Origin of the sequence: Nocardioides sp. 503 (genome assembly GCF_004522095.1) — a bacterium.
Taxonomy (GTDB): Bacteria; Actinomycetota; Actinomycetes; order Propionibacteriales; family Nocardioidaceae; genus Nocardioides.
Genome location: NZ_SPUI01000006.1, coordinates 173,015 through 223,544 on the forward strand (window position 1 = coordinate 173,015; position 50,530 = coordinate 223,544).

At 72.8% G+C, this 50,530-nt stretch carries 50 protein-coding genes and 1 riboswitch (1 of these 51 only partly in view); of the genes, 37 read left to right on the forward strand and 13 right to left on the reverse strand.

Annotation, left to right across the window (positions count from 1 at the left end; translation table 11 throughout):
- The 4 genes in view from fmt to ligD are tightly spaced (at most 17 nt apart) and all read left to right on the forward strand, a layout consistent with a single transcriptional unit that may run on beyond the window.
- A protein-coding gene (fmt, locus tag E4622_RS18285) for a methionyl-tRNA formyltransferase (protein ID WP_134741684.1) crosses the window boundary here: on the forward strand, positions 1-67 show its final stretch. 914 nt of this gene lie to the left of the window's left edge; only the last 67 of its 981 coding nucleotides appear in the window; its start codon lies beyond the left edge, outside the window; the stop codon is at positions 65-67.
- Positions 64-480, forward strand: a complete 417-nt coding sequence (locus tag E4622_RS18290; protein ID WP_134741685.1) for an MmcQ/YjbR family DNA-binding protein — start codon at positions 64-66, stop codon at positions 478-480. Before fmt ends, E4622_RS18290 begins: the two co-directional genes overlap by 4 nt.
- On the forward strand, positions 473-1,852 hold the full coding sequence (locus E4622_RS18295) for a transcription antitermination factor NusB (RefSeq protein ID WP_134741686.1): 1,380 nt from the start codon (positions 473-475) through the stop codon (positions 1,850-1,852). The genes E4622_RS18290 and E4622_RS18295 overlap by 8 nt, the downstream gene beginning before the upstream one ends.
- A 17-nt stretch (positions 1,853-1,869) precedes the next feature.
- Positions 1,870-2,835, forward strand: coding sequence for a non-homologous end-joining DNA ligase (gene ligD / locus E4622_RS18300; RefSeq protein WP_134741687.1), 966 nt, complete (start codon positions 1,870-1,872; stop codon positions 2,833-2,835).
- A gap of 12 nt (positions 2,836-2,847) precedes the next feature.
- Here the strand turns inward: ligD and ggt are convergent, their stop codons facing one another.
- Positions 2,848-4,533 (reverse strand): gamma-glutamyltransferase, encoded by a 1,686-nt coding sequence (gene ggt, locus E4622_RS18305; protein WP_134741688.1) that lies wholly within the window; start codon positions 4,531-4,533, stop codon positions 2,848-2,850.
- Between the two features lie 310 nt (positions 4,534-4,843).
- Between ggt and rpe the strand changes: the two genes are divergently transcribed.
- The gene (gene rpe, locus E4622_RS18310; protein WP_134741689.1) at positions 4,844-5,506 is read left to right on the forward strand and encodes a ribulose-phosphate 3-epimerase; all 663 of its coding nucleotides are present in this window, start codon (positions 4,844-4,846) and stop codon (positions 5,504-5,506) included.
- 205 nt (positions 5,507-5,711) lie between these two features.
- On the opposite strand, the gene E4622_RS18315 is transcribed toward rpe, so the two are convergent.
- Positions 5,712-6,605 carry an aldo/keto reductase family oxidoreductase gene (locus E4622_RS18315; protein WP_245156103.1) on the reverse strand — a complete coding sequence of 298 codons (894 nt, stop codon included), beginning with the start codon at positions 6,603-6,605 and terminating at the stop codon, positions 5,712-5,714.
- A 131-nt stretch (positions 6,606-6,736) separates the two neighbouring features.
- Between E4622_RS18315 and E4622_RS18320 the strand changes: the two genes are divergently transcribed.
- The 8 genes from E4622_RS18320 (at position 6,737) to E4622_RS18355 (ending at position 12,604) form a co-directional block, all read left to right on the forward strand.
- A complete protein-coding gene (locus E4622_RS18320) occupies positions 6,737-7,177 on the forward strand; it encodes a helix-turn-helix domain-containing protein (RefSeq protein ID WP_134741691.1) in 441 nt (146 codons plus the stop codon).
- 72 nt (positions 7,178-7,249) lie between these two features.
- A riboswitch (FMN riboswitch) is annotated at positions 7,250-7,408 on the forward strand.
- A gap of 77 nt (positions 7,409-7,485) precedes the next feature.
- Positions 7,486-8,541: a bifunctional diaminohydroxyphosphoribosylaminopyrimidine deaminase/5-amino-6-(5-phosphoribosylamino)uracil reductase RibD gene (ribD, locus tag E4622_RS18325; RefSeq protein WP_245156104.1), complete on the forward strand. Its 1,056-nt coding sequence runs from the start codon at positions 7,486-7,488 to the stop codon at positions 8,539-8,541.
- The gene (locus E4622_RS18330; RefSeq protein WP_134741692.1) at positions 8,541-9,197 is read left to right on the forward strand and encodes a riboflavin synthase; all 657 of its coding nucleotides are present in this window, start codon (positions 8,541-8,543) and stop codon (positions 9,195-9,197) included. The genes ribD and E4622_RS18330 overlap by 1 nt, the downstream gene beginning before the upstream one ends.
- Positions 9,194-10,438 carry a bifunctional 3,4-dihydroxy-2-butanone-4-phosphate synthase/GTP cyclohydrolase II gene (locus E4622_RS18335; protein WP_134741693.1) on the forward strand — a complete coding sequence of 415 codons (1,245 nt, stop codon included), beginning with the start codon at positions 9,194-9,196 and terminating at the stop codon, positions 10,436-10,438. The genes E4622_RS18330 and E4622_RS18335 overlap by 4 nt, the downstream gene beginning before the upstream one ends.
- Positions 10,438-10,926 carry a 6,7-dimethyl-8-ribityllumazine synthase gene (ribH, locus tag E4622_RS18340; RefSeq protein WP_134741694.1) on the forward strand — a complete coding sequence of 163 codons (489 nt, stop codon included), beginning with the start codon at positions 10,438-10,440 and terminating at the stop codon, positions 10,924-10,926. The genes E4622_RS18335 and ribH overlap by 1 nt, the downstream gene beginning before the upstream one ends.
- A gap of 92 nt (positions 10,927-11,018) precedes the next feature.
- Positions 11,019-11,282 carry a phosphoribosyl-ATP diphosphatase gene (locus tag E4622_RS18345; RefSeq protein WP_134741695.1) on the forward strand — a complete coding sequence of 88 codons (264 nt, stop codon included), beginning with the start codon at positions 11,019-11,021 and terminating at the stop codon, positions 11,280-11,282.
- 19 nt (positions 11,283-11,301) lie between these two features.
- Positions 11,302-12,150, forward strand: coding sequence for an ATP phosphoribosyltransferase (gene hisG / locus E4622_RS18350; protein ID WP_134741696.1), 849 nt, complete (start codon positions 11,302-11,304; stop codon positions 12,148-12,150).
- Positions 12,134-12,604, forward strand: a complete 471-nt coding sequence (locus E4622_RS18355; RefSeq protein WP_134741697.1) for a PH domain-containing protein — start codon at positions 12,134-12,136, stop codon at positions 12,602-12,604. The genes hisG and E4622_RS18355 overlap by 17 nt, the downstream gene beginning before the upstream one ends.
- Here E4622_RS18355 and E4622_RS18360 read toward each other — a convergent pair.
- From E4622_RS18360 to E4622_RS18380, 5 genes are all read right to left on the reverse strand, one after another.
- On the reverse strand, positions 12,569-13,492 hold the full coding sequence (locus E4622_RS18360) for an aldose 1-epimerase family protein (RefSeq protein ID WP_134741698.1): 924 nt from the start codon (positions 13,490-13,492) through the stop codon (positions 12,569-12,571). The two genes, E4622_RS18355 and E4622_RS18360, sit on opposite strands and share 36 nt — an antisense overlap.
- Positions 13,493-13,564: 72 nt before the next feature.
- Positions 13,565-15,247: a sulfatase gene (locus E4622_RS18365; protein ID WP_134741699.1), complete on the reverse strand. Its 1,683-nt coding sequence runs from the start codon at positions 15,245-15,247 to the stop codon at positions 13,565-13,567.
- Positions 15,248-15,308: 61 nt separating this feature from the next.
- Positions 15,309-15,863 (reverse strand): AAA family ATPase, encoded by a 555-nt coding sequence (locus E4622_RS18370; RefSeq protein ID WP_245156105.1) that lies wholly within the window; start codon positions 15,861-15,863, stop codon positions 15,309-15,311.
- 1 nt (position 15,864) lies between these two features.
- Positions 15,865-17,100 (reverse strand): amino acid deaminase/aldolase, encoded by a 1,236-nt coding sequence (locus E4622_RS18375; protein ID WP_134741700.1) that lies wholly within the window; start codon positions 17,098-17,100, stop codon positions 15,865-15,867.
- Entirely contained in the window at positions 17,100-17,525 is a 426-nt protein-coding gene (locus E4622_RS18380; RefSeq protein ID WP_134741701.1) for a cellulose synthase, read from the reverse strand. The genes E4622_RS18375 and E4622_RS18380 overlap by 1 nt, the downstream gene beginning before the upstream one ends.
- A 97-nt stretch (positions 17,526-17,622) precedes the next feature.
- Here E4622_RS18380 and E4622_RS18385 point away from each other — a divergent pair, with 97 nt between their 5' ends.
- From E4622_RS18385 to E4622_RS18410, 6 genes are all read left to right on the forward strand, one after another.
- Positions 17,623-18,117 carry an SseB family protein gene (locus E4622_RS18385; protein WP_134741702.1) on the forward strand — a complete coding sequence of 165 codons (495 nt, stop codon included), beginning with the start codon at positions 17,623-17,625 and terminating at the stop codon, positions 18,115-18,117.
- Between the two features lie 346 nt (positions 18,118-18,463).
- The gene (gene infC / locus E4622_RS18390; protein WP_348537012.1) at positions 18,464-19,129 is read left to right on the forward strand and encodes a translation initiation factor IF-3; all 666 of its coding nucleotides are present in this window, start codon (positions 18,464-18,466) and stop codon (positions 19,127-19,129) included.
- Positions 19,130-19,207: 78 nt separating this feature from the next.
- A complete protein-coding gene (gene rpmI / locus E4622_RS18395) occupies positions 19,208-19,402 on the forward strand; it encodes a 50S ribosomal protein L35 (RefSeq protein ID WP_091026162.1) in 195 nt (64 codons plus the stop codon).
- Positions 19,403-19,480: 78 nt separating this feature from the next.
- Positions 19,481-19,873, forward strand: coding sequence for a 50S ribosomal protein L20 (gene rplT, locus E4622_RS18400; RefSeq protein WP_134741704.1), 393 nt, complete (start codon positions 19,481-19,483; stop codon positions 19,871-19,873).
- Complete coding sequence (locus E4622_RS18405; protein WP_134741743.1) at positions 19,870-20,682, forward strand: RNA methyltransferase; 813 nt, start codon at positions 19,870-19,872, stop codon at positions 20,680-20,682. Before rplT ends, E4622_RS18405 begins: the two co-directional genes overlap by 4 nt.
- Before the next feature lie 9 nt (positions 20,683-20,691).
- Positions 20,692-21,747, forward strand: a complete 1,056-nt coding sequence (locus E4622_RS18410; RefSeq protein WP_245156106.1) for an ATP-binding protein — start codon at positions 20,692-20,694, stop codon at positions 21,745-21,747.
- A 27-nt stretch (positions 21,748-21,774) separates the two neighbouring features.
- Here E4622_RS18410 and E4622_RS18415 read toward each other — a convergent pair whose 3' ends face one another.
- A complete protein-coding gene (locus E4622_RS18415) occupies positions 21,775-22,590 on the reverse strand; it encodes a DeoR/GlpR family DNA-binding transcription regulator (RefSeq protein WP_134741705.1) in 816 nt (271 codons plus the stop codon).
- Positions 22,591-22,826: 236 nt separating this feature from the next.
- Between E4622_RS18415 and E4622_RS18420 the strand changes: the two genes are divergently transcribed.
- Genes E4622_RS18420 through E4622_RS18435 form a run of 4 tightly spaced genes read left to right on the forward strand, consistent with a single transcriptional unit; the run spans position 22,827 to position 27,554 of the window.
- Positions 22,827-23,903 (forward strand): ABC transporter substrate-binding protein, encoded by a 1,077-nt coding sequence (locus tag E4622_RS18420; protein WP_134741706.1) that lies wholly within the window; start codon positions 22,827-22,829, stop codon positions 23,901-23,903.
- Between the two features lie 8 nt (positions 23,904-23,911).
- Complete coding sequence (locus tag E4622_RS18425) at positions 23,912-25,546, forward strand: sugar ABC transporter ATP-binding protein (RefSeq protein ID WP_209022010.1); 1,635 nt, start codon at positions 23,912-23,914, stop codon at positions 25,544-25,546.
- Entirely contained in the window at positions 25,543-26,550 is a 1,008-nt protein-coding gene (locus tag E4622_RS18430) for an ABC transporter permease (protein ID WP_209022011.1), read from the forward strand. Before E4622_RS18425 ends, E4622_RS18430 begins: the two co-directional genes overlap by 4 nt.
- Complete coding sequence (locus E4622_RS18435; RefSeq protein WP_134741707.1) at positions 26,547-27,554, forward strand: ABC transporter permease; 1,008 nt, start codon at positions 26,547-26,549, stop codon at positions 27,552-27,554. Before E4622_RS18430 ends, E4622_RS18435 begins: the two co-directional genes overlap by 4 nt.
- Positions 27,555-27,653: 99 nt before the next feature.
- Here E4622_RS18435 and E4622_RS18440 read toward each other — a convergent pair whose 3' ends face one another.
- Positions 27,654-28,490, reverse strand: coding sequence for a phytanoyl-CoA dioxygenase family protein (locus tag E4622_RS18440; protein WP_134741708.1), 837 nt, complete (start codon positions 28,488-28,490; stop codon positions 27,654-27,656).
- 91 nt (positions 28,491-28,581) lie between these two features.
- On the opposite strand from E4622_RS18440, the gene E4622_RS18445 reads away from it, so the two are divergent.
- Genes E4622_RS18445 through E4622_RS18460 form a run of 4 tightly spaced genes read left to right on the forward strand, consistent with a single transcriptional unit; the run spans position 28,582 to position 36,400 of the window.
- Positions 28,582-29,616: a LacI family DNA-binding transcriptional regulator gene (locus tag E4622_RS18445; RefSeq protein ID WP_134741709.1), complete on the forward strand. Its 1,035-nt coding sequence runs from the start codon at positions 28,582-28,584 to the stop codon at positions 29,614-29,616.
- Positions 29,617-29,670: 54 nt separating this feature from the next.
- Positions 29,671-30,789: a phenylalanine--tRNA ligase subunit alpha gene (pheS, locus tag E4622_RS18450; protein WP_134741710.1), complete on the forward strand. Its 1,119-nt coding sequence runs from the start codon at positions 29,671-29,673 to the stop codon at positions 30,787-30,789.
- A gap of 3 nt (positions 30,790-30,792) precedes the next feature.
- The gene (pheT, locus tag E4622_RS18455; protein ID WP_134741711.1) at positions 30,793-33,273 is read left to right on the forward strand and encodes a phenylalanine--tRNA ligase subunit beta; all 2,481 of its coding nucleotides are present in this window, start codon (positions 30,793-30,795) and stop codon (positions 33,271-33,273) included.
- Positions 33,274-33,277: 4 nt separating this feature from the next.
- On the forward strand, positions 33,278-36,400 hold the full coding sequence (locus E4622_RS18460; RefSeq protein ID WP_134741712.1) for a BTAD domain-containing putative transcriptional regulator: 3,123 nt from the start codon (positions 33,278-33,280) through the stop codon (positions 36,398-36,400).
- 105 nt (positions 36,401-36,505) lie between these two features.
- Here the strand turns inward: E4622_RS18460 and E4622_RS18465 are convergent, their stop codons facing one another.
- The 4 genes from E4622_RS18465 to E4622_RS18480 all read right to left on the reverse strand — a co-directional run bounded on the left by E4622_RS18465 (position 36,506) and on the right by E4622_RS18480 (position 40,348).
- The gene (locus tag E4622_RS18465; RefSeq protein ID WP_134741713.1) at positions 36,506-37,348 is read right to left on the reverse strand and encodes an ABC transporter permease; all 843 of its coding nucleotides are present in this window, start codon (positions 37,346-37,348) and stop codon (positions 36,506-36,508) included.
- Positions 37,345-38,376 carry an ATP-binding cassette domain-containing protein gene (locus tag E4622_RS18470; RefSeq protein ID WP_134741714.1) on the reverse strand — a complete coding sequence of 344 codons (1,032 nt, stop codon included), beginning with the start codon at positions 38,374-38,376 and terminating at the stop codon, positions 37,345-37,347. The genes E4622_RS18465 and E4622_RS18470 overlap by 4 nt, the downstream gene beginning before the upstream one ends.
- A gap of 72 nt (positions 38,377-38,448) precedes the next feature.
- Positions 38,449-39,504 carry an L-glyceraldehyde 3-phosphate reductase gene (gene mgrA / locus E4622_RS18475; protein ID WP_134741715.1) on the reverse strand — a complete coding sequence of 352 codons (1,056 nt, stop codon included), beginning with the start codon at positions 39,502-39,504 and terminating at the stop codon, positions 38,449-38,451.
- Between the two features lie 31 nt (positions 39,505-39,535).
- Positions 39,536-40,348, reverse strand: coding sequence for a maleylpyruvate isomerase family mycothiol-dependent enzyme (locus E4622_RS18480; RefSeq protein ID WP_134741716.1), 813 nt, complete (start codon positions 40,346-40,348; stop codon positions 39,536-39,538).
- Between the two features lie 209 nt (positions 40,349-40,557).
- Here E4622_RS18480 and argC point away from each other — a divergent pair, with 209 nt between their 5' ends.
- From argC to E4622_RS18530, 10 genes are read left to right on the forward strand one after another with little or no spacing between them, the layout of a single operon-like run.
- Positions 40,558-41,586: an N-acetyl-gamma-glutamyl-phosphate reductase gene (argC, locus tag E4622_RS18485; protein ID WP_134741717.1), complete on the forward strand. Its 1,029-nt coding sequence runs from the start codon at positions 40,558-40,560 to the stop codon at positions 41,584-41,586.
- On the forward strand, positions 41,583-42,122 hold the full coding sequence (locus tag E4622_RS18490) for an ACT domain-containing protein (protein ID WP_134741718.1): 540 nt from the start codon (positions 41,583-41,585) through the stop codon (positions 42,120-42,122). Before argC ends, E4622_RS18490 begins: the two co-directional genes overlap by 4 nt.
- Positions 42,119-43,270, forward strand: a complete 1,152-nt coding sequence (gene argJ / locus E4622_RS18495) for a bifunctional glutamate N-acetyltransferase/amino-acid acetyltransferase ArgJ (RefSeq protein WP_134741719.1) — start codon at positions 42,119-42,121, stop codon at positions 43,268-43,270. The genes E4622_RS18490 and argJ overlap by 4 nt, the downstream gene beginning before the upstream one ends.
- Positions 43,267-44,190 carry an acetylglutamate kinase gene (argB, locus tag E4622_RS18500; RefSeq protein ID WP_134741720.1) on the forward strand — a complete coding sequence of 308 codons (924 nt, stop codon included), beginning with the start codon at positions 43,267-43,269 and terminating at the stop codon, positions 44,188-44,190. Before argJ ends, argB begins: the two co-directional genes overlap by 4 nt.
- A complete protein-coding gene (locus E4622_RS18505; RefSeq protein ID WP_134741721.1) occupies positions 44,187-45,365 on the forward strand; it encodes an acetylornithine transaminase in 1,179 nt (392 codons plus the stop codon). Before argB ends, E4622_RS18505 begins: the two co-directional genes overlap by 4 nt.
- A complete protein-coding gene (argF, locus tag E4622_RS18510; RefSeq protein WP_134741722.1) occupies positions 45,362-46,294 on the forward strand; it encodes an ornithine carbamoyltransferase in 933 nt (310 codons plus the stop codon). The genes E4622_RS18505 and argF overlap by 4 nt, the downstream gene beginning before the upstream one ends.
- Positions 46,291-46,845, forward strand: a complete 555-nt coding sequence (locus tag E4622_RS18515; RefSeq protein WP_134741723.1) for an arginine repressor — start codon at positions 46,291-46,293, stop codon at positions 46,843-46,845. The genes argF and E4622_RS18515 overlap by 4 nt, the downstream gene beginning before the upstream one ends.
- A complete protein-coding gene (argG, locus tag E4622_RS18520; RefSeq protein ID WP_134741724.1) occupies positions 46,842-48,272 on the forward strand; it encodes an argininosuccinate synthase in 1,431 nt (476 codons plus the stop codon). Before E4622_RS18515 ends, argG begins: the two co-directional genes overlap by 4 nt.
- Positions 48,272-49,714 (forward strand): argininosuccinate lyase, encoded by a 1,443-nt coding sequence (argH, locus tag E4622_RS18525; RefSeq protein WP_134741725.1) that lies wholly within the window; start codon positions 48,272-48,274, stop codon positions 49,712-49,714. Before argG ends, argH begins: the two co-directional genes overlap by 1 nt.
- Positions 49,698-50,288 (forward strand): DNA-3-methyladenine glycosylase, encoded by a 591-nt coding sequence (locus tag E4622_RS18530; protein ID WP_134741726.1) that lies wholly within the window; start codon positions 49,698-49,700, stop codon positions 50,286-50,288. The genes argH and E4622_RS18530 overlap by 17 nt, the downstream gene beginning before the upstream one ends.
- Positions 50,289-50,530 lie beyond the last annotated feature (242 nt).

Below are 50,530 nucleotides of genomic sequence, written 5' to 3' on the forward strand. Positions count from 1 at the left end.
CGGCGACGAGGCTCCGCAGGACGAGGCCGCCCACGACGCGGCCCACCACGACGGCCCGGACACATGAGCCGGCCGGCCACCCCCGCCGACGTCGACGACATCTGCCGGAGCCTGCCGGAGGTGGAGCTCGGCACGTCCTGGGGCGACCGCCCGACCTACAAGGTGCCGGCCGGCGGCAAGGGCAAGGGGTTCCTGCTCTTCCGGGCTCCCCACAAGAGCGCCCTGGACCCCGAGACCGGCGAGCCCTACGACGACCTGCTCGTGATCATGACCCCGGGCACGGCCGAGAAGGAGGCGCTGGTCGCCGACCCCGACCTGCCGTTCTTCACCATCGACCACTTCCGGGGCTACGACGCGGTGCTGGTGCAGCAGTCCCGCCTGGGCGAGCTGACCCGCGACGAGCTCGCCGAGGTCATCACCGAGGCCTGGGCCTCCAAGGCCCCCACGACACTCGTGCGTCAGCACTTCGGCGATGCCTGAGACCCGGGGAGCCCGGCGTCCGCGCGGAGTCGCGCCCCGCCCCGAGGTCGACGCGTCGCGCCTGGCGGCCTACGAGGTGCTCAAGTCCGTCCGCGTCGACGGCGCCTACGCCAACCTGGTGCTGCCCGCCGTCATCCGCCACTACCGGCTGGACGCGCGCGACGCCGCCTTCGCGACCGAGCTGGCCTCGGGCACGCTGCGCCTGCGCGGCACCTACGACGCCATCATCGCCGCCTGCGCCGACCGGCCGCTGCGCAAGATCGAGGAGAAGGTCCTCGACGCGCTCCGCCTGGGCGCCCACCAGCTGCTCTCGATGCGGGTGCCCGACCACGCCGCGATCAGCACCTCGGTGACCCTGGTCCGCACCAAGGGCACCTCGGGCGCCGGCAACTTCGCCAACGCCGTGCTGCGGCGCGTCTCCGAGCACGACCTGGAGACCTGGATCGCCCGCGTGGCGCCGCCCAAGCCGCCCAGCCGCTACGCCGCCGTCGCGTTCAGCCACCCGGTGTGGATCGTCGACGAGCTGCGCAAGGCCGTCGGGGAGGCCGAGCTGCACGCCGTGCTGGCCGCGGACAACGTCGCCCCCAAGGTCACCCTCGTCGCCCGGCCGGGGCGCGCCACGGTCGCCGAGCTCCCCGGCACGCCGACGGCCTACTCGCCCTACGGCGTCGTGCTCGAGGGCGGTGACCCGGGATCGGTCCCGGCGGTGGCCGAGGGTCGCGCCGGCGTCCAGGACGAGGGCTCGCAGCTGGTCGCCGCGCTGATGGCCGCCGCGCCGATCGAGGGCGCCGACCGCCGGTGGCTCGACCTGTGCGCGGGCCCGGGCGGCAAGTCCGCGCTGCTGGCGGCGCTGGCCGCCGAGCGCGGCGCCGGGCTGGTGGCCCTCGAGCGCCAGCACCACCGCTCGCGCCTGGTCGCGCGCAACCTCGAAGGGTCCGCAGGCGTCGTCGGCGTCGTCACCGGTGACGGCACCACGCCGCCGCTGCGGCCGGGACAGCTCGACCGGGTCCTGGTGGACGCCCCGTGCACCGGCCTGGGGGCGTTGCGACGCCGACCCGAGGCGCGCTGGCGGCGCAAGCCCGACGACCTCTTCACCCTGGTGCTGCTCCAGCGCCAGCTCGTGGCCGCCGCCATCGAGGCGACGCGGCCCGGGGGACTCGTGCTCTACGCCACCTGCTCCCCGGTGCGCGCCGAGACCGGCGACGTCGTCACCTCGGTGCTCCGCCTGCGCGACGACGTCGTCCTCGAGGACGCCCGGGCGCTGCTGCCCGACGTGCCGGACTGCGACGGCCCGCTGCCCGGGACGGTTCAGCTGTGGCCGCACCGCCACGGCACCGACGCGATGTTCATGGCGCTGTTCCGCAAGGTCTGAGCCGTAGGGTCTGGGGCATGGCCGCGAAGTCCCCGTCCCTCGAGATCGAGGTGGACGACCGGGTGATCCGGGTCAGCAACCCCGACCGGGTCTACTTCCCCGACAGCGGCGCCACCAAGGCCGACCTCGTCGACTACTACCTCGCGGTCGGCCCGGGCATCGTCAACGCCCTCTACGAGCGGCCCTGCATGCTGCACCGCTTCCCCCGGGGCCTGGCCGGCGACAAGGTGCACCAGAAGCGCATCCCGCAGGGAGCGCCGCCCTGGCTCGAGACCGTCCGCCTGCACTTCCCCCGGTGGAACCGCACCGCCGACGAGCTCTGCGTCACCGAGCTGGGCAGCGTGATCTGGGCGGTGCAGATGTCCACCGTGGAGTTCCACCCGTGGAACAGCCGGCGCGCGGACCCCGAGAGCCCCGACGAGTGGCGCATCGACCTCGACCCCGGCCCGCTCTCGGACTTCGCCCAGGTCAAGCGCGTGGCCCACGTGGCCCACGAGGTGCTCGACGAGCTCGGGGCCGTCGGCTACCCCAAGACCAGCGGCGGGTCGGGCATGCACGTCTATGTCCGGATCCGGCCCGACCACGGGCACAAGGCCGTGCGCCGCGCCGCGCTGGCGTTCGCCCGGGAGGTGGAGCGTCGCGCACCCGACGACGTCACGACCACGTGGTGGCGCAAGGACCGGGACCCCCACCAGCTCTTCGTCGACTACAACCAGAATGCCCGCGACCACACCATCGCGGCGGCGTACTCCGTGCGCGGGGTCCCCGACGCCCGGGTCTCGGCACCGATCCGCTGGGACGAGGTCGACGACTGCGACCCGCACGACTTCACGATCTTCACCATGCCCGCGCGCTTCGCCGAGCTCGGCGACCTGCACGAGGGCATCGACGGCGACGTCTTCGACATCGCGCCGCTGCTCGAGTGGGCCGACCGCGACGAGCGGGAGGGCGAGGAGACGCCGGAGGAGCCGCCCGAGGACTAGCCGGTCGGCCCGTCAACGACGGCGCCGCACGACGTACGCCGCGCCGCCGCCGCGTCGCTCCGGCTCGGCGACCGCGACCATCCGCCCCCCGCGCAGGAAGCGGATCGCGGTCGCGGCCCCGATGTCGGAGGCGCTGGTCAGGCCGTCGCCCGAGGGCACCAGGTCGTGGCCGTAGGTGCCCTCGAGCAGCGGGCCGTAGCGGGCGATGAAGTCCGGCTCGGCGGTCACGGTCGCGGTGTTGCGCTGCGAGGCGCGCGGGGCCGCGATCGCGGCCGGCAGGCTCATGCCGCGGTCGAGGTGGTTGACCAGCATCTGCAGGACCGTGGTGATGATCGTCGAGCCGCCGGGGGAGCCGAGCGCGAGGTAGGGCCGCCCGTTCTTGAGGACGATCGTCGGCGACATCGACGAGCGGGGACGCTTCCCGGGCTGGATCCGGTTGGGGTCGGCGGCGTCGTAGACGGTCGAGAAGTCCGTGAGCTCGTTGTTGAGCAGGAAACCCCGACCGGGCACCACCATGCCCGAGCCGCCGGTCTGCTCGATCGTGAGCGTGTACTCCACGACGTCGCCCCAGCGGTCGGCCACCGTCAGGTTGGTCGTGGAGATGTTCTCGGTGTCCTGCTCGGGGGCGCCGGCCTCGGTGGGTCCGCAGACCCCGTCGTAGTCGCCGACGTCGCCCGCCGCGGTCGGCTTCGCGATGGCGGTGTCGCCGATGGCGCAGGCACGCTCGGCGGCGAACCTGTCGCTGAGCAGCCGCGCCAGCGGCACCTTCACGCGCCGCGGGTCACCGACGTACCTGCCCCGGTCGGCGAACGCCAGCGCGCTGGCCTCGAGGTAGTGGTGCAGCGCCTTCGCGTCGTCCATGGCGCGCAGGTCGTAGCGCTCCAGGATGTTGAGCGCCTCGCCCACCGTCGACCCGCCGCTGGAGGAGGGCGCCATCCCGTAGACGTCGTAGCCGCGGTAGCGGATCTTGGTCGGGCGCTGCTCGCGCACGCGGTAGTCGCGCAGGTCGCGGACCGAGAGGGACCCGCGCGGCACCGGCAGCGTGGTGCGCGGGCTCTTCGGCGGCCGCTGCACGGTGCGGGCGATCTGGCGTGCCAGGGGGCCGCGGTAGAAGCCGTCGCGCACGCCGAGGCGGCCGAGCCGCTCCAGGGTCCGGGCCAGGTCGGGGTTGCGGAACGTCGACCCGACGCGCGGCAGCCGTCCCTTCGGCAGGAACAGGCGCCGGGTGGCGGGGAACGCCTGGAAGCGCTCGCGGTTGTCGTCGGTCTGCTGGCGGAACGTCTGGTCCACGCGGAAGCCGTCGCGGGCCAGCTTGACGGAGGGGGCGAGCGCCCGGGGCAGCGACCAGCTTCCCCACTTGCGCAGGGCGCGCTGCCAGGTCATCGGGGTCCCCGGGGTGCCCACCGAGACGCCGCTCGTGACCAGCTCGGGAGTGAACGGGTAGGGGTCCCCGGTGGCCGGGTCGATGAAGGCGTCGCGCCGCATCCGTCGTGGCGCGGTCTCGCGCCCGTCGATGGTCTGGACCCGCTTGGTGCGCGCGTCGTAGTGGACGAAGTAGCCGCCGCCTCCCACGCCCGCGCTGTAGGGCTCGGTCACGCCCAGGGCCGAGGCCATGGCGACTGCCGCGTCGGTCGCGTTGCCGCCACGGCGCAGGACGGCGAGGCCGACCCGGCTCGCGTAGGGGTCCACGCTGGACACGGCGCCGCCGTAGGCCCCGGCTCGTGGCCGTCTTCGCCGGTGGGCGGACGGGGGGACGGACGCTGGTGCGCGCGTCGCCGCCCTCGTCCGAGGAGGCGGTGGCCTGGCCTGTCGACGTGGCGGCGAGGCCGGCGGCCAGCGCGAACGCCGACAGCACGGCCAGCGGCCGGTGCAGTGGGCGCTGAGGGGTGGGGTTCATCGAGGTGCCTCCCGAGTGAGGTGCCGGCTGGTGATGTGCGGTGCCCCACCCTGCCTGCCGCATGCGGGACTGTCGAGCACCGCACGCTTCGCCGAGCCCTAGGATCCACCTGTGGGTATCCAGATCACGCCGAGCATCCTCAACGCCGACTTCGCCAGGCTCGGCGAGGAGGTCGCCCGCATCCCGGGCGCCGACTGGGTGCACGTCGACGTGATGGACAACCACTTCGTGCCCAACCTGACGCTCGGTCCGACGATGGTCGAGGCGCTGGTGCGCTCCACCGACCTGCCGATCGACGCCCACCTCATGATCGAGGACGCCGACCGCAACGCCGCGGCGTACGTCGAGGCCGGAGCCGCGTCGGTGACCTTCCACGTCGAGGCGGCCAGGGCCCCGGTCCGCCTGGCGCGGGAGATCCGCGCGGGCGGTGCCCGGGCGAGCATGGCGCTGCGCCCGGCGACGCCGATCGAGCCCTACGAGGAGCTGCTGCCCGAGCTCGACATGCTCCTGATCATGACCGTGGAGCCCGGCTTCGGCGGCCAGAGGTTCCTGGACCTGTGCCTGCCCAAGATCCGGGCGGCCCGGGCGATGCTCGACCGCCACGGCATCGAGACCTGGCTCCAGGTCGACGGCGGTGTCTCGCTGGAGACCATCGAGCGCTGCGCCGCGGCCGGGGCCGACACCTTCGTCGCCGGCTCGGCCGTCTACTCCGCCGACGACCCCGACCGCATGGTCGCCGAGCTGCGCGCCGCTGCCGAGGCTGCGCGCGCCTGAGCCGCGGTCACGGCTACGCCGCGCCGCCGGGCAAGCGCGGCAGCCTTGGCGTGGGGGCTGGTGTGACTGGTGGTGCGTCTACCTGCACTCCGTGTCGGCGGTTGGTCGCCACCCCATGCCGGTCGAGCGTGGCCAGGTCGGGTTGGGGCCTGAGCCGCCGACGCTGAGGACCGATCCGGTTGCCCGGGCCGCTCGCTCGGGATGCTCAGGTCTGCCGGCCGATCGTTTCCAGCTCGCGCAGGTCGTCGGGGGAGAGGCTCAGCCCCGCGCCGGCGACGTTCTCCCGCAGGTGGGCGGCCTGGGAGGTGCCGGGGATCAGCAGGATGTTGGGCGAGCGCTGCAGGAGCCAGGCGAGGGCGACCGACATCGGCGTGGCGTCCAGCCTGGCGGCCACGGTCGAGAGGGCGTGGGACTGCAGGGGGGTAAAGCCACCCAGGGGGAAGAACGGCACGTAGGCGACGCCCTCCTCGGCGAGGCGGTCGACGAGGGCGTCGTCGTGGCGGTGGGCGAGGTTGTACATGTTCTGCACGCACACGATCGGAGCGATGGACTGCGCCTCGACGACCTGCTCGGCCGTGGCGTTGCTGACCCCGAGGTGTCGGACGAGGCCCTCCTGCTGCAGCGCCACCAGCGTCTCGAACGCCTCGGCCAACGAGCCCGGCTGGGGGCCGTCGGCATTCCCTAGACGGAGGTTGACCACGTCGAGGACCTCGAGCCCGAGGGTGTCGAGGTTCTCGTGCACGCCGCGGCGCAGGTCCTCAGGGCGCCGTGCGGTCGGCCAGCCGCCCTGCGCGTCGCGGTCGGCGCCGACCTTGGTGACGAGGTGCAGCGCGTCGGGATAGGGGTGCAGCGCCTCCCGGATCAGCCGGTTGGTGACGTGGGGCCCGTAGGCCTCGCTGGTGTCGATGTGGGTGATGCCCTGCGCGACGGCGTCCCGCAGGACGGCCAGGGCGCCGTCGTGGTCGGCGGGAGGTCCCATGACCCAGGGGCCGGCCAGCTGCATGGCGCCGTAGCCGAAGCGTGTGACGGCGAGGTCGCCCAGCGACCACGTGCCGCCCGGAAGCGTCGTGGTGGGGACGGTGGTGCGCGACGTGCTCAACAGTGGGCCTCTCGTCAGTGGGTGGCGATCGCCGCCCGATGAGATCACTATGGGAGTGTTGGTACCCATCGGGAAGTAGGCACTTCCAAGTGCGTTGGTCACCGAGGTGGCCGGACGAGAGGTGGCGAGGCATGGCGACGACCACGGCGGCCCAGAGAAGGGCTCAGGCGAAGAGCGAGTTCGACGCGTTCCTCGCGGTCTGCCCGAGCCGTCAGCTGCTGGAGCGGTTGTCCGACAAGTGGGTCGGCCTCGTGCTCTGCGCCCTGGGCGGCGGCTCCTTCCCGTCGCGCGCCGGCGAGCGCGGGGAGTCCCGCTCGATGCGCTACTCCGAGCTTCTCCGCCAGATCGCCGGGGTGAGCCCCAAGATGCTCACGCAGACGCTGCGCTCCCTGGAGCGCGACGGCCTGGTGACCCGCTCCGTCGTCGCGACGGTGCCGGTGACCGTCTCCTACGAGCTGACCGACCTCGGCCTCTCGCTGCACGTCACGATGCGCACGCTCAAGGCCTGGGCGGAGACCCATGTGACCGACGTGCTGGAGCGGCGGACGGCGTACGACGAGCAGTCCGGCTAGCAGCTCACCTGGCGGGCACCTCGAGCTGCCGTTGCGCGGATGTGGCAGGCTTGTCCCTGACGAGCTAACCACTCGCGTGCTCTGGGGTCGGTGTAATTCCGAGCCGGCGGTGAACCGTTCGAGGCGTCCGCGCCTCGCTCGGAAGTCCGCGACCCGGTCACAGCCAGTGACCGGTTGACCAGGTGTGAGTCCTGGACCGACGGTGAAAGTCCGGATGGGAAGCGCACGCAGGTGACCTCGACGCACGAGCAGGTGGTGCGCCGGGCGTCGCCGTCCCCGGAGTCCGCGTACGGACCCGAGGGCAGGACATGACTTTCACGGCAGCCGAGCAGGCGGCGATGGCGCGCGCGCTCGAGCTCGCGGCCACTCCGGGCGTGCCCATGGTCGCCGACACCCGCCGCGTCGGGTGCGTCCTGCTCGCCGACGACGGGACCACGGTCGCCGAGGGCTACCACCGCGGGCCCGGGACGCCACATGCCGAGGCCGATGCGCTGGCCCGTGCGGGGGAGGCCGCGCGCGGCACCACGGCGGTCGTGACTCTCGAGCCCTGCCACCACACCGGTCGCACCGGCCCCTGCACGGAGGCGCTGGTCGCGGCCGGTGTCCGGCGCGTGGTCTTCGCCGAGAGCGACGCCAACCCGGTCGCCGCCGGAGGACGCGCCCGGCTCGAGGCCGCGGGCATCGAGGTCGAGGCGGGGCTGATGGCGGCGGAGGCCGACGCGCTCGCCGGCGTCTACCGGCTCGCCCAGCGCGAGCAGCGGCCCTTCGTGACCTGGAAGTTCGCTGCGACGCTCGACGGCCGCAGTGCGGCCGCCGACGGCACGTCGCGGTGGGTCTCGGGCACGGCGGCCCGACGCGACACCCACCGGCTCCGCGCGCGGTGCGACGTGATGCTCGTCGGCACCGGCACGGTCGAGGTCGACCACCCCCGGCTGACCGTGCGCGACGACGAGGACCGACCCGTGGAGCACCAGCCGCTGCGCGTGGTGATGGGGGAGCGCGACCTCGACCCGAACCACGGGCTGGACCTGCACCTGCGCACCCGCGACCCGCGTGCCGCGCTCGCCGACCTCTTCGGCCGCGACCGTCAGCACGTCTTCCTCGAGGGCGGACCGACCCTGGCGGCGGCGTTCCTGACCGCGGGCCTGGTCGACGAGATCGTCGTCTACGTCGCGCCGATGCTGCTCGGCGCCGGCCGCAGCGCCGTCGGCGACCTCGGAATCACCACGATCGGGGAGGCGTTGCGTCCCCGGGTCACCGACATCACCGTCCTGCCCGGCGTCGACGGCGAGGAGCCGAACGTCCGCCTGACGCTGACCCCCACACCCGTGACCCCGAGACCCCGTAACGAGAGGCACACCTGATGTTCACCGGAATCGTCGAGGAGCTCGGCACCGTCAGCGCCGTCGAGGACCAGGGCGACGCGATCCGTCTGACCGTGGCGGCCCGCACCGTCCTGAGCGACGCCGGGCTGGGTGACTCCATCTCGGTCAACGGCTGCTGCCTCACCGTGGTCTCGCACGACGGCGTGGAGTGGACCGCCGACGTCATGCAGGAGACCCTCGACAAGACCAGCCTGCAGGGCGTACGACCCGGCGACCGGGTCAACCTCGAGCGGGCCGTCACCGCCGACAAGCGCCTGGGCGGCCACATCGTCCAGGGTCACGTCGACGGCGTCGGGCACGTCGTGAGCCGCACGCCCAGCGAGCACTGGGAGGTCGTGGAGATCGAGATGCCGGCCGAGCTCTCCCGCTACCTGGTCGACAAGGGCTCGATCACGGTCGACGGGGTCAGCCTCACCGTGGTCGAGGCGCGCGACACGACGTTCACGGTCAGCCTGATCCCCGAGACCCTGGCGCGCACCACGCTGGGCTCCCGGCAGCCGGGCGACCGGGTCAACCTCGAGGTCGACATCATCGCCAAGCACGTCGAGAAGCTGCTCGCGGCCTACCAGCAGCCCACCCAGCACGTCTCCCAGCACTCGTCGGGACACCCGCAGCACAGCAAGGAGCAGTCATGAACGAGCACGAGCACGCCGGGGTGCGCCTCGACAGCATCGAGCGCGCCATCGCCGACATCGCCGCCGGCAAGGCCGTGGTCGTCGTGGACGACGAGGGCCGCGAGAACGAGGGCGACATCATCTTCGCCGCCAGCAAGGCCACGCCCGAGCTGATGGCGTTCACGATCCGCTACTCCAGCGGCGTGATCTGCGTGCCCATGCCCGCCGACATGCTCGACCGGCTCGAGATCCCGCTGATGACGCCGCACAACAAGGACAAGCTGCGCACGGCGTACACGATCTCCGTCGACGCCCGCGACGGCGTCAGCACCGGCATCTCGGCCGCCGACCGCGCCCACACCGCGCGGGTGCTGGCCGACTCGGCGACCGAGCCCTGGGAGATCACCCGGCCCGGGCACGTCTTCCCGCTGCGCTACCGCGAGGGCGGGGTGCTGGTGCGCCGCGGCCACACGGAGGCCGCCGTCGACCTGGCCACCCTGGCCGGGCTCACCCCGGCCGGCGTGCTGGTCGAGGTGGTCAACGACGACGGCACGATGAAGCGGGCCCCCGAGCTGCGCGCGTTCGCCGACGAGCACGGGCTGGCGATGATCTCGATCGACGACCTCGTGCGCTACCGGCGCCGCCACGAGAACCTCGTCGAGCGGGTCGCCGAGACCCGCCTGCCCACCCGCCACGGCGACTTCACGGCCTACGGCTACCGGATCACCGTCGACGGCAGCGAGCACATCGCGCTGGTCCACGGCGACGTGGGCGGCTCCGAGCCGGTGCTCACCCGCGTGCACTCCGAGTGCCTCACCGGCGACGTGTTCGGCAGCGACCGCTGCGACTGCGGCCCCCAGCTCGACGAGGCGCTGGACCGCATCGTCGCCGAGGGCCGCGGCGTCGTGGTCTACCTGCGCGGCCACGAGGGCCGCGGCATCGGCCTGGTCGCCAAGCTGCAGGCCTACCAGCTCCAGGACGGCGGCCGGGACACCGTGGACGCCAACCTCGACCTCGGGCTCCCGGCCGACGCGCGCCACTACGGCACGGCGACGCAGGTCCTGCGCGACCTGAAGATCGAGAGCGTGCGGCTGATGACCAACAACCCCGACAAGGTCACCAACCTCGAGGACTTCGGGATCCGGGTCGCCGAGCGGGTGCCGCTCACCCCGCACCCCAACGACCACAACCTGGCCTACCTGCTGACCAAGCGCGACCGCATGGGACACCACCTGCCCGACCTCGACCAAGGAGCGATCTGATGAGCGGCCACGGAGCACCCACCCACCAGCCCGTCGACTGCCACGACCTGCGGGTCGCCGTCGTCGCGGCGAGCTGGCACACCCAGGTCATGGACGGCCTCATCGCCGGCGCCGAGCGGGCCCTGACCGCCCACGAGGTCGAGGCGCCCGTCGTCGTCCGCGTGCCCGGCACCTTCGAGCTGCCCGTCGTCGCCGCGGCCCTGGCCGCCCAGGGCTACGACGCGGTCGTCGCGCTCGGCGTCGTCATCCGGGGCGGCACCCCGCACTTCGACTACGTCTGCAACGCCGCGACCGACGGCCTCGGCCGCGTCGCGCTGGATCACCAGACGGCCGTCGGGTTCGGGGTGCTGACCTGCGACACCGAGGAGCAGGCCCTGGACCGCGCCGGCCTGGAGGGCTCGGCGGAGGACAAGGGCTACGAGGCCACCTCGGCCGCGCTCCTGACCGCGCAGACCCTGCGCCGCGTCCGCCGGGGCTACGAGAGCTGAGTCCCCGAGGGGTTGAGGAAGGCGCCTCGGCGCCTGTCTCGAAACCCCTCCGCCGTCGGGCCCGACCGCCCCCTGACCGTAGGCTGAGGCCCGTGAAGACGTTCGACGAGCTCTGGGCCGAGCTGAGTGACAAGGCGCGGACCCGTCCCGAGGGGTCCGGCACCGTGCGCGAGCTCGACGCGGGCGTGCATGCCATCGGCAAGAAGCTGGTCGAGGAGGCCGCCGAGTCCTGGATGGCCGCCGAGCACGAGGGCAAGGAGCGCACGGCCGAGGAGATCAGCCAGCTGCTCTACCACGCCCAGGTGCTCATGCTGGCCAGCGGCATCGAGCTCGACGACGTCTACGCCCACCTCTGACCAGGAGCACCGGCACCTCATGTCCCTCTTGCGAGTGGCGGTCCCCAACAAGGGGTCGCTGTCCCAGTCCGCGTCCGACATCCTGCGCGAGTCCGGCTACCGCCAGCGCTCGGACTCCAAGGAGCTGTCGCTGACCGACGCCGAGAACGGCGTCGAGTTCTTCTACCTGCGCCCGCGCGACATCGCGCTCTACGTCGGCGAGGGCACCCTCGACGTCGGCATCACCGGCCGCGACCTCCTGCTCGACTCCGGCGCGAGCGCGGTGGAGTCCCTGGACCTCGGCTTCGGCCGCAGCACGTTCCGCTTCGCGGGGCCGGCCGGTCGCTACACCGACCTGGCCCAGCTCGCCGGGACCCGCATCGCCACGTCGTACGTCGGGATCGTGCAGGCGTTCCTGGACGAGCGCGGCATCGAGGCCAGCGTGACCCGGCTCGACGGGGCCGTCGAGAGCAGCATCCAGCTCGGGGTGGCCGACGTCATCGCCGACGTGGTGGAGACCGGCAGCACCCTGCGCCACGCCGGCCTGGAGACGTTCGGCGAGCCGATCCTGCAGTCCGAGGCCGTGCTCATCACCCGCACCGGCGACGTGCCCGAGGGGTTCGACACGTTCAAGCGCCGCGTCGACGGCGTCCTCACCGCGCGCAGCTACGTGATGATGGACTACGACATCGAGGAGCGGCACGTCTCCGCCGCGGTGGCGCTCACGCCGGGCATCGAGGGCCCCACGATCTCGCCGTTGCATCGCGAGGGCTGGGTGGCCGTGCGGGCCATGGTCCCGCGCGCAGGCGCCCAGCGACTGATGGACGAGCTGTGGAGCATCGGTGCCCGCGGCATCCTCACCACGGACATCCATGCCTGCCGGCTCTGACCCGACCGGCGTCAGCCTGCCCCGGACCTGGCGGCCGCTCGGCCCCCGCATCGCGGGCGCCGTGGCCGGCGGGGTCCTGGTGCTGATGATGGTCTTCCTCTGGGTCGGCTTCGACGACGAGACCCGCGCCTCGGTCACGCCGTTCCAGCGCGGCACCGTCGTGGCCCTCGGCCTGCTCATCGGCTCGGCCATCTACGCGCTGACCCGCTCGCGTGCCGTCGCCGACGAGAAGGGGCTGCTCGTGGTCAACGGCTACCGCAGCCGCACCTACGCCTGGGCGCAGATCATCTCGGTCCACCTGCCCCCCGGGGCACCGTGGGTGACCCTCGACCTGACCGACGGCACCACCGTCTCGGTCATGGCGATCCAGAGCTCGGACGGCCAGCGCGCCCGCACCGCCGTCCGCGAGCTGCGGAGGCTAGTCGACCACCCGGATGCCCCACGAGACCGATAGCTCGTCGCCGACGTCCCCGGTGGGCTCCAGCGTGACCAGGTCGACCCCGGAGCGGAACGCGTCGGCGTCGGCGGTCATCGGCTCCACCGCCAGCGAGCGGCGCGCGGTCGCCGGGACGTCGTCGGCGGTGTAGAGCAGCAGCCACGGCACGTGCTCGTCGACCCACAGCGCGACCGCGTTGCCGGTGGCCGGGTCACGCACCACGGTGGTGGCGACGCCCTCGTCGTCGCGGGCCAGGTCGGTGAAGGTGCCGTTGAGGACGGTCGACCCGAGCGGGCGCGGCACCCGGAAGTCGTACGGCGTGCCGTCGACGCCCTCGCGTGCGACGGGCAGCAGCCGGTCGTCGGTGATGCTGCGGGTGGCCGCCGGCAGGGTCAGCTCCCAGGAGTCCACCGGCCCCGGGCCGACCGTGAGGTAGGGGTGCGCGCCGCACGCGTAGGGCGCCGGCGCGGGTGTCATGTTCGTGGCGGTCTGCGTGACCGTCAGGCCGTCGGCCGAGAGGTCGTAGACCACGTGCAGGTCGAGGGTCCACGGGTAGCCGGTCTGCGCCATCAGCCGGTACTGCAGCGAGACCGAGTGGGGCGTGTGCTCCTCGAGCGTCCACGCGACCCAGCGGGCCAGGCCGTGGGAGGCGTTGTGCCGCTTCGGCTCGGTCAGCGCCAGCTGGTGCTCCACGCCGCCGAACTCGTAGCGCCCGTCGCGGATCCGGTTGGGCCACGGCATCAGCAGCTGACCCCGGCCGCCCGCCGACATCTCGTCCTCGGCGAAGCCGTCCAGGAGCGGCCGGGCGCCGTAGCTCAGCTCCCGCAGGGCGCCCCCACTCTCGGTGACGACGGCGCGGTAGCCGCCGCCTGCGATCTCGAACTGCTCCCCGCTCGGCGCCACCATGGGGACACCTTAGGACCTGGGAGGCCGAGCACCGTGGGTCGAGGTGGTGGCGCAGCAACCTTCCCGAAACCCCTACTCGAACCCGTAGGCCTCGCGGATGCTGTCCCAGTAGGTCGTGGTGAGGGCGGCCTCGGTGGCGGGGTCGGCCCGGAGCGCGGGTGGGAGCGGGACCTGGCACTCCGCGCCGACGCAGTTGCGGGTCTTCCACCAGACCTTGAGCAGGCTGCGCCGCACGGCGGCGTAGGCCGGCGCGTCGTCGACGTTCTCCATCTCCAGCGGGTCGCGCTGCAGGTCGTAGAGCTCGTCCTCGCTGGTCGCGCTGCGGATGTAGGAGTAGCGGGCGGTGCGGATGCCGATCGAGGTGCGCGGTCCGCTGAAGCCACGCGGCCGCGGACCCAGCCGCCCGGTGTTGGTGGCCTCGTTGACGACCGGCGTCACCCAGCCCTGGTCGCCGCGGCGCATCGTGGTGAGCCGGCTCGTGCCGTCGGCGGCGTACGGCGGCTCCGCGTCGGCCAGGTCGAGGATCGAGGCGGAGATGTCGATGGTCGTGATGGGGTCGTTGCGGTCGGCCTTCTCGCGCATGCCGGGGCCGGTCACCACGAACGGCACCCGCAGCGACGGCTCGTGGGCGCGGACCTTGCCGCCGCGACGGCGGTGCTCGCCGAGGTAGAAGCCGTTGTCGGAGGTGAACATGAAGACGGTGTCGTCCCACTCGCCGCTGCGCTTGAGCTCCTTGATCAGGCGCTCGACCTGACCGTCCATCACCGAGATCGCCTCGGCGCGCTGGCGCGTCGACTCGGCGATCGCCTCGCGCAGCTGCGCGTCGGGCTCGGGGTCCTCGCTGAACGCGCGCGGCTTGTCGGAGATGTCGGCCTCGCTCGGGCCGCCGTCCTTGGGCATGCCGGAGCCACGCGTGATCAGGTCGTCGAAGCGGCCCCGCACGGACTTGGGCACGGCCGGCGTGCCGACGTCCAGGTAGGAGGCCGGGTCGTCGTCCTCGATCGGGCCGCCGCTGTGGGGGGCGACGTAGTTGACCATCATGAAGAACGGGTTGTCCTGCTTCGCGAACCGCTGGGCCATCTCGACGGAGAAGTCGCCGATGACGTCGGTGTTGTAGTCGCCCTTGTAGCGGTTGTCGACCTTGCCGTTCACGTTGAACGGGGTGTCCATGTAGTCGTAGGTGCTGCCGTGGACGCCCACGCCCTCCACGCGGTCGATGGAGGCGCGCCAGTCGGTCCAGCCCTCCGGGACGTACTTGTACGACGGGCCGCCGCTGACCTTGGACTTCGCCGGGCCGTAGCGGTTGAGGTACTTGCCGATGTAGCCGGTCTCGTAGCCGGCGGCCTGGAGCGAGGTGGCGATCGTCTTGGAGTCGTCGAAGGCGCCGTAGCCGTAGGGCTCCTCGTGCCAGTAGACGTGGTGGTTGTGGGCGTAGCGGCCGGTGAGGAACGACGTGCGGGCCGGGCAGCACAGGGGGTAGGGGGAGAAGGAGTTCTGGAAGGTCAGCCCGTGGTCGCCGACGAGCTCGCCCATCGAGGGCATGAACATCAGGTCGTCGGCGCGCATGTCGTCGGCCATGACCACGACGACGTTGGGGCCGGTGGCGCCGTCGAAGGCCGCGCCGTGGCCGGTGGTCTGCGGGAAGTCGGCGTCGCTCGGCTCGGCGTGGACACTCCGCCACACGAGCAGGGCGACGACGAGCGCGGCGCAGACGGTCACGCAGACGGCGAGGCGCCGTGCCGTCGAGGAAGTCACGGTCACAACCTAAGTGACGCGGATCGGTCGAGTTTGGTTGCCCCGCCGCGGCGCGGCCCGGTCACGGCAGCTGCGGCGCGCTCTCGCCGGTGCCGTCCACGAGCACGTCGGCGCGGGCGCGGGTGTCCTGGGCGGCGAAGTGCTCGGCCTCGTCGGCCATCCAGTCCAGCCACTGCTGCTCGAGCTGCGGACCGTCGCGCACCAGGCCGCGGTGCAGCCGCAGGCCGTCGGGCGCCTCCACCCACACCAGCGCGGTGCACAGCGAGGCGTGCTCGCGCGAGCCGGAGCCGACGCCCTCGAGGACCAGGAGGGGGGAGGGGCCGACGGTCACGGTCTCGGCGTACTCCTCGAGGTCCCAGTCGTAGCGCCGGTAGGTGCCGGGCTCGTCCGTCGACAGGGGCACGAGCAGTGCGTCCAGCTGGTCGCCGACCCGGGACAGGCCGTGCCAGCCGTCGTAGAGGTCGTCCATGTGCACCACCGTGGCGCCTGCGAGGGCCGCCAGCGCGGCGGCCAGTGTGGTCTTGCCGGACCCGGCCGGTCCGTCGACGCAGACCAGGCGCCCGTGACCCAGCGAGGGGGAGCGCCGCAGCGCCAGGTCGTGGACCCGGCGCGCCACGTCAGAAGGCGAGCCCGTGGCCACGGTAGGACCGGACCTGCTCGACCAGGCGGTCACCGGCGAGCAGGTGGACGAGGTTGGTGTGCTCGAAGAGCTCGCCGGACTTGGCGTGCCGGAACCACACCAGGTCGCCGATCTCCAGGAGCGCCGCGGCGGGTCCGGTCAGCGGCGTCTGCACCTCGCCGGCGCCCTCGAGGCCGGTCAGGTGCAGGCCCGCGGGCGCCCAGGGCACGGGCAGCCGGTCGGGACCGGCGGGGCCCGAGGCCGCGAAGCCGCCGCCGTGCACGGTGGCCACGTCGGGCGAGGGGCGACGCACGACGGGTAGGGCGTAGAACGCCGCCGGGCGTGGCTCGAAGGAGCGGTAGTGGTCGAAGAGGCCGGGCACGAGCAGCCCCGAGCCGGCCGCCACCTCGGTCACGACGGGGTCCGCGACGGTGTCGGCCACCGAGCCGGAGCCGCCGGCGTTCCAGAACTCCAGCTCCGCGATGCCCGAGAGGGCCTCGGCGATCTCGCGGCGTCGGACCTCCAGCTGGGTCAGCGACATGGACTTGAGGCGGCGTACGACCAGGGAGCGGGCCCGCGCCGTGGGGACGTCGTCGGGCAGCCCGGCGACCTGTCCCTCGTAGGTCATGGCGCCCACGAGGCGGAAGCCCGGGCGGTCCACGACCGCGCGCGCGAGGCGGGTGACCCCCGCGGCGTCGTAGAGCGGCGAGCGCTTGGGGCCGACGTGCTGGCGGCCCAGGCGCAGACCGGCGTCGATCTCGATGGAGACCCGGATCGGCACCGCGTGGGACGCGCGCACCGAGTCGACGAGGTCGAGGTGGGCGACGTCGTCGATCATCAGGGTGATCCGGCCGGCCGCGCGGGGCGACTCGACGAGCCGGGTGAGCGCCCGTCGGTCGACCGTGGGATAGGCGACGACGATGTCGTCGCTGAGCCCCTCTTCCTCCAGCCACAGGGCTTCGGGCAGCGTGTAGGCGAGGATCCCCTCGAACCCGTCGCGGGCCAGGGCGCGGCGCAGCAGGGCCGGCACCCGCAGCGACTTGGACGCCACGCGGATGGGCTTGCCGGCCGCCCGGCGCAGCAGGTCGTCGGCGTTGGCGTCGAAGGCGTCCAGGTCGACGACGACCAGGGGAGAGGCGAGCGGCTCGCCCTCGGCGGCGACGGCGGCGTTGAGGCGCGCCCACAGGCGGTTGCGCTCGACGGCGGCGGAGCCGGACGGGGTCGGGGTGGGCATCAGCTGATCCCTCGCTTGCGCAGGAGCGCCTCGATGTCGGCCAGGTCGTCGTCGATCGCGGGCTTGCCGCGGGCGGGGGAGCCCTCCGGGAGGGCGGCGCGCTCGCGCCGGGCGGGACGATCGCCACCGGAGCGCGCCTCGAGGGCGCGGCCCGCGCCGAACAGCACCACGGCGAGGCCCGCGACGCCGACGCCCACCCACACCAGCGGGCTGAACACCAGCGAGGCGGCCCAGTCGGCCACCGCGTCACCGATGCGGGTGAGCATCCGCAAGGTCTTGGTGAGGTAGGCCGCCAACGGCAGGAGCGTGAGACCGGCGCCCTTCAGCGCGGCCGGCAGGCCGCGACGTCGGTAGGCGAACCAGGTCCAGAGGCCGCCCAGCACGGTGAGCACCAGCGCGAGCGCTCCCCACGTCACGTCGTCCATCCGTCCAGCCTGGCACAAGCGCGAGCGCGGCTCCCCGCGACGCCCCGCAGCGCCGCCCGCGTGGGCGTGGCCCACCCGCACGCTCCACAATGGTGGGGTGAGCGAACGACGCCTCCTCGGACCCGGCTTCCCCGACGACACGGGGGAGGGCGACCCGGCGCTGCGCGCCGCGCTGGCGGCGTACGACGGCGGGCCGGACACCCAGGTCGCCGCCCTGGCCTCCCTGGCCGCGGCCCGCCTCCTGGTCCCGGTCGTCGCGGTGCTGGGCGAGGTCGAGGTCGACGAGCACGGCCTGGCCCACGACAAGACCAGCGACATGGCGGCGGTGCTCCTCGAGGGCGCCGACGGTCGCCTGGCGATGCTCGCCTTCACCGGCACCGACACGCTGGCCGCCTGGAACCCCGAGGCCCGCCCGGTGCCCGTGTCGGCGCAGACGGCCGCGCAGTCGGCGCTCCAGGAGGAAGCCGCCGCGCTGGTCGTCGACCTCGCGGGGCCGGCGACGTTCGTGCTCGAGGGCGACGACCTGCTGGGGGTCGCGTCGGGATGGACCCTGACCCGGGTCGGCGACCGCTCCGCCTGGAGGGTGGAGTGAGCTGCCCGGCGCCGCTCAGGCGGGCGATTGGGCGCGCGGCGGAATAGTCGGATAGCATGCGGTGTTGACCGATCAGTCCAGGAAACTGGACCGATCACACAAGCGGAGTCAGCTTCATCGTCTCCCACCCGCATCGACCGACACAGGTCGTCGGGTCCGGTCCCGCAGGCTCCGGCCTCGCGCGAGCGCTCGCCGCACGCGTGATCCCGAAGCCTACGGAGTCGCAGAAGCCTGACGGGTGGACGCGATGCGACTGGCTTCCGCTTGAGACAAGCGGGAGCCTTTTTCCATTTCAGGACTCCCGGGCCCCGAACACACTGGAGGAAATATCAGCACCGAGCTTCGTATCAACGAGCGGATCCGGGTTCCCGAGGTCCGCCTCGTCGGACCCAACGGCGAGACGGTCGGCATCGTGCCGACCGACCAGGCCCTCAAGCTGGCCCAGGAGGCCGACCTCGACCTCGTCGAGATCGCTCCTCAGGGCAAGCCGCCCGTGTGCAAGCTCATGGACTACGGGAAGTTCAAGTACGAGAACGCCCAGAAGGCCCGTGAGGCGCGCCGGAACCAGACGAACGTGATCATCAAGGAGATGAAGCTTCGTCCCAAGATCGACGCGCACGACTACGAGACCAAGAAGGGTCACGTGGTGCGGTTCCTGCGCGCCGGCGACAAGGTCAAGATCACGATCATGTTCCGTGGACGCGAGCAGCACCGCCCCGAGCTGGGCTTCCGCCTGCTGCAGCGCCTGGCCGAGGACGTCACGGAGCTGGGCTTCGTCGAGTCCTCGCCCAAGCAGGACGGCCGCAACATGATCATGGTGCTCGGCCCGCACAAGAAGAAGGCCGACGCCAAGGTCGACATGCTCGCCGACAAGGAGACCAAGATGGCCGAGCGTGCCGCCGTCGTGGACGCCGAGAAGGCCGAGCGCGACGCCGCCCACGCGGCCGGCCCCGTCGCCCAGAAGAAGGAGCGCGGCCGCTCCGAGAACCTCGATCCCGAGATCGAGGCCTGAGACCCGGGCCGGCGGACACGCCGGCCAGCAGCCGATCGGGTCGCGCCCGCGCGACCACGACCGAAAGAGAGAGACACCATGCCGAAGAACAAGAGCCACTCCGGTGCCGGCAAGCGCTTCCGCGTGACCGGCTCGGGCAAGATCCTGCGCGAAAAGGCAGGCAAGCGCCACAACCTGGAGAAGAAGGCTTCCAAGGTCACGCGCCGCCTGACGGGCACGGTGACGGTCGCGAAGAACGACACCAAGCGCGTCAAGAAGATGCTCGGCATCTGATCCTCGTCCACCAGCGCGTTGGTCGAGGACCCTCGATCGAGCAGCTTCAGCACCCCTTCAGCACCAAGGAGTAACACCATGGCACGCGTCAAGCGGGCAGTGAACGCCCAGAAGAAGCGCCGTACCACCCTCGAGCGCGCCGCCGGCTACCGCGGCCAGCGCTCGCGTCTGTACCGCAAGGCCAAGGAGCAGGTCACCCACTCCCTCGTCTACAGCTACAACGACCGCCGCAAGAACAAGGGCAACTTCCGCAAGCTGTGGATCCAGCGCATCAACGCCGCCGCGCGTGCGCAGGGCATGACCTACAACCGCTTCATCCAGGGCCTGAACCTGGCCGGCATCGAGGTCGACCGCAAGATCCTCGCCGACCTGGCCGTCAACGATCCGGCCGCGTTCACCGCGATCCTCGAGGCCGCCCGCGCGGCCCTGCCCGAGGACGTCAACGCGCCCAAGGTCGAGGCCACGGCCTGAACACCCCGCTGACGTCGGGCAACGCCCGGCTCAAGGACACGCGCAAGCTCAGCCGCCGCTCGGAGCGATCCGAGCGGCGGCTGTTCCTCGCCGACGGCCCGAAGGCCGTCGAGGGGGCGCTGGGCGTGCCCGGCTGCGTGGTGGAGGTGTTCGCGACCCCCGCGGCCACCGAGCAGTACGCCGACCTCGCGTCGGCCGCGCCGGTCTGGACCCTGGTCGAGGACCGGGCCATGGCGGGGCTCAGCGACAGCGTCAACCCCGCCGGTGTGGTGGCGGTCTGCCGCTCCCTGGACCGGCCGCTCGAGCACCTGCTCGACCCGGCGCCGGCGCTGCTGGCGATCTGCGCCGACGTCCGCGACCCGGGCAACGCCGGCACCGTGATCCGCTCGGCGGACGCGGCCGGCGCCGGCGCCGTCGTTCTCACGGGTAGCTCGGTCGACCCCTACAACCCCAAGACCGTGCGGGCCAGCGTCGGCAGCCTCTTCCACCTCCCGGTGGCCGTCACCGACGACGCCGCGTCCGCCGTGCGCGCCGCCCAGGCCGCGGGACTCGTCGTGCTGGCCGCCGACGGTGCCGGCGACGTCGACCTGTTCGAGGCCGGCGAGCTGCTGGCCGGCCCCACCGCCTGGCTGTTCGGCAACGAGGCGTGGGGGCTGCCGCCCGAGCTGGTCGCCCTGGCCGACCACCGGGTGTCGATCCCCATCCACGGCCGGGCGGAGAGCCTCAACCTCTCGACCGCCGCGGCCCTGTGCCTCTACGCCTCCGCCACGACCCAGCGCCGCGCCGCCGGGGACCGACCGCTCTCGTAGGGTGCACGCATGGTCGAGGGCATCGTGAGCGCACAGGCCCTCGCCGACGCCCTGCCCGACGGCGTCGTCGTCGCCGACGGCCAGGGCACCGTCGTCCTCGTGAGCCGGCTGGCCGCGCGGATGCTCGGGGGAGAGGTCGAGGGGCTGACCGGGAGTCCCCTGGCCGAGGTCCTCGCGCTGCAGGACCACGACGGGACCGCCTGGTACGCCGCCAACGCGCCGTACGGCGGTCTGGTCACCCGGACCGCCGTCCCCGAGCAGTCGTGGCTGCTGCCCAACGGCACCGAGGTGCTGGTGGCGGCCCGCATCGAGCGGCCGTCGCTGCGCGAGCCGGTGTCGCAGGTGGCGGTGACGATCCGCTCCGGACGCGGCCGGGCCCGGCTGGACCGGGAGCGCTCGGACCTGGTCGCCACCGTGGCGCACGAGCTGCGCTCGCCGCTGACCGGTGTGAAGGGCTTCGTGCAGGCGCTGCTCAACCGCTGGGACAAGCTCACCGACGAGCAGAAGAAGCTGATGCTCACGACGGTCCACGCCGACTCCGACCGGCTCAGCCGCCTCATCGCCGAGCTGCTCGACGTCGCCCGCATCGACACCGGCCGCCTGCAGCTGCACCCGCGGCCCTCCGACGCCGAGGTCCTGGTGCGCCGCATCGCGGAGTCCGTGGCCGCGGGCACCTCGCGCGAGATCGAGCTCGACGTGGCCGGCGCGCTGCCGCAGGTCAACGTCGACCCGGACAAGTTCACCCAGGTCGTCACCAACCTGATCGAGAACGCCGTGCGGCACGGCGAGGGCCGGGTCTCCGTGCGCCTGGCGCCGCTCCCGGACACCGCCGAGGCGCCGGGCGTCGAGCTCACCGTCGACGACGAGGGCGAGGGCATCCCCGCCGAGCTGCGACGCCGCGTGTTCACGAAGTTCTGGCGCGGGGGAGTCAGCGGCGGCTCCGGCCTGGGCCTCTACCTCGTCAACGGCCTGGTCCGCGCCCACGGCGGCACCGTCACCATCGCCGACGCGCCTGGCGGCGGCGCCCGGGTCGTGCTCGTCTGGCCCGCCGGCAGCATGCTCTGAGCCGCGGCCCGCGCGACCCGCGCCCGCTCAGCCGGTGCGGCTCTCCTCGGCGGGCCGCGGGGCGACGTACGGCGCGAGGACGAGCTCGGCGCCGGCCTCGGCGATCATCGTGCGGGCCTCCTGCGAGAGCCCCTCGTCGCTCACGACGACGTCGGCCTGGTCGAGCGGGACGATCGTGCTGATGCCGATGATGCCCCACTTGGTGTGGTCGGCGAGCACCACGAGCCGCTGACCGGCGGCGACCAGCGCCTGGTCGGTGTCGGCCTCGTGCAGGTTGGGCGTGGTGAAGCCGGCGCGGGCGTTCATGCCGTGGACCCCCAGGAAGACCACGTCGAGGTGCAGCAGCCGCAGGGAGGAGACCGCGACCGGGCCGACCAGCGCGTCCGAAGGGGTGCGCACGCCGCCGGTCAGGACGACGTTGGGCGTCTCCTCACCGCCCTTGTGCAGGACCTCGGCCACCCGCATGGAGTTGGTCACCACCGTCAGGCCCGGGATGTCGCGCAGGTGGTGCGCCAGCGTCCAGGTGGTGGTGCCGGCGGAGAGTCCCACGGCCGACCCGGGCTCCACGAGGGCCGCGGCCGCGGCGGCGATCGCCTCCTTCTCGGCGGTCTGGCGCGCCCACTTGGCCTCGAAGCCGGGCTCGTCGGTGCTCGGCTTGCCGCCGCCGGTCACCGTGGCGCCGCCGTGCACCTTGGCGAGCTGTCCCTGGGCGGCGAGGGTGTCGAGGTCGCGCCGGATGGTCATGTCGGAGACGTTGAGCAGTCGGGCGAGCTCGGTCACCCGCACGGCGCCGCGGTGCTCCACCTCGTGCAGGATCCGGGTCTGACGTTCGGCGGCGAGCATGGCGACTCCTGGGGTCGGCAGGCGGGGAGCCCGTGTGCGGAACTGCGCGGATCCGTTGCTTGAGGTGAGTCTGCCGGGTGGCCTGGGTCACATTCAAGCAGATCCGCACACTGTCAATCTTTCGGAGTTCGCCCGTGTGGGTGATTGCGCTTTTTTGTTCGGGCATGTTTGCTTACGTCGAGCCCGTGTGTGACGGCTGTCTCATCCCCTGCCCGGACGTTTCCAAGGAGCACCTCATGACGAGCACGACATTCTCGGCCTGGAAGACGCTGGCGGTCGCCGCCACCGCGAGCCTGGCACTGGCCGGCTGCACCAACTCCGGCGACGACTCCGCCAGCGACCAGCCCGCGGGCGACGACAAGCAGGTCGTCAAGGAGAGCGAGGCCTCGGGCCCCGGCTGCACCCTCGACAAGTACGGCGCCACCAAGCTCGACCTCAAGGGCGCCGTCGTCGGCTTCTCCCAGTCCGAGCCCGACACGGCCGCCTTCCGCGCCGCGGAGACCGCCTCGATCAAGAGCGCGGCCAAGGACGCCGGCGTCAAGAAGCTGATCGTCACCAACGCCAACGCCGAGCTGCCCAAGCAGATCGCCGACATCCAGGACATGCTCAACCAGGGCGTCCAGATGCTCATCGTCGCGCCGGTCAACTCCGACGGCCTCGACCCGGCCCTCGCCGCGGCCAAGCAGAAGGGCGTCCCGGTGCTGACGATCGACCGCAAGGTCACCAACACGTCCTGCTCGGACTACGTCGCCTTCCTCGGCTCGGACTTCTACGACCAGGGCGTGCGCGCGGCCGACGCCATGAACGAGGCCACCGGCGGTGAGGGCAAGGTCGCCATCCTGCTCGGCTCCTCGGGCAACAACGTGACCGACGAGCGCAACGCCGGCTTCAAGGAGCAGGTCGAGAAGGAGTACCCCGACCTCGAGATCGTCGTCGAGCAGACCGCCAACTTCGCCCGCGACGAGGGCCAGACGGTGACCGAGCAGCTGCTGCAGTCCAACCCCGACATCACGGCGATCTACGCCCACAACGACGAGATGGCGCTCGGCGCCGTCACCGCCGTCTCGGCGGCCGGCAAGGACCCGGGCGAGGACATCAAGATCGTCTCCATCGACGGCACCCGCAACGCCGTCCAGGGCATCGTCGACGGCGACATCAACGCCGTCATCGAGTCCAACCCGCGCTTCGGCCCGCTGGCCTTCGAGACGATGACCAAGTTCTACGCCGGCGAGGAGATCCCCGAGGACGTCATCATCGAGGACGACGAGTACACCTCGGAGAACGCCGAGCAGGACCTGAGCAAGGCCTTCTGAGGAGTCGCGTGACCGCCACGACCACCACCACCCCGGCGCGAGGCACCGGTGACCCCGTCCTGGAGACGGTCGGGGTCACCAAGACCTTCGGCGGCGTCCACGCCCTGCGCGGCGTGGACTTCCAGCTCGCCCCCGGCGAGATCCACGCGCTCGTCGGCGAGAACGGCGCCGGCAAGTCCACGCTGATCAAGGTCCTCACCGGCGTCTACACCCCCGACGCGGGGGAGGTGCGCTACGCGGGGGAGACCCGGCACTTCCGGGGTCCCTCGGACGCCCAGGACGTCGGCATCTCCACGATCTACCAGGAGGTCAACCTGGTCCCGCTGCTCAGCGTGGCCCGCAACATCTTCCTGGGCCGAGAGCCGCGCAACCGGTTCGGCCTGATCGACGTCCGGTCAATGAACCAGCAGGCCCGCGAGCTGATGCGGGAGCTGACGATCGACCTCGACGTCACCAAGGAGCTGGGCCGGCTCGGTCTCGGTGCGCAGCAGATGGTCGCGCTGGCGCGCGCCATGTCGGTCGAGAGCCGGGTCGTGATCATGGACGAGCCGACGTCCTCGCTCGAGGCCAAGGAGGTGACCACCCTGTTCACCGTCGCCCGGCGGCTGCGCGACCGCGGGGTGGGCCTGGTGTTCGTCTCGCACCGGCTCGACGAGCTCTGGGAGCTCTGCGACCGCGTGACGATCCTGCGCGACGGCCGCTGGGTGCACACCGGGTCCCTGGCCGAGATGAGCCGGCTCGAGCTGGTCTCGAGCATGCTCGGGCGCGACGTGGAGGAGGTGGCCTCCGAGGGTGCGACCGAGTTCGGGGAGTCCCACCGACGCGGCGAGGAGCCGGCCATGGTCGTCTCCGGCATCGAGGTGCGCAACCGCCTGCACGGCATCGACCTCACGGTGCGTCCCGGCGAGGTGGTCGGCCTGGCCGGCCTGCTCGGGTCGGGGCGCAGCGAGACCGTCAAGGCGATCTACGGCGCCATGCACACCGACGGTGGCGAGGTGACGGTGTCCGGCAAGAAGGTGCGGCCCAACTCCGTGCGCGGCGCGCTGCGGGCCGGGATCGCGCTGCTCTCGGAGGACCGCAAGGCGGAGGGGATCATCCCCGACCTCTCGGTGCGTGACAACATCGCGCTGGCGGTGCTGCCGCGGATGTCGCGGGGCGGCGTGGTCTCGGAGAGCAAGATCGACGCGCTCGTCGAGACGTTCATGCGGCGGCTGCAGATCAAGGCCTCCAGCCCGCAGCAGAAGGTGCGCGAGCTCTCCGGCGGCAACCAGCAGAAGGTCCTGATCGCGCGCTGGCTCTGCACCGAGCCCACCGTCTTCCTGCTCGACGAGCCGACCCGTGGCATCGACGTCGGCGCCAAGAGCGAGGTGCAGGCGCTGATCGACGAGCTCGCCCAGCAGGGCCTCGCCGTGGTGCTGATCTCCAGCGAGATGGACGAGCTCGTCGAGGGCGCCGACCGCATCGTCGTCCTGCACGACGGCTCCGCCCGGTCCGAGCTCGACAGCAGCAACCTGAGCAGCTCCGAGCTGCTCCGGGCGCTCGCGGGCGACCGGGCCGGCGACGACACCACCGACAGCGCCACCGACAGCGCCACCGACAGCGCCACCGACAGCGCCACCCCCAGCGAAGGAGAGGCGTCGTGACCGACACCGTGAGCCCCACCACCACCGGGGCCCCCGCGCCGGAGGCCACCGGCCGCAGCCGCCGCGTCGACAGCGACTGGGTGCGGCGCAACGGCGTCTTCGTGGCGCTGGCGCTGCTGCTGCTCTTCAACCTGGTGTTCACCGACAACTTCGCCACCGAGGGGACCCTGCGCCTGCAGCTGGTCCAGGTCGCCCCGGTGCTGATCGTGGCGCTCGGCATGGCGCTGGTGATCGGCACCGAGGGCATCGACCTGTCCGTCGGCGCCGTCATGGCGCTCGCCGCGGCACTGATCCCGCTCTACATCGGCTACGGCACCGGTCTCGCGATCGGCATCTCGCTCCTCGCGGGCGTCGTGGTGGGTCTGATCGCGGGCGTCCTGGTCGCCCACGTCGGCGTCCAGCCGATCGTGGCCACCCTGGGCCTGATGGTGGCCGGGCGCGGCGTCGCCAACCTGTTCGGCGGGCAGATCAAGAGCATCCGAGACGAGGGCTTCCGCGAGCTCGGCACCGGCAGCATCCTCGGCATCCCCTACGTCGTCGCCATCGCGGCGGTCATCGCCGTCATCGTGGGCCTGGTCGTGCGGCGGACCACCTACGGCCGCCAGCTGGTCGCCATCGGTGGCAACAAGCTCGCCGCCGAGCTGGCCGGGCTGCCGGTCAAGCGCGTCCTGGTGACGACGTACGTCGTCTCGGGCCTGCTCGCGGCGATGGCCGGCATCCTGCTGGCCGCGCGCTCGCAGGCCAGCGACCCGACCAAGCTCGGGCTGCTGATGGAGCTCTCCGCCATCACCGCGGTCGTCATCGGCGGCACGCCGCTCTCCGGTGGCCAGGTGCGCATCCTCGGCACCGTCGCCGGCGCGCTGCTCATGCAGCTGATCACGGCCACGCTGATCTTCCACAACATCCAGGACTCCTGGGCCCAGATCGTGCAGGCCGTGATCGTGATCGCGGCGGTCTACGTGCAGCTGGGCCGCGGCACCACCCGAAAGTCGAGGACGACATGAGCACCACCGAGGTGGACCCCGCGACGACCAACTCGCCGGAGGCCGCCATGGCCTCGAGGGCGCGGTTCGCCGCGCTCGTGCAGCGCCAGGGCGCGTTCGCGATCTTCGTGCTCGTCATGGTGGTCGCCAGCTTCAGCTTCGACTCGTTCCTGAGCCGGGGCAACCTCACCGGCATCGCGGTGCAGGCGTCGTTCCTGGCCATGCTCGCGCTGGGCATGACGTTCGTGATCATGACCGGCGGCATCGACCTCTCGGTGGGCAGCGTCTTCGCCCTCGGCGGGGTCCTGGCCGCCTGGGGCTCCCAGCACGGCACGCTCGTGGCCTTCGCGCTCCCGCTGGGCGTCTGCGGATTCATCGGCCTGGTGCAGGGCCTGGTGATCGCCCGCGGCGGGCTGCCGCCGTTCATCGTGACGCTGGCCGGACTGCTCTTCGCCCGCGGGCTGCTGCTCCTGCTCACCGACGAGGGGGCCAAGACCTACAAGGTCCCGGCCGGTTCGGCGTTCCGCAAGCTCGCCCAGAACGACCTGCTCGGCATCCCCTACCCCGTCCTGCTGGTCGTGCTGTTCTTCGCGATCGGCGCGCTGGTCCTGCACCGCACGTCCTACGGCGCCTCGGTGCTGGCGATCGGGGGACAGGAGGACGCCGCGGAGCTGATGGGCCTGCCGGTGGCCCGCACCAAGGTGCTCACCTACGTCGCCTCCGCGCTGCTGGCCGGCTTCGGCGGTATCATGATCGCCTCCTACACCTCCTCGGGCGTGACGATCCTCGGCGTCGGCCTCGAGCTCGAGGCCATCGCCGCCGTCGTCCTGGGCGGCACGCTGCTCACCGGGGGCGCCGGCACGATCCTCGGCAGCCTGATCGGGGTCCTGCTGCTGCAGGTCATCAAGAACGTCATCAACCAGGTCGGGTCGCTCGACTCCGACTGGCAGGCCGTGGTCAGCGGCACCATCCTGCTGGGCGTCGTCACGCTCCAGCGGTGGCTGACCCGCGCCGAGCGCACCTAGCGACCTCGACGCCGCATCCCGGACGCGTCGAGAAGCACCGACGCCCGCCACCTGACCAGGTGGCGGGCGTCGTCGCGTGCGGGGGCGTGGGGGTGAGGCTCAGGCCTCGCCCATCACCAGGCCCTCGATCGTGTGCTTCTGCGTGATCGGCGTGAGCTCGTCGACCACCGGGCACGACAGGTGCTGGCGCACCCGCTCGGGCAGCGCCTCCCAGAACGCGCGGGTGACGGCCAGGTCGTGCTTCTCGTCGTTGCCGGCGCCGGGGGCGTCGATGCCCAGGACCAGGACCGGACGCGACTTCTGCGAGTGGTTCTGGGTGCCGCGGTGGACCGTCAGCGCGGAGCGCGCGGAGATGTCGCCCATCTGCGGGTACTTGCGCACGGCCAGCTCCTCGTAGCGGGAGTAGGCCGACTTGTCCGGGAACATGCCGTGCTTGAAGTCCTCGCCGGTGTCCCAGTGGGTGCCGGGCGCGACCTCGAAGGGACCCATGTCCTCCTCGGTGTCGACGCAGGTGACGTTGAAGGCGAGCGAGGTGAGCCGGCGCTCCTCCAGCGTCTCGCGCGGGCTGGGGAAGTCGCGGTGCCACGGCTGGTTGACCGCGCCGGCGAACGGGATGTCGAAGCCGACCTCCACGATCTGGTAGTCGGGGCCGAGGACGGTCTCGCAGACCGCGCGGACCCACGGGTGGTCGACCAGGTCGACGAAGCCGCGCAGGGCCTCGGGGTGGATCTCCACGTAGTAGCGGTTGGGTCCCCGCCCGACTGCGCCGCCCTCGCGGGAGCGGGCCTCGGTGAAGGCGGCCTCCACGTCCTCGCGGAGCTGCTCGACCCACTCGCGCGAGAAGGCCTGCTTGGCGGCGGTGATGCCGTCGGTCTGGATGGCGGAGGAGATGGCGTCCGTGTCGATCGGGACGTCGAGTGCTGCGGTGGTCGTCATGGATGCTCCTGTTCGTTCCGGGTGTCGTCCCCTAGTTTGCAACGTTGCAATGCCACGTTGCAATAGCCTGTGCCCCGGAGGTGGTGAATTCATGCCGGCGAATCTCAAGGACGTCGCCATCCGGGCCGGGGTGTCGGTGCGCACGGTGTCGAACGTCGTCAACACCCCCGAGGTCGTCGCCGTGGGCACGCGCGAGCGCGTCCAGGCGGCCATCGAGGAGCTGGGCTACCGCCCCAACGTCGCCGCGCGGGCGCTGCGCCGGGGCCGCTCGGAGGTCATCGGCCTCGTGGTCCCCGAGATCGACTCGCCCTACTTCGCCGAGCTGGCCGCCCACGTCGTGCGGGCCGCCGAGGCGCGCGGCTGGACAGTGCACATCGAGCAGACCGACGGCAGCGGACCCCGGGAGCGCCAGCTCCTCGACGGTGCGCGGGGCCAGGGCGTCGACGGGGTGATCTTCAGCCCGTGGTCCATGACCGCCGACGAGATCTCCCGCCGCTCGGCGGCACCTCCGGTCGTGATGCTGGGCGAGCAGCCCGGCGTCGGGACCGTCGACCACGTCGCCGTCGACAACCGGCTGGCGGCCGACACCGCCACCCGCCACCTCCTCGCCTCCGGTCGGCGGCGCATCGCCGCCGTCGGCCTCCAGCCGCACCTGCGCAACGAGACGGCGCGTCAGCGCCTGGCCGGCTACCGCGACGCCCTGGCCGAGGCCGGCGTCCCGGACGACGAGCGCCTGCACGTCGCCGTGGAGCGGCTCCACCACGAGGACGGGGTGGGGGCGATGCAGCGGCTCGCCCAGCTGGACGAGCTCCCGGACGCGTTGTTCTGCTTCACCGACCAGCTGGCGCTCGGCGCCCTGCGCGCCTGCGCGGACCTCGGGCTGCGGGTGCCCGAGGACGTCGCCCTGGTCGGCTTCGACGACATCGAGGCCGGGCGCTACGCCGTGCCCAGCATCACCACCGTCGCGCCCGACAAGCCCCGTCTGGCCGAGCTCGTCCTCACCTGCCTCGAGGAGCGCATGCGCGACCACGAGCTGCCCGGGCGCGACCTGGTGGTGCCGCACCGGCTGCTCGTGCGCGAGAGCGCGCCGGCACCTGGGGCGGCCCCCGGGGGAGCCGCCGGATGAGACGCGGGACAACCCGTTCGCGCCGCGCCCGGCGACGTTCCTAGACTTCACCTCGTGTCCGGACCCAATACCGACTTCGACCCCGTGGAGGTCAGCACCTTGCAGCCCGAAGAGGTCGAGGCCGCCCGCGACGCCGCGCTGGCGGCGTTCGCCGCGGCCGGCGACCTCGAGCAGCTCAAGCAGGCCCGCCTCGAGCACGTGGGGGACCGCTCGCCGCTGGCGCTGGCCAACCGCGAGATCGGGGCGCTGCCGCCCCAGGCCCGCAAGGAGGCCGGGCAGCGGCTCGGCCAGGCCCGCGGGGCCGTCAACCAGGCCCTCGCGGCCCGGCTCGCGGTCCTGGAGGCCGAGCACGAGGAGCGGATGCTGGTCGAGGAGACCGTCGACGTCACGGTCCCGACCGACCGGCTGCCCGTGGGTGCCCGCCACCCGATCACGACCGGGTCCGAGCTGATCGCCGACATCTTCGTCGCGATGGGCTGGGAGGTCGCCGAGGGTCCCGTCATCGAGGCCGAGTGGCTCAACTTCGACGCCCTCAACCTCGGGCCCGACCACCCCGCCCGCACGATGCAGGACACCTTCTGGACCTCGCCGGCCGAGGACCACCTGGTGCTGCGCACCCACACCTCCCCGGTGCAGGCGCGCACGATGCTGACGCGCGAGCCTCCGATCTACGTCGTGTGCCCGGGGCGGGTGTTCCGCACCGACGAGTACGACGCCACGCACAGCCCGATGTTCCACCAGGTCGAGGGCCTCGCCATCGACGAGGGCATCTCGATGGCCCACCTGAAGGGCACCCTGGACCACTTCGCCGGCGCCATGTTCGGCGAGGGCATCACGACCCGCTTCCGGCCGTCGTACTTCCCCTTCACCGAGCCCAGCGCCGAGGTCGACCTGGTCTGCTTCGTGTGCCGCGGCGCCGCCGTGGTGGCCGACGGCGACGTCATGGTCACCTGCCGGACCTGCCGCGGCGAGGGCTGGATCGAGTGGGGCGGCTGCGGCGTGGTCAACCCCCGGGTGCTGGTGGCCTGCGGGGTGGACCCCGAGCGCTACTCCGGCTTCGCCTTCGGCATGGGCATCGACCGCACGCTGATGTTCCGCCACGGCCTCGAGGACCTGCGCGCCCTCTTCGAGGGCGACGTCCGCTTCACCACCGCCTTCGGAAGCGAGCTCTGAGGCATGAAGACCCCCGTCTCCTGGATCAGGGAGCTCGTCGAGCTGCCCGCCGACGTCACCACCGACGCCCTCACCGAGCGGCTGACCGCCCTCGGGCTCAAGCTCGAGGCGATCGACCGCCCCGGCGAGGCGATCACCGGGCCGCTCGTGGTCGGCCGCGTGCTCACGATGGAGCCCGAGCCGCAGAAGAACGGCAAGACCATCAACTGGTGCTCCGTCGACGTCGGCGAGGCCAGCGGCACCGGCGAGCCCCAGGGCATCGTCTGCGGCGCCCACAACTTCGCGCCCGGCGACCTGGTCGTCGTGGTCCTGCCCGGCGGCGTGCTGCCCGGCGGCTTCGCGATCTCCGCGCGCAAGACCTACGGCCACGTCTCGGCCGGCATGATCTGCTCGGCGGCCGAGCTCGGCCTCGGGGTGGACCACGACGGGATCATCGTGCTGCCGGCCGACGCCGGCGAGCCCGGCGACAGCGCGTTCGGCGTGCTCGGCCTCGACGAGGAGATCATCGAGTTCGAGATCAACCCCGACCGGGCCTACGCCCTGTCCCTGCGCGGCGTCGCGCGAGAGGCCGCCCTCGCCTTCGGGGTCCCGTTCCGGGACCCGGCGGTGCGCGAGGTGCCCGAGCCGGACGCCGATGGCTACCCCGTGATCATCGACGACCCCGCGGGGTGCCCGGTCTTCGCGGCGCGCCGCGTGACCGGCTTCGACGCGACCGCCCCGACGCCGGGCTGGATGGCCCGGCGCCTCACGCAGGCCGGCATGCGCCCGATCTCGCTGGGCGTCGACGTCACCAACTACGTGATGCTCGAGCTCGGCCAGCCCATCCACGGCTACGACGGCGACAAGCTCGACGGCGCGCTCCACGTGCGCCGCGCCACCGAGGGGGAGCGGCTCACGACCCTCGACGGCACCCGGCGGGTCCTGTCCTCGGACGACCTGGTCGTCGTCGACGGCTCCGGCCCGATCGGCCTGGCCGGCGTGATGGGCGGTGCGACCACCGAGCTCTCCGAGACGACGACCCACGTCGTCATCGAGGCAGCCCACTGGGACGCCGTCTCGATGTTCCGCACCGGCAAGCGCCACAAGCTGTCCTCGGAGGCCGGCAAGCGCAACGAGCGCGGCGTCGACCCGCTCCTGCCCGCGGTCGCGGCCGACCGTGTGGCCGAGCTGCTGACGACGTACGGCGGCGGCACGGTCGAGCCCGGCGCCACCCTGGTCGGGGTGGTCCCGTCCTCGCCCACGATCGAGATCGACGCCGACCTCCCGGCCCGGATCAGCGGCATCCCGATCCCGGCGGAGACCACGGTGGCCCACCTGGAGGCCGTGGGCTGTGCCGTCACGGTGGAGGGCGAGCGGCTGACCGTCGTCCCGCCGACCTGGCGCCCCGACGTCACCGACCCCTACGACCTCGTCGAGGAGGTCGCGCGCGTCGTCGGCTACGACCAGGTCCCCTCGGTGCTGCCGCGCGAGGCCGCCGGCCGTGGCCTCACCCGCGAGCAGCGGCTGCGCCGTCGCGTCGGCCGGCTCCTCGCCGGGGCCGGGTGCGTGGAGGTGGTGAGCTTCCCGTTCGTCGGCGAGGCCACCTTCGACGACCTCGGCCTGCCGCCGGACGACGTGCTGCGCCGCACCGTCACGCTGGCCAACCCCATCTCCTCGGAGGAGCCGTCCTACACGACGACGCTCCTGCCCGGGCTCCTCAAGGCGGCGGCCCGCAACCTGGGTCGCGGCGCGAGCGGGGTGTCGCTCTTCGAGACCGGCACGGTGGCCTTCCCGGTCGACCGCGGTCCCGCGCCGATCTACGGCGTCGACCTGCGGCCCAGCGACGCCGAGCTGGACAAGCTGCTCGAGGTCCTGCCGCGCCAGCCGCTCTTCCTCGCGGTGGTGCTCTCCGGCGAGGCCGAGCGGCCCGGGTGGTGGGGCGCCGGTCGCGAGAGCGGCTGGGCCGACAGCATCGCGCTCGTGCGCCGGCTCGCCGCCGACCTCGGTGTCGCGCTGGAGGTCGTCTCCGCCGCCCGCGCGCCGTGGCACCCGGGCCGCTGCGCGCGGCTCGAGGTCGACGGCGTCGAGATCGGCCACGCCGGCGAGCTGCACCCCACGGTGTGCAAGGCCTTCGGCCTGCCGGCGCGCAGCGCCGCGCTCGAGCTGGACCTCGACCACCTGATGAGCCGCGCCGTGGACGTGGTCGCCGGCCCCGAGCTGTCGACCTACCCGCTGGCCAAGGAGGACGTCGCCCTCGTCGTCGACGCCGCCACCACCGTGGCCGCGGTCGAGGACGCCCTGCGCGAGGGTGCGGGCGAGCTGCTGGAGTCGATCCGGCTCTTCGACGTCTACACCGGCGACCAGGTCGGTCAGGGCCGCAAGTCGCTGGCCTTCGCCCTGCGCTTCCGGGCCCCCGACCGGACCCTCACCGAGGAGGACACCGGCGCCGCCCGCGACGCGGCGGTCGCCGTCGCCGCGGCCAGGTGCGGCGCGGTCCAGCGCTGATGGGATGAGCGTGCTGGCCCTGCTGGACGGCGTCACCTGGCACGGTGCGCCGGTCACCGGCGAGCGGGCGCACGCGCTGCTCGCCGCGCTGGTGGCCGCCGGCGGCCGCACGGTGGGGGACGCGACCCTGGTCGAGGAGGTCTGGGGCGCCGACGACCGGCCGGCCGTCCCGGCCAAGGCCCTGCAGGTGGTGGTGTCCCGGGTCCGCGCGCAGACCGCGCCCGACGCCGTACGGCGCACGGAGCAGGGCTACGCGCTCGGGCTCCCCGCCCAGGACGTGGACGCCCTCGAGCTGGGCGTCCTGCTCGAGGAGGCCCGGCGTGCCGAGGGCCACGGCGACGCGGTGACGGCGCGCGACCGCGCCGCCGCCGCGGTCGCGACCCCCGTGGCCGGCCCGGGCGCGCCCGGGGCCGTGGAGGACCTGCGGGCCGAGGCCCGGGAGCGGCTCGTCGCCGCTCGAGCCGTGCTGGGTCGGACGTCGTCCGTGCTCGGCGACCACGCGGAGGCCCTGCGGCACCTCACCGAGCTCCCGGTGCCCGACGAGGCCACCATGGCGGCGCTCCTGCGCAGCGAGCTGGCCGTGCACGGCGCGCCCGCCGCGCTGCTGCGCTACGGCGCCCACCGCAGCCGGCTGGCCGAGGAGCTGGGCGTGGACCCCGGCCCGCTGCTGCAGGCGGTGCACGCCGAGCTCCTCGCCGCCGACAACCCCGTGCGGGCGGGGCTGCGCTTCGAGGCCACCTCGCTGGTCGGTCGCGACGACGACCTCCGGGCCCTGCGCGCGGCGGTCCGCGAGGCGCGGGTGACCTCGATCCTGGGACCCGGCGGGCTGGGCAAGACCCGCCTGGCGCACCTGCTCGGGCGCGAGGCCGAGCAGCAGGTCGTGCACTTCGTGGAGCTCGTCGGCGTCACCTCCGCGGAGGACGTGGTGGTCGAGGTCGGCTCGGCCCTGGGCGTCCGCGACTCGGTGAGCGGGCGCCGGGTGCTCAGCGCCGCCCAGCTCGGCGACGTGCGCTCGCGGATCGCGGCCCACCTCGACCAGGCCCCGACGCTGCTGATCCTCGACAACTGCGAGCACGTCATCACCGCGGTCGCCGACCTGGTGGCCTTCCTGGTGGCGACGTGCGGGCGGCTGCGGGTGCTCACCACCACGCGGTCGCCGCTGGGCATCGCCGCCGAGCGGGTCTTCCCGCTGGCCCAGCTCGACGAGGACGCCGCCCGCCAGCTGTTCGTCGAGCGGGCCCGGGCCGCCCGACCGGGGGTGGAGCTGGACGACGACGCCGTACGCCGGGTGGTCGCGCGGCTCGACGGGCTCCCGCTGACCCTCGAGCTGGCCGCCGCGAAGGTGCGGGCGATGTCGGTGGAGGACGTCGCCGCGCGCCTGGACGACCGGTTCCGGCTCCTCAACGGCGCCGACCGCAGCAAGCCCGACCGCCACCAGACCCTGCTCGGGGTCATCGACTGGTCGTGGAACCTCCTCGATCGGCCCGAGCGCGACGCGCTCGCCCGGCTCTCGGTCTTCCACGACGGCTTCACGCTGGACACCGCCGAGACCGTCCTGCCCGGCGACGGGCTCACCGCTGTGCAGACGCTCGTGGACCAGTCCCTCCTGAGCGTCGCCGAAGCCGCGGGGACCGTGCGCTACCGGATGCTCGAGACCGTCCGCGAGTTCGGTCGCCGGCGCCTCGTGGAGTCGGGGGAGGAGGCCGACGCGCTGGCGGCCCAGCTCGCCTGGGCGCGCGGCTACACCGCCGACGTCACGGTCGAGCTCTTCTCCGCCCGTCAGTTCGAGGTGATGGACGCGCTCGCCCGGGAGGAGGGCAACCTCGCCGATGTCCTGCGCCTCTCGCTCGCGAGCGGCGAGCGACCCACCGCGCTGCGGCTGGTGGCGTCGCTGGGCCACTACTGGAACATCAAGGGCGAGCACCCTCGCCTGCTCGCCCTGTGCGCCGCCGTCGACGAGCTGCTGGACGGGTGGCAGCCGACCCCGGACCTGGTGGACGACGCCGTGGGTGCCGCCGCGATCCTGGCGACCAACACGATGATCGCCCTGGCGGACATCCCCGCGGCCTGCCGGGCGCTGCTCGACGACTACGGGGACCTCGCGAGCCTGCCGGTGACCCGGGCCGTGGTGGCCGTCATGCGCCTCTACGCCCCCGGTGACCCGATGTGGCCGCTGCCGGAGGCCGACGACCTCCTGGAGTCGCCCGACCACCACCTGGCCGCCCTGGCCCACCAGTGGGCCATGCACCAGCGCGAGGGGAAGGGCGACATCGAGGGGGCGCTCGCGCTCGCCGACCGCTCCCTGTCGCTGTGGGGCGAGGACGACGGGCCGTGGAACCGGACGTTGGTGGAGACCCAGCTCGCCGGGCTGCACGCGCAGACCGGCAACACCGAGCAGGCGGCCCTCCACGCGCTCGCCGCGATCCCGGTGCTCGACCGCCTCGAGGCCTACGACGACGCGATCTCGACCCGGTCGATCCTGGCCAACGCCGCCATCGAGGCCGGCCGCTTCGACGAGGCCCAAGGGATCGTGGACCAGATCAAGGAGCTCGAGCGCTACAACACCGCCGGCTTCGGGTCCGGAGTCATCATCACCGCCTGCAAGGCCGAGCTGGAGCTGGCCCGCGGCGAGACGGCCAGGGGGCTGTCGCTCTTCCGTACGACCGTCGAGGAGCTGCGCGGCCTCTCGTTCCCGGGCCTGGGCAAGCCGACGGGTCTGGAGCCGTGGACGATCTTCGGCGAGACCGCGGCCACCGTGGCCTACGCCCGGCACGGGCGCGGCGACGAGGGGCGCGACCTGCTCGACACCCTGCGGATCAAGGCGCAGCTGCTCCTCGACGCCGAGCGGCAGCCGCTGGAGTACCCCACCGCCGGCATGGTGCTCTTCGCCGTCGGCGCCTGGGGCCTGCTGCGCGAGACGACGCCGACGCCCGACGCGGTCCACCTGGTCGTGCTGGCGCGCCTCTTCTCCTACAGCCGCTACTCGCCCAGCCTGGCCTGGGACCCCGTCGCCGAGGTCGCCGAGCGGCTCGCGCCCGGCGAGCTCGACCGCGTCCTCGCCGAGTACGGCGAGCGCCGCGGCCCCGACCTCCTCGACGAGGCGCGGGAGCTGGTGGCGACCCTGTAGCTGTGGCCTCGTGGGGCAGGTGCGGGGGAGCCGGCAGGCGGGTCGTGTGCCGGAGGCAGTGCGGGGACGCAGCCTGCGGCACACGACCCACCCGGCCGCGCCCGGCTACATCCGCTTCGAGTAGGACCGCACGGTCAGCGGGGCGAAGATCGCGACCACGACGGCGAGACCGAGCACGGCCCAGCCGACGTGGGCGGTGACGGCGCCGTCGTTGGCGAGGTCGCGGATCGCGTTGATGACCAGCGAGACCGGGTTGGCGTCCGCGAACGCCTGCAGCCAGCTGGGCATGGTCTGGGTCGGCACGAACGCGTTGGACAGGAACGTCAGCGGGAACATCACCATCATCGAGATCCCCTGCACGCCCTGGGCGTTGCGGCCGATGGTGCCGAACCACGCGAAGATCCAGGCCATGGACCAGCCGGCCACCACGGCCAGGACGATCGCCCCTGCGACGCCGAGGACGCCACCGCCGGGGCGGTAGCCCATGGCGATCCCGACGGTGAACGTCAGCACCGACGCGATGAGGTAGCGCAGCATGTCGGCCACCATCGGCCCCGCCAGCGGGGCGATGCGCGCGATCGGCAGCGACTTGAAGCGGTCGAAGACCCCCTTGTCCATGTCCTCGCGCAGCTGCACGCCCGTGGCGATGCAGGCGGTGAGCACGGTCTGGCCGATCAGCCCGGTGATGATGAGGGGGAGGTAGGCGTCGACGTCGCCGGAGATCGCGCCGCCGAAGATGTAGGCGAACATCGCGGTGAACAGGATCGGCTGGATGGTGACGTCGAACATCTGCTCGAAGTTGCGTCGCATCTTCATCGTGGCCCGCCACGCCAGCGCCATGGTCTGGCTCAGCGTGTCCGCCAGCGAGGGGTGGGCCGACAGGTCGTCCACGCCCGCCAGGGTCTGCGAGACGGACGGGGTGGTCGGGTGCTCCAGGGTGGTGGTCATCGGGCTGCCTCCAGGTCTCGGTCGGTCTCGGTCTCGTGGTCCGCGTCGTGGCGCGGCTCGCCGTCCTCGGCGCCGTGGCCGGTGAGCGTCATGAAGACCTCGTCCAGCGTGGGCTTCTGCACGGTCGCGCTGGTGATCAGCAGGTCCTCGCTGCGCAGCCCGATGAGGACGTCGGCGGCGAGGTTCGCGTCGCGCATGGGGACGTTGATGCCACCCGCCTCGGGGGTCAGGACCGGCTCGTCGCCGGCCACCCGGCGTACGACGTCGACCGCGGCGGCGGTGCGCGTCGGGTCGGCCAGGCGCAGCTGGAGCGTCGAGCTGCCCACCTGGCTCTTGAGCTCGTCGGGGGTGCCCTCGGCGACCTTGCGCCCGCGGTCGATCACCGCGATCCGGTGCGCGAGCTGGTCGGCCTCGTCGAGGTACTGGGTGGTCAGGAGCACCGTCGACCCCTCGGCGACCAGCGAGCGGATCGTGCCCCACATCTGGCCGCGGGTGCGCGGGTCCAGCCCGGTCGTGGGCTCGTCGAGGAAGATCAGCGGCGGGCGGGTGATCAGGCTGACCGCGAGGTCGAGGCGACGGCGCATGCCGCCGGAGAACTGCGAGATCGGGCGGTCGGCGGCGTCCTCGAGCCCGAACTGCCCCAGGAGCTCGGCGCCCACGACGCGCGAGCGCCGGCGGCCCAGCCCGTGGAGCCGGCCGAAGAGCAGCAGGTTCTCCGAGGCCGTGAGGTTCTCATCGACCGAGGCGTACTGCCCGGTCACGCCGATCAGCTGCCGCACGACGTGGGGCTGGCGCCGGACGTCCTTGCCGAAGACGCGCGCCTCGCCGGCGTCGATCGTCAGCAGGGTGGCCAGCATCTGCAGCATGGTCGTCTTGCCCGCGCCGTTGGGGCCGAGCACGCCGAACACCTCGCCGCGGACGACCTCGAGGTCGATCCCGTCGACGGCGCGGTTGCTGCCGAAGGTCTTCACCAGGCCCGTGGCCTGGACGGCCGGCTCGTGCGAGCCGGGGGAGAGAGGTGTGGTCATGCCACCAGCGTGGGGCGGACCGGTTTCAGGCCGCCTTCACGCCGGTTTCACGTCTCTCCCCGCCGCCGGACGCTAGGCGTCCGAGGACGTCGACCAGAGGTTGATGCCGGAGTCGACCGCGTCCTGCTCGATCGCGTCGAGCTCCTCGTCGGTGATCTCGAGCTTGTCCAGGACCGCGAGGTTGTCGTCGAGCTGGGCGACGCTGCTGGCGCCGATCAGCACCGAGGTGACCCGCGCGTCGCGCAGCACCCACGCCAGCGCCAGCTGTGCGAGCGACTGGCCGCGGCCCTGGGCGATCTCGTTGAGCCGGCGGATGTGGGCGACGGCCTCGTCGGTGAGCAGCGAGGGGTCCAGCGACTTGCCCTGCGCGGCGCGGGAGTCCTCGGGGATGCCGTCGAGGTAGCGGTCGGTGAGCATGCCCTGGGCCAGCGGGGAGAACGCGATGCAGCCCACGCCCTCCTCGCCCAGCACGTCCAGCAGCGAGGCGCCGTCGTCGGCGGGCTCCTCGACCCAGCGGTTGAGCATCGAGTAGGACGGCTGGTGGATCAGCAGCGGCACGCCCATCTCGCGCAGCAGGCCGGCCGCCTCGCGGGTGCGCTCCGCGGAGTAGGACGAGATGCCGGCGTACGTCGCCCGGCCGGACTGCACGGCCGTGGCCAGCGCACCCATCGTCTCCTCGAGCGGGGTCTCGGGGTCGAAGCGGTGGCTGTAGAAGATGTCGACGTGGTCCAGGCCCATGCGCGCCAGGCTCTGGTCGAGCGAGCCGAGGAGGTACTTGCGCGAGCCCCACTCGCCGTAGGGGCCGGGCCACATGTCGTAGCCGGCCTTGGTCGAGATCACCAGCTCGTCGCGGTAGGGGCGGAAGTCGTCGCGGAAGATCCGGCCGAAGTTCGTCTCCGCGGAGCCGTAGGGCGGGCCGTAGTTGTTGGCCAGGTCGAAGTGGGTGACACCGCGGTCGAAGGCGCGGCGCAGGATCGCGCGCTGGGTCTCGATCGGCTTGTCGTCGCCGAAGTTGTGCCACAGGCCCAGCGACACGGCGGGCAGCTGCAGGCCGGAGCGGCCGCAGCGGCGGTAGGCGTGGGAGTCATAGCGGTCGTCGGCGGCGCGGTAGGGCTCGGGCGTGGTCATGGAGCGATCCTGCCGCACGCCACCCGACGGATCAGTCGAGAGGCTCGCTGACGGCCGCCAGCATCGCCTCGTGGACGGCCCGGTCACCGCTGACCTCGATGCCGTCGGCACTGCGGCGCTTCCAGAGCCAGGCGTCCAGGTCGGCGGCGCGGCCGCGGACGAGCGCGGCGGCCTCGCCCGGCTCGACCAGCAGCAGGTGGGGTCCGTCGTAGGCCTTGCCGGACTCGGGGTCGGTGCCGTGGAGCGTCCCGGGCCGCACGAACAGCGACTCGCCGACGTCGATCAGCTCGACCTGCACGAGCCCCTCGCCCAGGTCGAGACGCCCCCAGGCCGGGGCCTCACCGCCGTACATGACGTCCAGCAGCTCCGCGACGCCGTCGGCGGCCAGCGCGGGGTCCAGGTCGGTCACCTCGCCGGTCGCCTGCCGCGCGGTCTGCTCCGCGTCGAGGCGGTGGATCAGCGCCTCGTGCGCCTGGCGGCGGAACGTGAACCCCACCGTCTGCTCGGGCGCCCACGACCACGCCGGCTCGGCGGGGTCGGCGGCGGCGAGCTCGGCCAGCAGGGAGGCGGAGTGCTCGTCGAAGTAGGCCAGCAGCCCGTCGTACGTCGCCGGGCGGGCCGGCTGGTCGGCGAAGTCGGCCTCGGTGGGCGCGGCCGGCCGGGAGCGGATCCGACCGGCCCAGAAGCGCTGCACCCCGGCCAGGTGCCACAGCAGGTCGGCGGCGTCCCAGTCGGGGCAGGCCGGCACCCGCGCCGCCGGGTCGCAGCCGGCCAGCACGTCGCGGAAGCGGGCCGAGTCGCTGCGCAGGTGCTCGAGGTACGCGCTGAACGCCAGTCGGGTCATACTCGACAACGTAGAGCGCGGCGGGGACGGTCGTCGCGGGAGTTTCACCGGGTACCCGGTGAAACTCACGCTTCCGGTACGAAGCTTCGTACGGGAAGCGTGAGTTCCGTACCGGCGGTGGGGCGCGTGGGGTCGCTGGGATCGCCGCGCCGTCCACCGGACGGCACCCCGATACACATGAACATGCAGAGATCTGTATAGTCATGCACATGACGTTCACGGTCGCGGTCGCCGGCGCCTCCGGCTATGCCGGGGGTGAGGTGCTGCGCCTCCTCCTGGGCCACCCCGAGGCGCGGATCGGCGCGCTCACGGCCGGCAGCAACGCCGGCGAGCTGCTCGGTCCGCTCCAGCCCCACCTCGTGCCGCTGGCCGACCGGGTCCTCGCCCCGACGACGCTCGAGACGCTGAGCGGGCACGACGTGGTCTTCCTCGCCCTGCCGCACGGGCAGTCCGGCGAGCTCGCGGCCCAGCTGCCCGAGAGCACCGTGGTCATCGACTGCGGCGCCGACTTCCGGCTGCAGGACGCGGGGGAGTGGGAGCGCTTCTACGGCGGCACCCACGCCGGCACCTGGCCCTACGGCCTGCCCGAGCTGCCGGGGCAGCGCGAGGTCCTCGCGGCCGCGACGCGCATCGCCGTACCCGGCTGCTACCCCACGGTCTCCACCCTCACGCTCGCCCCCGCCCTGGCGGCCCGGCTGGTCGAGCCCGACCTCGTCGTCGTGGCCGCCTCCGGCACCAGCGGCGCCGGCAAGGCCGCCAAGCCGCACCTGCTCGGCAGCGAGATCATGGGCAACGCCAGCGCCTACGGCGTCGGCGGCGGCCACCGGCACACCCCGGAGATCACCCAGAACCTCAGGCCCCTGGCCGACGGCCCCGTGCGGGTCAGCTTCACGCCGCTGCTGGTGCCGATGCCGCGCGGCATCCTCGCCACCTGCTCGGCCCCGCTGCGCGGTGACGTCACGGCCGAGCAGGCCCACGCCGTCTACGCCGAGGCGTACGCCGACGAGCCGTTCGTCCACGTCCTGCCGGTCGGTCAGTGGCCCCAGACCAAGTCGGTGGTCGGCTCGAACGCCGTCCACGTCCAGGTGACCGTCGACCCCGACGCGGGCCGCCTGGTCGCGGTCGGGGCCGTCGACAACCTCGCCAAGGGCACGGGCGGCGCCGCCGTCCAGTGCATGAACCTCGCGCTCGGGCTCGACGAGAGCCTCGGCCTCACCACCGTAGGGATCGCACCATGACCGACGACCAGACCGACCCCACCGCCGAGCAGCCCGCCGAGCAGCCCGCGGAGCAGCCCGCCGAGCAGCGCGACGAGCAGCCGGACGAGGCCGGGATCCTCGGCCTTCCCGAGGGCCCCACCTACGAGTTGCAGCAGTTCCCGGAGAAGCTCGCCGTGGTCAAGCTCCCGCCGGGCGCCGAGATCCCGGAGTGGGCCGAGTCGTCCTCGCTGTTCTCGATCACGGCGACCGCGACGGAGACCTCGCTGGTCTGCGCCGGGCGCAACGTGCCGACCAAGCAGGTGGCGCAGAAGGGCATGACGGCCTTCGCGGTCATGGGCACCCTCGACTTCGCGCTCACCGGCGTGCTCGCCGCCCTGCTGTTGCCGCTGGCCGAGGCCGAGATCAGCGTGTTCACGATCTCGACCTACGACACCGACTGGATCCTGGTGCCCGTGGCCAAGGCGGAGGACGCGGCGGAGGCCTGGCGACGACGAGGGCACACCGTCAACCTCGCCGTCCCCGTCACCAAGCCCCCACGGAAGAGCAAGAGATGACCGTCACCGCCCCCGCCGGCTTCCGCGCCGCCGGCGTCGCCGCCGGACTGAAGTCCACCGGCGCCCAGGACCTCGCCCTCGTCGTCAACGACGGCCCCCACCACGACTCGGCCACCGTCTTCACGGCCAACCGCTGCAAGGCCAACCCGGTCCTCTGGAGCCAGGAGGTCGTCAAGGACGGCGTCGTGCGCGCCGTCGTCCTCAACTCCGGCGGCGCCAACTGCTACACCGGACCCGACGGCTTCCAGACCACCCACGCGGTGGCCGAGCGCGTAGCGGGTGCCGTCGGCATCGGCGCCGGCGACGTCGTCGTCTGCTCGACCGGCCTGATCGGCCTGGCCAACGACCGCGAGCGGCTGCTGGCCGGGGTCGACTCGGCGTACGCCGCCCTGTCGGCCGACGGCGGCCCGGACGCCGCGGCCGCGATCATGACCACCGACTCGGTGAGCAAGCAGGTCGTCGTCGAGGGGGCCGGCTGGTCCATCGGCGGCATGGCCAAGGGCGCCGGCATGCTGGCCCCCCAGCTCGCTACCATGCTCGTGGTGCTCACCACCGACGCCGTCGTGCCGGCCGCCGACCTGGACGTCGCCCTGCGGGCGGCGACGCGGGTCAGCTTCGACCGCCTCGACTCCGACGGCTGCATGTCCACCAACGACACCGTCACCGTCATGGCGAGCGGCGCCAGCGGCATCACCCCGCCGCTGCCCGACTTCACCGACGCGCTGACCCAGGCCTGCTCCGACCTCGCGATGCAGCTGCTGCGCGACGCCGAGGGCGCCGACCACGAGATCGCGATCACGGTGCTCCACGCGGCGTCCGAGGACGACGCGGTCGAGGCGGCGCGCAGCGTCGCGCGCAGCAACCTCTTCAAGGCGGCCGTCTTCGGCAACGACCCCAACTGGGGCCGCGTGCTGGCCAGCATCGGCACGACGCAGGCGGCCTTCGACCCCGCCGACCTCGACGTCGCCATGAACGGCGTGTGGGTGTGCCGGCAGTCGACCCCGGCGGCCGACCCCGCGACGGTGGACCTGAAGCCCCGCGAGGTCAGCGTGACCATCGACCTCAAGTCCGGCGACGCCCGCGCGACCGTCTGGACCAACGACCTGACCCACGCCTACGTCCACGAGAACAGTGCCTACAGCTCATGACCCAGACCCCCGGCAAGCCCGACCCCGCCAAGGCCGCCGTCCTGGCCGCAGCCCTCCCGTGGCTGAAGGCCTACCACGGCAAGATCGTGGTGGTGAAGTACGGCGGCAACGCCATGACCGACGACACCCTCAAGCGCGCGTTCGCCGAGGACATCGCCTTCCTGCGCTTCGCCGGCTTCAAGCCGGTCGTCGTGCACGGCGGCGGCCCGCAGATCTCCCGGATGCTCGACAAGCTCGGCATCGAGTCGGAGTTCAAGGGCGGCCTGCGCGTCACGACCCCGGAGGCCATGGAGGTCGTACGGATGGTGCTCGTCGGCCAGGTCCAGCGCGAGCTGGTCGGCCTCATCAACGAGCACGGCCCGCTCGCCGTGGGCCTGTCCGGCGAGGACGCCGGGCTGTTCACCGCCGAGCAGACCAACACCATCGTCGACGGCGAGGAGGTCGACCTCGGCCTCGTGGGCGAGGTCGCCCACGTGCGGCCGGAGTCGGTGCTCGACCTGATCCAGGCCGGGCGCATCCCGGTCGTCTCCTCCGTGGCCCCCGACGTCGACGGCGTGGTCCACAACGTCAACGCCGACCTGGCCGCGTCTGCGCTCGCGGTCGCGCTGGACGCCGAGAAGCTGCTGGTGCTCACCGACGTGGAGGGGCTCTACCTCGACTGGCCCAGCTCCGACGACGTCATCGGCGAGATCAGCCCCGAGTCGCTCGACGAGCTGATGCCGACCCTGGCCAGCGGCATGGTGCCCAAGATGGGCGCCTGCCTGCAGGCCATCCGCGGCGGCGTGAGCCGCGCGACGGTCGTCGACGGCCGCCAGCCGCACGCCGTGCTGCTCGAGCTCTTCACCAACGAGGGCGTCGGCACCCAGGTGCTGCCCGGCGTGGAGACCAAGACCCGGAAGGCGAGGGACACCCCGCAATGAGCGACGACGCCACCTGGGGCGAGCGCTACGCCGACTCGCTGATGAACACGTTCGGCCCGCCCAAGCTGACGCTGGTCCGCGGCAGCGGTGCCCACGTGTGGGACGCCGACGGCACCGAGTACGTCGACCTGCTCGGCGGGATCGCGGTCAACGCGCTCGGCCACGGGCACCCCGCCCTGGTCGAGGCCGTGACCAGCCAGCTGTCGACGCTGGGCCACGTCTCCAACTTCTTCGCCACCGAGCCCCAGATCCGGCTCGCCGAGAAGCTGCTGACCCTGCTCGACGCCGGCACCGGCAAGGTGTTCTTCACCAACTCCGGCGCCGAGGCCAACGAGGCGGCGTTCAAGCTGACCCGCCGCACCGGCCGCACCCACGTCGTGGCCGCGGCCGGCGGCTTCCACGGGCGCACGATGGGCGCGCTCGCGCTGACCTCCAAGGAGGCCTACCGCGCGCCGTTCGAGCCGCTCCCTGGCGACGTCACGTTCGTGCCCTACGGCGACGCCGACGCGCTCGCGGCCGCGGTCACCGACGAGACCGCTGCCATCCTGCTCGAGCCGATGCAGGGGGAGGCCGGCGTCGTCGTGCCCCCCGAGGGCTACCTCGCCGCCGCCCGCGCGGTCGCCGACGAGCACGGGGCCCTGCTCTGGCTCGACGAGGTGCAGACCGGTGTCGGCCGCACGGGCGCGTGGTTCGCCCACGCCGCGTCCGGAGTGCGTCCCGACATCGTGACGCTGGCCAAGGGCCTCGCCGGCGGCTTCCCGATCGGCGCCTGCATCGGCGTGGGGGAGGCCGGCGACCTGCTGGAGCCGGGCAACCACGGCACCACCTTCGGCGGCAACCCGGTCGCGTGCGCCGCCGCGCTGGCCGTGATCCGCACGATCGAGGACGACGGGCTCCTCGAGCACGTCACCGTGCTCGGCCAGAAGCTCCGCGACGGGCTCGCCGCCGACCCGCGCGTCACCGAGGTGCGCGGCGAGGGCCTGCTGATCGGCCTGGACCTGGTCGACGAGGTCTCCGCCGAGGTCACCGCCGCCGCGATGCGGCACGGCTTCATCGTCAACAACCCGACGCCCCACCGCATCCGGCTCGCCCCGCCGCTGGTCCTCACGCAGGACGACGCGGACGCCTTCCTCGCCGCCTGGCCGGTGATCCTCGACGAGGTGATGGGCTCGTGAGGCACTTCCTGGCCGACGACGACCTGCGCCCCGACGAGCAGGCGCAGGTGCTGCGCCTGGCCGCCGAGCTCAAGGCCGCGCCCTACGACGCCAAGCCGCTCGCCGGCCCCCGCACCGTCGCGATGATCTTCGACAAGCCGACTCTGCGCACCCAGGCGTCCTTCGGCGCGGGCATCGCCGAGCTCGGCGGCTACCCGATGCTCGTCGACGGGAGCCTGGCCGGCATCGGCGTGCGCGAGTCCGTCCCGGACGTCGCCCGCGTCCTGGGCAGGCAGGCCTCCGCGATCGTGTGGCGCACCTTCGAGCAGTCCTTCCTCGAGGAGATGGCCGAGCACGCCGGCGTCCCCGTGGTCAACGCGCTCACCGACCTGTTCCACCCCTGCCAGCTGCTCGCGGACCTGCTGACCGTGCAGGAGCACCGCGGGGAGCTGGCGGGCCTGCGGGTCGCCTTCGTGGGCGACGCCGCGTGCAACATGGGCAACTCCTGGCTGCTCGCGGGTGCCACGGCCGGCATGCACGTCGTCGTCAGCGGCCCCGAGGGCTATCTGCCGTCCGACGAGATGTTCCAGCGCGCCACCGACATCACCTCGTACGCCGGCGGCTCGGTCAGCGGCACCCACGACCCGGTCGCGGCCGTGACCGGCGCCGACGTGGTCGTGACGGACACCTGGGTGTCCATGGGCAAGGAGCAGGAGTCGGCCGCGCGCGAGCAGGTGTTCGCGGGCTACAGCCTGACGGCCGAGCTGCTGGCCCACGCCCGGCCCGAAGCGCTCGTGCTGCACTGCCTGCCGGCCTACCGCGGCAAGGAGATCGCGGCCGAGGTGCTCGACGGCCCGCAGAGCGTCGTGTGGGACGAGGCCGAGAACCGCCGCCACGCGCAGAAGGCCGTGCTCACCTTCCTCATGGGTGCCGCCGGGGCCACGTCGTGAGCGACGCGGCGCTGCGCCCGGCGACCAAGAACGCCCGGCACCAGCTCATCGTCGACCTCGTCACCCACCGCGAGGTCCGCTCCCAGGGCGAGCTCGCCGACCTCCTCGCCGCCGACGGGGTCCACGTCACGCAGGCGACGCTCTCGCGCGACCTGGTCGAGCTCGAGGCGGTCAAGGTCCGCGACGGCAAGGGCGCGCTGGTCTACGCCGTACCCGGCGAGGGCGGCGACCGCCGCGCCCTGGCGCCGAGCGAGACGCACGCGTCCATGCTGCGCCTGGCCAAGCTCTGCGGCGACCTGCTCGTCAGCGCCGACTCCTCGGCCAACCTCGTCGTCCTGCGCACGCCGCCGGGCGCCGCGCAGTTCCTGGCCTCGGCCTTCGACAAGGCCGAGTTCCCCGACGTGCTCGGCACCATCGCCGGCGACGACACCGTCCTGGTGATCGGCCGTGACCCCACCGGCGGGGAGGACCTCGCGCGGCGCTTCCTGGCGCTCGCCGAGGTCCCCGCGCCCCCTTCCACCCCCGCACTCCAGACAGAGGAACCCACGTGAGCAAGGTCCTGACCACCCTCCCCGTCGGCGAACGGGTCGGCATCGCCTTCTCCGGCGGCCTCGACACCTCCGTCGCGGTCGCCTGGATGCGCGCGAAGGGCGCGGTGCCCTGCACCTACACCGCCGACATCGGCCAGTACGACGAGCCGGACATCTCCGGCGTCCCCGCCCGCGCGCTGGAGTACGGCGCCGAGCTCGCGCGCTCCGTCGACTGCCGCCCCCAGCTGGTCGAGGAGGGCCTCGCGGCCATCGCCTGCGGCGCCTTCCACATCCGCTCGGGCGCGCGCACCTACTTCAACACCACGCCGCTGGGCCGCGCCGTCACCGGCACGATGCTGGTGCGCGCCATGCACGAGGACGGCGTCGACATCTGGGGCGACGGCTCCACCTTCAAGGGCAACGACATCGAGCGGTTCTACCGCTACGGCCTGCTCGCCAACCCCGACCTGCGGATCTACAAGCCCTGGTTGGACGCCGACTTCGTGCACGAGCTGGGCGGCCGCACCGAGATGAGCCAGTGGCTCACCGAGCGCGGCCTGCCCTACCGCGACAGCAAGGAGAAGGCCTACTCCACCGACGCCAACATCTGGGGCGCCACCCACGAGGCCAAGACGCTGGAGCACCTCGACGTCTCGCTGGAGACCGTCGAGCCCATCATGGGCGTGAAGTTCTGGGACCCGTCGGTGGAGATCGCCCAGGAGGACGTCACGATCCGCTTCGTCGCCGGCCGCCCGGTCGCCATCAACGGCACGACGTACGACGACGCGGTGGCGCTGGTCCACGAGGCCAACACGATCGGCGGCCGCCACGGCCTGGGCATGAGCGACCAGATCGAGAACCGCATCATCGAGGCCAAGTCCCGCGGGATCTACGAGGCGCCCGCCATGGCGCTGCTGTGGACCGCCTACGAGCGGCTCCTCAACGCCGTCCACAACGAGGACACGATCGCCAACTACCACTCGCAGGGCCGCCAGCTCGGCCGGCTGCTCTACGAGGGCCGCTGGCTCGACCCCCAGGCGCTGATGCTGCGGGAGGGGATCCAGCGCTGGATCGCCTCGCTGGTGACGGGCGAGGTGACGCTGCGGCTGCGCCGGGGCGAGGACTACACCGTGCTGCGCACCGACGGGCCGGCGTTCTCCTACCACCCGGACAAGCTGTCGATGGAGCGCACCGACAACGCCGTGTTCGGGCCGACCGACCGCATCGGCCAGCTGACGATGCGCAACCTCGACATCGCCGACTCGCGCGCCAAGCTCGAGCTGTACGCCGCGCAGCCGCTCGACCAGGGCCAGGTGCTCGTCGAGCACGGCACCCTCTTCGGTGAGCTCCCGGCCGGCGGCGCCGACCGGATCAGCCACAACCCGCAGGCGGTCAGCAGCGAGGACGAGGCGCTCGACCGCGCCGCGATGGAGTCCGGGACCGACTGATGGCCGAGGAGACTGCAGAGGACGCCCGTCAGGGGACCAACGAGGGCATGCTGTGGGGCGGGCGCTTCTCCGGTGGCCCCTCGCCGGAGCTCGAGGCGCTGTCGCGCTCCACGCACTTCGACTGGCGCCTCACGCCGTACGACCTGGCCGGCTCGCGGGCCCACGCCCGCGCCCTGCACCGTGCCGGCCTGCTCAGCGACGAGGAGCTGGCCGAGCTGGTGCGCGGCCTCGACGTGCTGGGGGAGCGCTACGCCGCCGGCGAGCTGCTGCCCGACCCCTCCGACGAGGACGTCCACGGTGCCCTCGAGCGTCTGCTGCTCGACGAGGTGGGCGCCGACGTCGGCGGCCGGATCCGCGCCGGACGCAGCCGCAACGACCAGATCGCCACGCTGTTCAAGGTGTTCCTGCGCGACCACGCACGCGTCGTGGCCGGGCTCGTGCTCGACCTCGTCGACGTGCTCGCCGCGCAGGCGCGCGACCACCTCGACGTCGTGATGCCCGGGCGCACCCACCTGCAGCACGCCCAGCCGGTCCTGCTGGCCCACCACCTGCTGGCCCACGCCTGGCCGCTGGTGCGCGACGTCGACCGGCTGCTCGACTGGGACGCGCGGGTCGCCGGCGACTCGCCGTACGGCTCCGGGGCGCTGGCCGGCTCGAGCCTGGGTCTGGACCCGGTCGGGGTCGCCACCGAGCTCGGGTTCACCGGCTCGTCGGCCAACTCGATCGACGGCACCGCCGCCCGCGACTTTGTGGCGGAGTTCGCCTACGTCGCCGCGCAGGTGGGCGTGGACGTCAGCCGCCTCGCCGAGGAGGTCATCCTCTGGTCGACGCGCGAGTTCGGGTTCGTGCGCCTGCACGACTCGTGGTCGACGGGGTCGAGCATCATGCCGCAGAAGAAGAACCCCGACATCGCCGAGCTGGCGCGAGGAAAGGCGGGCCGACTCGTCGGCAACCTCACCGGCCTGATGACGACGCTGAAGGCGCTCCCGTTGGCCTACAACCGCGACCTCCAGGAGGACAAGGAGCCGGTGTTCGACTCCGTCGACACCCTCGAGGTCCTGCTGCCCGCCTTCTCCGGCATGGTCGCCACGCTGACCTTCGACACCGCCCGCCTGGCCGAGCTGGCCCCGCAGGGGTTCTCGCTCGCCACGGACGTGGCGGAGTGGCTGGTGCGGGAGGGGGTGCCGTTCCGCGTCGCCCACGAGGTCGCGGGCGCGTGCGTGCAGCGGTGCGAGGAGCTCGGCGTCGAGCTCCACGAGCTCACCGACGACCAGTTCGCCGCCATCTCGCCGGCGCTGACCCCCGAGGTCCGCGCGGTGCTGACCGTGGAGGGCTCGGTGTCGTCGCGCGACGGACGCGGCGGGACCGCCCCGGCGCGCGTGCGCGAGCAGCTCCAGGAGCTGCAGCGGCGCGCGGCAGCGCAGCGTGAGCGCGTCGGCTGACCTGCGGCGCCTCCTGCTGGGCCCGGCCCCGGAGGTGGCGCCCCTGCTCCTCAACGCCGTGCTCCGCCACGGCGACGTCGCGGTGCGCCTGACGGAGGTCGAGGCGTACGCCGGCGCGGACGACCCCGGCTCCCACGCCTACCGCGGGCGGACCCGCCGCAACGCGGTGATGTTCGGACCGCCCGGGCACCTGTACTGCTACTTCACCTACGGCATGCACGTGTGCGCCAACGCCGTCGCCGGCCCGGAGGGCACCTCCGCAGGGATCCTCCTGCGCGCCGGCGAGGTGATCGAGGGGATCGAGCTCGCGCGAGCCCGCCGGCCCGGCTCCAGCGACCGCGACCTGGCTCGCGGTCCGGCCCGCCTGTGCCGCGCCCTGGACATCGCGCTGAGCGACGACGGGACCGACCTCACCGCCGGCCCGATCACCCTGGAGCCGGGCACCCCGCCGCCTGAGTTCGAGGCCGGTCCGCGCGTCGGTCTGCGAGGCGCACCCGAGCGTCCGTGGCGGTTCTGGACGCCGGCGGAGCCCTCCGTGTCGGCCTACCGACCCGCCAAGCGACCCCCGAGTTGACGTCCGCTGGGGGAGCCCGTAATGTTCTCCGGGTTGCCCCAGAACGGCCCGCGAGGGTCCGGAGGGTGAGCAGCCAGAAGCCCCAGCAGCGGCCGGAAACGGTCTCCAGAGGTGCGCGTCTGATACTTGAGAACTCAACAGTGTGTCATAGTCGATGAATTAGTTTGTATGCCCTATGTCTGATGACTTGGGTTTGTTTTTTCGGCAATAATGATTCTGGCAATTGTCAGTTTTGTTTTTTG

What these genes read in the sequence shown, in the direction of transcription:
- E4622_RS18505 (WP_134741721.1), top strand. Translation starts at nt 44,187, where the DNA reads ATGAGCGACGACGCCACCTGGGGCGAGCGCTACGCCGACTCGCTGATG.
- argJ (WP_134741719.1), top strand. Translation starts at nt 42,119, where the DNA reads ATGACCGTCACCGCCCCCGCCGGCTTCCGCGCCGCCGGCGTCGCCGCC.
- ligD (WP_134741687.1), top strand. Translation starts at nt 1,870, where the DNA reads ATGGCCGCGAAGTCCCCGTCCCTCGAGATCGAGGTGGACGACCGGGTG.
- E4622_RS18490 (WP_134741718.1), top strand. Translation starts at nt 41,583, where the DNA reads ATGACCGACGACCAGACCGACCCCACCGCCGAGCAGCCCGCCGAGCAG.
- mgrA (WP_134741715.1), bottom strand. Translation starts at nt 39,504, where the DNA reads ATGACCACGCCCGAGCCCTACCGCGCCGCCGACGACCGCTATGACTCC.
- E4622_RS18465 (WP_134741713.1), bottom strand. Translation starts at nt 37,348, where the DNA reads ATGACCACCACCCTGGAGCACCCGACCACCCCGTCCGTCTCGCAGACC.
- rplT (WP_134741704.1), top strand. Translation starts at nt 19,481, where the DNA reads ATGGCACGCGTCAAGCGGGCAGTGAACGCCCAGAAGAAGCGCCGTACC.
- argH (WP_134741725.1), top strand. Translation starts at nt 48,272, where the DNA reads ATGGCCGAGGAGACTGCAGAGGACGCCCGTCAGGGGACCAACGAGGGC.
- E4622_RS18295 (WP_134741686.1), top strand. Translation starts at nt 473, where the DNA reads ATGCCTGAGACCCGGGGAGCCCGGCGTCCGCGCGGAGTCGCGCCCCGC.
- E4622_RS18410 (WP_245156106.1), top strand. Translation starts at nt 20,692, where the DNA reads ATGGTCGAGGGCATCGTGAGCGCACAGGCCCTCGCCGACGCCCTGCCC.
- E4622_RS18460 (WP_134741712.1), top strand. Translation starts at nt 33,278, where the DNA reads ATGAGCGTGCTGGCCCTGCTGGACGGCGTCACCTGGCACGGTGCGCCG.
- E4622_RS18435 (WP_134741707.1), top strand. Translation starts at nt 26,547, where the DNA reads ATGAGCACCACCGAGGTGGACCCCGCGACGACCAACTCGCCGGAGGCC.
- argB (WP_134741720.1), top strand. Translation starts at nt 43,267, where the DNA reads ATGACCCAGACCCCCGGCAAGCCCGACCCCGCCAAGGCCGCCGTCCTG.
- E4622_RS18290 (WP_134741685.1), top strand. Translation starts at nt 64, where the DNA reads ATGAGCCGGCCGGCCACCCCCGCCGACGTCGACGACATCTGCCGGAGC.
- hisG (WP_134741696.1), top strand. Translation starts at nt 11,302, where the DNA reads ATGTCCCTCTTGCGAGTGGCGGTCCCCAACAAGGGGTCGCTGTCCCAG.
- E4622_RS18440 (WP_134741708.1), bottom strand. Translation starts at nt 28,490, where the DNA reads ATGACGACCACCGCAGCACTCGACGTCCCGATCGACACGGACGCCATC.
- E4622_RS18380 (WP_134741701.1), bottom strand. Translation starts at nt 17,525, where the DNA reads ATGGACGACGTGACGTGGGGAGCGCTCGCGCTGGTGCTCACCGTGCTG.
- E4622_RS18330 (WP_134741692.1), top strand. Translation starts at nt 8,541, where the DNA reads ATGTTCACCGGAATCGTCGAGGAGCTCGGCACCGTCAGCGCCGTCGAG.
- ribD (WP_245156104.1), top strand. Translation starts at nt 7,486, where the DNA reads ATGACTTTCACGGCAGCCGAGCAGGCGGCGATGGCGCGCGCGCTCGAG.
- E4622_RS18335 (WP_134741693.1), top strand. Translation starts at nt 9,194, where the DNA reads ATGAACGAGCACGAGCACGCCGGGGTGCGCCTCGACAGCATCGAGCGC.
- E4622_RS18360 (WP_134741698.1), bottom strand. Translation starts at nt 13,492, where the DNA reads ATGGTGGCGCCGAGCGGGGAGCAGTTCGAGATCGCAGGCGGCGGCTAC.
- E4622_RS18375 (WP_134741700.1), bottom strand. Translation starts at nt 17,100, where the DNA reads ATGCCCACCCCGACCCCGTCCGGCTCCGCCGCCGTCGAGCGCAACCGC.
- E4622_RS18420 (WP_134741706.1), top strand. Translation starts at nt 22,827, where the DNA reads ATGACGAGCACGACATTCTCGGCCTGGAAGACGCTGGCGGTCGCCGCC.
- argC (WP_134741717.1), top strand. Translation starts at nt 40,558, where the DNA reads ATGACGTTCACGGTCGCGGTCGCCGGCGCCTCCGGCTATGCCGGGGGT.
- ribH (WP_134741694.1), top strand. Translation starts at nt 10,438, where the DNA reads ATGAGCGGCCACGGAGCACCCACCCACCAGCCCGTCGACTGCCACGAC.
- E4622_RS18415 (WP_134741705.1), bottom strand. Translation starts at nt 22,590, where the DNA reads ATGCTCGCCGCCGAACGTCAGACCCGGATCCTGCACGAGGTGGAGCAC.
- E4622_RS18320 (WP_134741691.1), top strand. Translation starts at nt 6,737, where the DNA reads ATGGCGACGACCACGGCGGCCCAGAGAAGGGCTCAGGCGAAGAGCGAG.
- pheT (WP_134741711.1), top strand. Translation starts at nt 30,793, where the DNA reads ATGAAGACCCCCGTCTCCTGGATCAGGGAGCTCGTCGAGCTGCCCGCC.
- E4622_RS18445 (WP_134741709.1), top strand. Translation starts at nt 28,582, where the DNA reads ATGCCGGCGAATCTCAAGGACGTCGCCATCCGGGCCGGGGTGTCGGTG.
- E4622_RS18470 (WP_134741714.1), bottom strand. Translation starts at nt 38,376, where the DNA reads ATGACCACACCTCTCTCCCCCGGCTCGCACGAGCCGGCCGTCCAGGCC.
- rpmI (WP_091026162.1), top strand. Translation starts at nt 19,208, where the DNA reads ATGCCGAAGAACAAGAGCCACTCCGGTGCCGGCAAGCGCTTCCGCGTG.
- E4622_RS18355 (WP_134741697.1), top strand. Translation starts at nt 12,134, where the DNA reads ATGCCTGCCGGCTCTGACCCGACCGGCGTCAGCCTGCCCCGGACCTGG.
- E4622_RS18480 (WP_134741716.1), bottom strand. Translation starts at nt 40,348, where the DNA reads ATGACCCGACTGGCGTTCAGCGCGTACCTCGAGCACCTGCGCAGCGAC.